The sequence below is a fragment of the Empedobacter stercoris genome (assembly GCF_025244765.1).
In the GTDB taxonomy this organism is placed as follows: domain Bacteria; phylum Bacteroidota; class Bacteroidia; order Flavobacteriales; family Weeksellaceae; genus Empedobacter; species Empedobacter stercoris.
This window is the reverse complement of record NZ_CP104209.1, coordinates 2434557-2492227: the sequence shown is the minus strand read 5'-3', so window position 1 is coordinate 2492227 and position 57671 is coordinate 2434557. Positions and strand designations below refer to the sequence as shown.

The following is a 57671-nucleotide window of genomic DNA, read 5'->3' as shown; positions in this document are numbered from 1 at the left end:
AACAAAAAAAGCGTTACTAAAAATACACTGCCCCCAAAAAGTTAGACACTTTTGGGGGCATTTTTTATGACAAGAAAAGTAAAATATGGTGTAGCATTTAAGTTACGCTGTGTGAAAGAAGTTTTAGAAAAACATCGAACAATACGTTCAATTAGTAAAAAAGAAAATATACATGCTTCTTTATTAAAGAAATGGGTTTCTGATTATCATAATCAAGGAATTTCAGGTATAGAACCTAAGAAAAACCAAACGTATAGCGTTGAATTTAAGTTGAAAGTTATTAAGTCTATAACCAAACAGTTTCTTAGTTTGCGTGAAGCACGCTTGAAATTTAATATTCCAAGTGAATCGGTTATTATAAAATGGCAAAAAGATTTTGCTACCTTTGGAATAGACGGATTAAAACCCAAACCAAAAGGCCGTCCCAAGACTATGAGCACATCTAAGGGTAGACCTAAAAAATCGAAACAACCGTTAACAAGAGAAGAAGAACTATTGTTAGAGATTGAACGTTTACGTTGTGAAGTTGCACTCTTAAAAAAGTTCAATGCCTTAATTCAAGCCGAGGAAGAAAAACAAAAGAAACTTGGACGCAAGCCATAAATGAATTAAGGCCAGAATTTCATCTAAATTTACTTTTAGATTGTACACATATGGCTAGAAGCAGCTTTTACTATCATATTTCACGTAGTAAAACAGATAAATACGAGGAATTAAAACTTAAGATAAAATCCATTTATCATCAGCATAAAGGGCGATATGGCTATCGACGAATTACCGATGAATTAAGAAAATCAGGAACTATCATCAATCATAAAACTGTTCTTAAACTGATGAATAGCTTAGGATTAAAGAGTTTGATTCGAAGAAAAAAATACAAATCTTACAAAGGAGAACAAGGAAAGATTGCACCAAACATCTTGCAAAGAGCATTTAAGGCTGATAAACCCAACCAAAAATGGGTAACAGATGTTACCGAGTTTAAAGTAAAAGATAAAAAACTATATTTATCACCAATAATGGATCTGTACAATCAAGAAATTATCAGCTATGAGTTAAGCGAACGACCTGTTTTTAATCAAGTAACTCAAATGCTTAAAAAGGCATTTAAAATAACGAAAGACACTAAAGATTTGATATTACATTCCGATCAAGGATGGCAATATCAGATGAAACAATATCAAGCTTTATTAAATGAAAAAGGAATCATACAAAGTATGAGTAGAAAAGGAAATTGCTTAGATAATGCTATTATCGAGAATTTCTTCGGAATACTGAAATCGGAACTATTTTATTTACAAAAATTTAATTCTATTGAAGAGCTAAAAAAAGAAATAAAACAATACATTTACTATTACAATAACGATAGAATAAAATCGAACTTAAATAAAATGAGCCCGATACAATATCGAACTCATTTTTATAATTATTAATTTTTAATCTGTCCAAACTTTTGGGTGCAGTCTAAAAGTAACGCTTTTATATTAAAAACTATATTGTTGATATGCTACTATCGTCACTTCGAGTGATTTTCATTTTAAAAAAAAGAAAATAGTATCGAGAAGTTAGACGAATTTATATTTCCTCTTAGTTCTCGATAAAATTCTTATCAGAATCACACGAACTGACGAAATATATCTAATGAGCCTCTAACCAATTGGCACCAACACCAACTTCGGCAATCAACGGAACATCCATTTGCATCGCAGCTTCCATTGTTGATTTAATTAATTCAGAAACTTTTTCGATTTCATCTTTAGGTACATCAAAAATTAACTCATCATGCACTTGTAAAATCATTTTGGTTTGGTAATTTTTCTTTAATTCTTTTTGAATTTGAATCATCGCCATTTTTACAATATCCGCAGCAGTTCCCTGTATCGGTGCATTAACAGCATTTCTTTCTGCATGCGAGCGTACCACAGCATTTCTTGAGTTGATATCTTTCAAATAACGACGACGTCCCATCAATGTTTCTACAAAACCTTGATCGCGCGCAACCTCCACTTGTTTTTCGATATACGCTTTCAATGTTGGATAAGTTTCGTAATAAGCATCAATCAAAACTTTCGCTTCTTTACGCGAAATATTCGCTTGTTCTGCCAAACCAAAAGCCGAAACACCATAAATAATTCCAAAGTTTACAGTTTTCGCTTGACTACGTTGTTCACGAGTCACCTCATCTAATGCGACATTAAATACTTTTGCTGCTGTAGATGCGTGAATATCTTCTCCTTGTTTGAAAGCTTCTACCATTGCAGGATCTTTTGACATTTGCGCAATCAAACGCAATTCGATCTGAGAATAATCGGCAGAAATAATCACATGATTTTCATCTCTCGCCACAAAAGCTTTACGAATTTGTTGTCCTTCTTCCGAACGAATCGGAATGTTTTGTAAATTCGGATTTACAGAAGACAAACGTCCTGTAGCTGCCACAGTTTGCGCATACGTTGTATGCACGCGACCCGTTTTTGGATTCACCAATTCTGGCAGCGCATCAATATAAGTTGATTTTAATTTTTGTAATTGACGATACTCTAAAATATCCTTAATAATTGGATGTTTATCTTTCAGTTTCGATAAGATCTCTTCTCCAGTTGCATATTGTCCAGTTTTGGTTTTCTTTGCTTTTGGATCTAATTTTAACTTATCGAACAATATTTCTCCTAATTGTTTTGGCGAATTAAGATTAAACTCTTCTCCAGCATCTTGGTGAATTTTTGTTTCTAATTCTCTTAATTTCGCTTCATGCTTTACAGAAAGTTCTTTCAAAAATGGAACATCTAAATTCACACCTTCCAATTCCATATCAGCCAAAACTTGCATCAACGGCATTTCAAGATCAGTGAACAATTTGTGTGTATTCGCTTTGATTAATTCTGGTTCGAAAAGATTTTTCAATTGATTCGTAATATCCGAATCTTCTACACCATATTCTGTTTGCTCCATCAACGGAACATCACGAAAATTCTTTTGATTTTTCCCTTTTTTTCCAATCAAGCTTTCGATTGAAACAGGTTGATAGCTCAAATAGGTTTCCGACAACACATCCATGTTATGACGCATATCTGGATTAATCAAATAATGTGCAATCATCGTATCAAAATTTTGACCATTTACAACAATGTCATATTTGTCTAAAACTTTGATATCATATTTTAAATTTTGACCAATTTTCGAAATAGTTTCGTCCTCAAAGAAAGGTTTAAATTCATTGATAATCGTTTTTGTTTCTTCAAAATCAGTAGAAAAAGGTATATAATATCCTTTTCCTTTTTCCCAAGAAAACGAAATTCCGACTAATTCTGCTTCCAATGCATCCAGTGAAGTCGTTTCTGTATCGAATGTCACTTCTTTTTGTTTCAGAATATTTCGCAACAAAATTTCACGACCTTTTTTTGTATCGATCAATTGATACAAATGATTGGTTGTTGAAATATCTGTGAATGCTGAATTTTGAGGAACAATTTCTTCATCCGAAGTAAAATCAAATAAGGATTGTTGTGCAGATTGATTAGAGTTTTCTTGACTTGCAATTGATATTTCTTCCTGTGCTTCCTTGATTATTCCAGATGCATCCAATCCATAAATTCTATAGACTGTTTCTAACATTCTACGGAATTCTAACTCTGTAAAAAGTTCAGTTATTTTTTCTATATCTGGTGGACAAACGGTTAAATCTTCTTCATCAAATTCAATTGGTGCATCCGTCAAAATTGTCGCTAATTTTTTGGAAAGAATTCCAAGTTCTTTATTTTCTTCAATTTTTTCTTTGGCTTTCCCTTTTAGTTTATCTGTATTCGCTAAAAGATTTTCCATCGATCCAAATTCTTTCAAATATTTACTTGCTGTTTTAGCTCCTACACCTGGTAATCCTGGAATGTTATCAACTGCATCACCCATCATTCCAAGATAATCAATCACTTGACTTGGGCTATCAATATCAAATTTTTCTTTGACTTCTTCTATTCCCCAAATCTCAACTCCTTTACCGTTTGCTGCAGGTCGGTACATTTTAATCTTATCTGTAACCAATTGTGCAAAATCCTTATCAGGCGTTACCATATAAGTTGTAAAACCTTCTTTCTCGGCTTTCTGTGCTAACGTCCCAATTACATCATCTGCTTCGTAACCTTGCGCATATAAAACTGGAATACAAAGTGCCTTTAATATTTCTTGAATATAAGGTACCGCATCTCTAATCGCTTCGGGTGTTTCATCACGATTTGCTTTATAATCTGCATAATCTACCGTACGTACAGTTGCTTCACCTACATCAAAAACAACGGCTAAATGTGTTGGTTGCTCACGACGAATAACATCGAACAATGAATTGGTAAATCCCATAATTGCTGATGTATTGAAACCTTTGGAATTGATTCGTGGATTTTTGATAAATGCGTAATAACCTCTAAAAATTAAGGCATAGGCATCTAACAAAAAAAGTCTTTTATCTAATTGATTCATTTAATAAGTTTTAAGTATTACGCCTAACGTTTTACGTTCAACGATATTTTAATAAAAAAAACGTAGAACTTATCACGCACTACGTAAAACTAAAATTTAATATTCTGGTGCTAATTCGATCACCAATCCATCCATTTCATCCGATAAATGTAACTGACAACCCAATCTTGAGTTTTCTTTTACATTAAAAGCTTCTGCTAACATTGCATCTTCATCTGGATTCATTTCTGGTAAAGAAATTTCTGGAGTTAAAACATAACATTGACATGAAGCACACATCGCCATTCCTCCACAAACGCCGATAGTTCCTTCTGGTGCTAATTCGTAAGCACGAACTAACTCCATTATATTCATATTCATATCTGTTGGTGCATCCACTTCGTGCGAAACACCTTCTCTGTCTATAATTGTTATTTTTATGTCTGCCATAATAGTTCTTTCAAGTAATACAAAAATACGGATTGTTTATCTTGAAAAAAAGAATATGCCTCATTGGTTAATATTTAATAATAATTTTAAATAAGTTTTGTTACGAAATCCGTATTTTGTCTACTAATTCTATAAAATTTTAAAAAATGAATGCACACGAAATAGATTATAAAATATATGGCGAAGAAATGCAATTCGTCGAAATTGAATTAGATCCACAAGAAACTGTTGTAGCTGAAGCAGGTAGTTTTATGATGATGGATGATGGCGTAAAAATGGAAACTATATTTGGTGATGGTTCGCAACAAAGTGGCGGAATTTTCGGAAAATTATTGAATGCTGGAAAACGTATGTTAACTGGAGAAGGTTTGTTTATGACGTCTTATACCAACTATGGACAAGGAAAAAAGAAAGCTTCCTTTGCGGCACCATACCCAGGAAAAATTGTTCCGATTGATCTACCAGAAGTAAATGGTAAATTTATATGTCAGAAAGATGCTTTTCTTTGCGCAGCAAAAGGTGTTTCGGTTGGAATAGAGTTCAACAAAAAATTAGGAACTGGTCTTTTTGGTGGCGAAGGATTTATCATGCAAAAGTTAGAAGGTGATGGAATGGCTTTTATTCATGCTGGAGGAACATTATATCGTCGTGTTTTACAAGCAGGAGAAGTTCTGAAAGTAGACACGGGTTGTATTGTAGGTTTTGAACAATCTGTACATTATGACATCGAATTTGTAGGCGGAATCAAGAATACTTTTTTTGGAGGAGAAGGTGTTTTCTTTGCAACATTAAGAGGTCCTGGAGTCGTCTATATTCAATCGTTACCTTTCAGTCGTTTGGCTGATCGTATTATCGCTCATGCACCTTCTGCAGGTGGTTCTTCTCAAGGAGAAGGTTCTATATTAGGAGGATTAGGAAGATTAATTGACGGTGATTAAATCAACTATTTATTAAACAGCTTACTAAATGAGTTTCAACGTGAAACTCATTTTTTTTATACAATATTTTTCTCATTATTATTTAATTTTTCACTAACTTTAATTAAATTAAAGTTCAGTTGAATAAATGCTTATTATTTATCATTCTTTTTTGTTCAAATTTAGTTTTTGCCCAAAATATAGTGTCATTTAGCAATGATCAATATAACGGAATTAATGGAGTTGTATTTTCTCCAACCAATTCCTACTTCAATCCAAATAAATGGGATGTAAATATTATTTCTGAGGATATTTTATTCAGAAATGATTACGCTTACATATCCGATCAAAATGTATTAGGTTTAATAAAAGGTGAAACAAAATCAGCCAATATCAAAGTTGGAATAAGAGGAGAAACACATTCTAACATTTTAGATTTCACAACTAAAAATACTATTTCTTATCATTTAGAAAATGACATTATGGGACCTTCCGTTTCTTTTAAAAAGAGAATTAATAATCAAACATTTCGATTTGGTATTTTTACTCGGCTTCGTACACAAGGTTCTATTAAAGATTTAGATAATTATTTTCGTTTTAGTAATCAGAATGAAATAGAACCAAAAAATTATGCGTTTGAACCTACAAATACAAACGCAATGAATTGGGCTGAATTAGACGTAAATGTTGCGACAAATTTATACACAACAAACACTTCTGAAGTAATTATTGGTGCAAATATTAAATATCTATTAGGTTTAGACGGCGCATATATCAAAAGTAAAAATGCAATAAAATTAGAAGCAGAACCAACTATAACAAGTACAACTGACAATCCTGATGCAGATATTTATGCTTCGAATTATGACATAGAAGCAGGATATTCAACTAACTATGATTTTGATCGCGATAAATACATTCTTCGCAATAGAGGAAATGGAATAGGAATAGATTTAGGAATTGCATTTGTGAATAGAAGAATAAATGACGAACTATATGATTTTAAATTTTCTGTCAATTTATTAGATGTTGGTTTGGTGAAATTCAGAGGCGACAACCATCATTTCTACAATCCTTCGCAAAGAGTTCAACTTCGTAACAATCCAAATTTAGATAGAGTTGATTTTGAAAGCATTGATCAATATTTAGGCATTTTGAGCAAAGAGGTTTATGGTGATGAAACACAATCTAAAACGGGAAATAATTTTTCAATCGGTTTACCAACGAGTTTACATCTTAATTTAAGTAAAAAAATCATCGAAAATCATTATTGGAATATCAATTGGATACAACGAGTTCCTGTATTTGAAAATAGTTTGAAAAGAACAAATGTTTTGCAAACGTCTTATACATACAAAAAGATGGTTTTGGAATAGGTCCTTCTCTTTCTATCTATGATTACGAGAATGTAACCTTTGGTGGTTATGTAAGAATTGGACCGCTAATTTTGGGAAGTGACAATGCAATTCCAATCGTTTTTAAGCAGAAAAAATTGAATGCTGCCAACTTTTATTTTGGATTAAAATTTTATCCTTTTTGGGATAATGAAGCTAAAAGACGAAGTAGAGAAGAATGTTTTTGTGATTAATAAAAAAACCTTCTACACGATGTGTAAAAGGTTTAAAAAATATTTCTATAAAATTTTTATTTCATTTAATCAATTGCTTTAACAACTGCTTTTTCGGCTTCTTTACGTGTTCCGTCAAAACCATCTACACCAGAAACTGTTGTGTATTTTAACACAAATTTTTTACCTGGATTCATTCGATTGTAAACAGATTGGCACATTAAAGTTGCTTCATGGAAACCACATAAAATTAATTTCAATTTTCCTGGATAGGTATTAACGTCACCAATCGCATAAATTCCTTCGATATTTGTTTGATAATCTAATGCATTATTTACTTTGATCGCATTTTTCTCAATCTCCAATCCCCAATTCGCAATCGGTCCTAATTTTGGAGAAAGTCCAAATAATGGAATAAAATAATCTGTTTCAATTTCAAAAGTTTCACCTTCTTTTTCGATTACCAAATTTTCTACTTTTCCATCACCTTTTATTCCAGTAATTTCAGCAGGAGTTATTAGATTAATTTTACCCGCTTTTTTCAATTCAATAACCTTATCAACAGAATCTAATGCTCCACGGAATTCATTACGTCTGTGAACTAAAGTTACTTCTGCAGCAACATCAGCCAAGAAAATCGACCAATCCAAAGCAGAATCTCCTCCACCTGCAATCACAATTTTTTTGTCGCGAAACAATTCAGGAGTTTTTACAAAATACTCAACACCTTTCTCTTCATAGTCTGCAATGTTTTCAATCATTGGTTTACGAGGCTCAAAAGAACCTAACCCCCCAGCAATTGCAACCGCTTTTCCGTGAACTTGTGTTCCTTTATTAGTCGTCACAATGAACGTTCCGTCTTCTTGCTTATCAATTGTCGTTGCTTGCTCATTCAAAGTAAAACCTGGCTCAAATTGTTTAATTTGCTCCATCAAATTATCAATCAATTCACCTGCACCAACAGAAGGATAACCAGGAATATCAAAAATTGGTTTCTTAGGATACAATTCCGTTAATTGTCCTCCTGGTTGAGGAAGTGCATCAATAATATGACATCTCATTTTTAATAAACCTGCTTCGAAAACGGCAAAAAGCCCTGTAGGACCAGCCCCGATGATAACTATATCTGTTTGAATCATTTTTTAAGATTTTATTTAGAACGCTACTAAATTGAATGCAAATTTAATGAATTTGAATAGATTAATCGATGATTATCATCAGAAGTCTAATAATATTTAATGAAAATAAAAAAGACAAATTCAATTGTGAATTTGTCTTTGAAGTTGTAGCGAAGAGCAGAATCGAACTGCCGACCTCAGGGTTATGAATCCTGCGCTCTAACCATCTGAGCTACCTCGCCTTGTTTTTGGTGGTGCAAATATAAGAGGTTATTTTCGATTAAAACAAATCTTTTTTGAAATATTTTTAATAAAAAGTAGCATAAACAGGCTAATTAATTGAAATATTGAATGTTGTTTTTCGTAATTATTTTAATAATATTTTGATTCATAAAAAATCCCCAAGAAAAACTTGAGGATTTTGGTGTTTATTTCAATTTTAATTTACGCTAAAGCATTTTTGATGCGTGTCATTGCTTCTCTCAATTCATCAACAGATGCTGCATACGACATACGTATACAATTTTTCGATCCGAAAGCAGAACCCGAAACAACTGCAACCTGTGCATGTTCTAATAAATATAATGCTAAATCATCTGCATTGTTTATTGTTACGCCTTTATAGGTATTTCCGAAAGTTGCTGTCACATCTGGATACAAATAAAAAGCTCCTTTTGGCTCGTTTACTTTAAATGTAGGAATTTCTTTTGCCCAACCTAACATCAATTCGCGACGCTCTGCAAAAGCTTCAACCATATATTGAACAGCGCTAGGATCTGCTTCTAAAGCTGTAATCGCCGCACGTTGTGCAATAGAATTTGCTCCTGAAGTTACTTGACCTTGTAAGGTTTCGCAGGCTTTAGCCAACCAAGCTGGCGCTCCTATGAAACCAATTCTCCAACCTGTCATTGCAAATGCTTTTGCTAAACCATTTACAGTTACGGTTTGATTATATACTTCTGGAAAAGATGCAATCGAAACATTTTTCTCTCCATAAACAATGTGTTCATAAATTTCATCCGAAATTATAATTACATCTGGATATTTCGCTAAAACCTCAGCCAAACCTTTTAATTCCTCTTTTGTATAAACAGATCCTGAAGGATTACATGGAGAAGAATAGATAATAGCTCGCGTTTTATCTGTAATTGCGGCTTCTAATTGCGTTGGTGTAATTTTGAAATCAGCTTCTAAAGCACCTTCTACAAAGACTGGTGTACCACCTGATAACTCGACAATATCAGAATAAGAAACCCAATAAGGTGTTGGAATAATCACTTCCATTCCCTCGTCTACAATCGCTTGCAATACATTATAAATAGATTGTTTCGCACCTGTAGAAACAACGATTTGATTAGGAGAATAGTCGATGTTATTATCACGCTTAAATTTCTTACAAATCGTTTCCTTCAAATCTGCATATCCAGCAATTGGAGGATAACCTGAATAATTTTCATCGATTGCCTTTTTTGCCGCATCCTTGATAAAATCTGGCGTATTGAAATCTGGTTCTCCAATACTTAAACTAATCACATCAATTCCTTGTGATTTTAATTCTCTTGCTTTTGCAGACATTGCAATTGTTGCAGATGGTTTCAAATTTTGTAAACGCTTTGAAAGTTGCATAATATTTGTGAGTTATTTGTAGTGTAACAATTTAATAATGCGAAGATACTTTATTCTCCGTATAATTTTGTTACTTTTAATCATTAAAAATCGATAATAAAACAAAAAATTATGGCTCAAATTACATTTAAAGGAAATCCAATTCAAACGGGAGGAAGTTTACCAACAGTTGGTGAAAAAGCTCCAACTTTTGCTTTAACAGCTGGTGATTTAAGTGAAAAAACATTGGCTGATTACGCTGGAAAAAATGTTGTTTTAAATATTTTTCCAAGTGTTGACACTGGAGTTTGTGCACAATCTGTACGAACATTTAATCAAGAAGTTTCTTCTGCTCCAAATACGGTTGTTTTGTGTATTTCGAAAGATTTACCATTCGCTTTATCTCGTTTTTGTACTGCCGAAGGCTTAGAGAATGTTGAAACATTATCTGATTTCAAAAATGAAAAATTCGCAAATGCTTATGGTGTAAAAATGGTAGACGGACCGTTAAATGGTTTATTATCTCGTGCTGTTGTAGTTGTTAATCCAAATGGAGAAATAGCCTATACTGAACAAGTACCAGAAATTGGTCAAGAACCAGATTATCAACAGGCATTGGCAGCAATTAAATAATCAAAATACTTATAAACAAAAAGCGTTACTTTCCAGTAGCGCTTTTTTGTTTTGAAAACTATTTTAGTTATAAATCAATCTTAATTGATGAATTTATTTTTTGTAAATCTTGAATAAATTCGGTTTGATTTTTTGGTGAAATAATCACTGAGTCATATTTATTGTAGAATATTTCGATTCTATTTAATGACCATGCCGGAGAACTAATCATACTTTTCGTTTTTTTGATTTCAACTATTTTTTTAATGTCAATTTTAATATTCATCAAAAAACCAACTTTCACCACTAATTCTTCATTATTTACTATCTTATATGTTGTTGATAAATACATATAAATGATAAATAAAATAGTCAAAATACATACAACGATACCTATTTCATTTTGCTGAATAGAATTAAAAGAAATTCCAATGCCAACGAAAGAAAAAATTAGAAATAAGAATACGACTAAACTTACACTTAATCTCGATTGATATGTTTTAACATTCTCCTGCAACTCTCAAATTATTTCGCAAACTGAGCTGCTAATTTTTCTGCTTTTTTAGACTCTGAATAATCATAGAATCCTTCGCCCGATTTCACTCCTTTTTTACCTGCTGTTACCATGTTTACTAACAATGGACAAGGCGCATATTTAGGATTTTTGAATCCGTCGTACAACACTTCTAAAATTGATAAACAAACGTCTAAACCAATGAAATCAGCTAATTGCAATGGTCCCATTGGATGAGCCATACCTAATTTCATTACTTCGTCAATTTCTTTTACACCAGCAACACCTTCATACAACGAATAAATCGCTTCGTTAATCATAGGCATTAAAATACGATTCGCAATAAAACCAGGATAATCACTAACCTCGACAGGTGTTTTTCCTAATTTCTCTGACATTTCCATAATCGCTTTCGTAACATCATCTTTCGTATCGTATCCACGAATAATTTCGACCAATTTCATCATCGGAACTGGATTCATGAAATGCATTCCAATCACTTGTTTTGGACGACTTGTTACAGACGCAATTTTTGTAATTGAAATCGAAGAAGTATTCGATGCTAAAATTGCATTTGCAGGCGCAGCTTCATCAATTTGTTTGAAAATTTTTAATTTCAAATCTAAATTTTCTGTTGCAGCTTCTACAACTAAATCTGCATTTTTAACGGCTTCAACTGTATCTGTAAACGTTGTAATATTATTTAAAGTGGCTGTTTTATCAGCTTCAGAAATTTTTTCTTTTGCGATCATACGATCCAAATTCCCTTCGATAGTTTTCAATCCACGATCTAAACTATCTTGAGAAACGTCAACTAAATTTACGGCAAATCCTGATTGTGCAAAAACGTGAGCAATTCCATTCCCCATCGTTCCTGCTCCAATAACTGTAATGTTTTTCATTTTTTTGTATGTTTTATTTTTTATGTGTTTTATTCGCTTTTCGAAATTCGTTTTGCGTTTTGCGTTTTGCGAAATTCGTACTTCTAAATACTAACCTCGACTTATTCTTTTTCGATGGTTTGATTTTTGATGACTTGTTGCTCTTTTTCAAAATAAGCAATAATCTCCAACGCAACTTTTAATGCATTTCGTCCATCTTGTAATGATACTTTGATTGGTGTATCATTTTCGATAGAATCAGCAAAACTTTCCAATTCATCTAAAATGGCGTTATTTGGTAAAATTTCGGGATGTTCGAAACAAATTTCTCGACGATCACCTTTATCATTTTCCAAAATCATGGCATATTCGCTTGGATTTTCTGGTGCTTTGTGCATTTTAATAATCTCTGTTTTCTTTGTCAAGAAATCAATCGAAATATAAGCATTTCGTTGAAAAACACGCATTTTTCGCATATTTTTCATTGACATTCTACTTGTCGAAACATTTACCACACAACCATTTTCGAACTCAATTCGAGCATTTGCAATATCAGGTGTATCACTAATTACAGAAACGCCAGACGAATGAATAGATTTGATTTCCGATTTTACAATTGATAAAATCACATCCAAATCGTGAATCATTAAATCTAACACTACAGGAACATCTGTTCCACGCGGATTAAACTCTGCTAAACGATGCGTTTCGATAAATAATGGTTCTTCGATAAAAGGTGCAGCGGCAGTAAATGCAGGATTGAACCTTTCTACGTGTCCAACTTGCGCTTTCAGCCCTTTTTCATTTGTTAATTTTAATAAATGATCTGCTTCCTCTAACGTATGTGTAATTGGTTTTTCAACGAAAAAGTGTTTATTTTTTTCAATTACTTTCAATGCAACTTCATAATGCGATAAAGTTGGTGTTACAATATCAATAACATCAACAGCGTCAATCAATTCGTCCATCGAACTAAAAAACTTGTATCCAAATTCTGCTTCTACTTTCTTTCCATTTTCTTCAAAAGAATCAAAGAAGCCAATTAATTCGTATCTTTCCGATTGATTTAATAACTTTAAATGGATTTTTCCAAGGTGTCCAGCACCGATCACTCCTACTTTTAACATTTGGTAGATTTTGCCGTTAAAATTAATGAGAATAAGTTGTATTTAATGCATTTTTGTAAAATTTTTGGAATATGTCGGTAGACGATTTTAAACACAGAGGACGACGCAAAATGTTGGTTGATTTGTTGCGCTCAAAAGGAATTGAGGATGAGAACGTGTTGGGAGCAATCAATTTAGTTCCAAGACATTTATTTTTGGATAGTGCTTTCACTGAATTTGCTTATCGCAACGAAGCTTTTCCTATCGCAGCAGGACAAACCATTTCACATCCTTTCACAGTTGCTTTTCAAACGCAATTATTAGATATCCAACCCAATGAAAAAGTATTAGAAATTGGAACAGGTTCTGGCTATCAGACTGCTGTTTTAGTAGCTTTAGGTGCAGAGGTTTTTACGATAGAACGTCAAAAAGATTTGTTTGATTTTTCGAAAATCATGTTGAAAAAAATCAATTTCGAGCCACGTTATCAAACGTATGGAGATGGCTACAAAGGTTTGCCTTCTTTTGCTCCTTTTGATAAAATTATTGTAACAGCTGGAGCGCCAGAGATTCCTGAAGAATTAAAAAAACAATTGAATATTGGTGGAATAATGGTGATTCCTGTAGGGGAACAATCTCAACGCATGATTGTCATTATGCGTTTATCAGAAAATCAATATGAATATTACGAATTTGGTGATTTCAAATTTGTACCGATGTTAGAAAGTCGGGATAAATAATAAAAAAATCCAACTCAAAATTTGAGTTGGATTTTTTTATTATTTTATGTTGTTATTATTAAGGTTGAACACGAATAAATTCACCTGAAGCATTAAAGATTAAATCAAGATCATTTGTTAACTCAACTTCAAAGCCTTCATACGTTTTCTCTATTTGATTAATTTTCAAAGTAGGATAATTGGTGTTGATATACAACACAATTGAAGGCAATATAAAACCTGTTGGAATACTACGATTTCCTTCTGCTTCCACTTTTAACCAAGTTCCATTCTGATCAAAATCAATTTCATCTCTATTCACAAAATCAACCTCGTACATTGTTCCATCTATTTTGGCTGGACTATATTTCTCTATTCGTGCAATTTCAATTCCAGAAAAATACGTCGTTACAAAACTTCTACCTTCTTCGGGAAGTGTTTTTAATTCTACCGTTTGCGTTGTTGTTGTATCGTCATCATTATTACAAGATGTTGTTACCAATGCAAACATTGTAAATAAGGCTGTTCCTAAAAATATTTTTTTCATTATTATGTTTTTCTAATTAATCTTCTATTTTCTTAAAATTTCCGTTTTTATCAAATTTCACTTCCAAACCATTCGATAATTTTACTTCAAACCCATTACGATCTCGTTCAATTTTTGTGATTTTTGTGTTGGGAAAACTTCTCTTTACATAAGTAGAAATTTTAGCTGGTACAAAACCTGTCGGAATCGGATTTCTTTTTCCGTCAACTTCTTTCCAACTTCCATCGCTGTCAAATTCTATTTTTGTTCCATTTAACAAATACACTTTGTATTCTTTCGAGAAAAAATCATCTTCTAACATCGAAGAGCCAACTTGTTTTGAACCAAAATATTGGTTTACAAATTTTTGACCATCTTTTGGTACTTGATTATAATTAATTGGTTTATCTTGAGCAAATGATACCAAAGTAAAACCTAACATGATAACACTAAAAAACTTTTTCATTTTTGTTTGATTATTAAATTATAGAACAAAGTTGAGAAGTGAATTAGGAAAGATTTGGGAATAAATTATTTTTTCAAAATAAATTGATGAAAAGTTTCTTTGTATTGATAGTTTAACTTTAAATAATGTTGATTTTTTATAATCGTATCGACAATCGAAAGGCCTAATCCATTGCTTCCTTCATTTCCTCCTTTTTTATAGAAACGCTTGAAGATTAATTTTTCATCCAAGGAATTTTCATTTCCAGTATTCGAAATTATCAATTGATTAAAATCACTTTCTATCTTCATCATCTTTTGTTCGTTGTTATGCTTAATAGCATTTCGAATTAAATTGGAAATCAAAATTTGCGCTAAATCCAAATTAAATTCTATGATAAAATCTTCTTTGAAATCAGTTTCTAATCTTATTTCTTCCACTTCTAAAATCGATTCATAATCTTCGAGCAAATCTTTTGTAAGCGCTGTAAAATTAACTTTTACATTGTTTTTATATTGATTATTATCTATTCGAGAAAGCATCAACAACGACTTGTTTAAGCTCACCATTCGCCAAAGGGTTTGTTTAGTTTCAACTAAATCTAATATCTCCTTCTCTGGAATATCTGGGCTTTCAATCAATAAATCAAGTTTATTCAAAGCTATTGTTAAAGGTGTTTGCAATTCGTGTGAAGCGTTTTCTATGAATAATTTTTGCGAATTAAAAACCTCTTCATTTCGATTCATCATGCGTTGAATTTCGTTCTGTAAAAAATAAAATTCCTTTACATTCGTATCGACAACCGTTGGTTTTTCATTATTCCCAACTTCATACTTTCTTAATTGCGTTATAATCTGATCAAATGGTTTGAATGCTTTTTTTAAACCGTAATGATTAATCAACAAAATACTGATTAAAATAAATACATAAAGAGCCAACAAAGAAATCGTTAAATCATAAATCAAATCATCTTCCTCTACTGTAGAAGTCCTAATTTCTAACGAATAGGGTTGATTATTTTTATCATAAAAACCTGTTCTCAAAACCCTGTATGGTTCCATATCTTCGTCATATTCCATGTAAACCATTTCATTTGAGAATCGATTTGTTTCATCGTATTGAGCTTGATCAATTTTTGTGATTCTGAATTGACTTAATCCAAATTCTGTTGTTTTCAACAAACTTTCATCAAAAAATACCTCCCGTAAAATTTCTATTTTTTGATTTTTTAAACCATCATCTACATTGTCATATACTTCATCCAAGATCAACGAACGAAATAAAAATGCCCAAATTGCAATAATGATTAACAACCAAAATGTTAGGTAACGAAAGGTGTAGTTTTTTAGTGATATTTTCATATTAAATCAACTTATAACCGATCCCATAAACTGCCTGCAAATCTGCTTCGGAATTCGCTTCTTTCAACTTTTTTCTTAGGTTTTTTATTTGAGAATAAATAAAATCCAAATTATCAGACATCTCGATATGATCGCCCCAAACGCTTTCTGCTAAAGTTGTTTTCTGAAAAACACGTTCGGGTCTCAACATAAAATAGTACAGTAAATCATATTCTTTTCTATTTAATTTTAACTCGACTTCGTTTACTTTCACCAACCGATCTTCAGGATAAATACGAATATTTTTATACGTTAAGATATCCTCTCCTTTCTGAAGGTTTTTGCGTAAAGCAACTTTTATTCGAGCCAATAATTCAGCAAAATGAAAAGGTTTTGCCAAATAATCATCCGCTCCAACCAACAAACCTTCCACTTTATCATCAACCGAATCCTTTGCTGATAAAATAATCACCGATGTTTCTTTTTGAAGTTTTTTTAATTCCTTTAGCAACGACATTCCATCTCCATCTGGAAGCATCATATCCAATAAAATACAATCATAATCAAACGAAATTATTTTATCTAAAGCTTGTTTATAATTGTCTGCACTTTCTACAATCATTTTTTCTTTTTCTAAAAATTCAACAATTGTTTCTTGCAGTTTTATTTCATCTTCAACGACTAAAATTTTCATAATTTGGGTTTAATTAATTCGTAAAAATAGAATGTAAAATAGGAAAGATTTAGGAAAACCATTACTTTTATTGTCATAAAGATAAGCTTTCAATTTTGAAAAAATATAGTTTTAAAAACGATTATAGCGAAGGTGCACATCCTTCAATTTTACAACGATTAGTCGAAACTAATACGATACAAAGTATTGGTTATGGTGAAGATGAGTTTTGTAATGAAGCACGAGAATTAATCCTTAAATACTTGAAAAAAGATGCGGCAATTCATTTTGTTTCTGGTGGAACGCAAGCTAATTTAATTGTGATTTCGTCTATTCTAAAACCTCACGAGTCTGTGATTGCAGCAGAAAGTGGACATATTGCGGTTCACGAAACTGGCGCAATAGAAGCAACAGGGCATAAGGTAAATACAATTGTGACAAATAATGGGAAAATTACGCCTGAACAAATTGCTGTTGTTTTGAATATGCATACAGACGAACATATGGTAAAACCAAAATTGGTTTACATCTCAAATTCTACCGAAGTCGGAAGTGTGTACACAAAAATAGAATTACAACATCTTTATAAATTTTGTCAAGAAAACAATTTGTATCTTTTTGTTGATGGTGCACGTTTGGCATCTGCTTTAACTTCTTCTAAATGCGATTTGACTTTGGAAGATATGGCGAATTATACTGATGTTTTTTATATCGGTGGCACGAAAAATGGTGCTCTTTTAGGGGAAGCAATAGTGATAAATAATTTAAAACTGAATGAAGATTTTCGTTATCATATCAAGCAGAAAGGTGGAATGTTAGCGAAAGGAAGATTGATTGGAATTCAGTTTTCGGAAATGTTTCGGGATAATTTATTTTTCGAAATGGGAAAACATGCCAACCAAATGGCCGAAAAATTAGCAAAAGGGATTTCAGCTAAAGGTTATGATTTTCTTACTGAACCATCTTCTAACCAAATCTTTCCTATTTTACCAAATATTGTTATCGAAAAATTACAGCAAGATTTTGATTTTTTTATTTGGGAAAAAATAGATGAAGAGAATTCTGCTATAAGATTAGTTACTTCATGGGTAACACTAGAAGAACAGGTCGATAATTTTATTCAAGCTGTATAGAAAAAAATATTTTCAATAAACATCAAATAAAAACTTCTTTTCAAAAAGTAGCTTTTATTTTTGCAGCATGAAACAAAAATTTAATCCTGAAGGTTGGAATCGAATTGAACATTTTAATATGTTCTCGAAAATGGATAATCCGTATGTCGGAATAGTTGCAGAGGTTGAATGCTCGAAAGCGTATCAATTTGCCAAAGCAAATCACGTTTCTTTTTTTGCCCTTTACTTATTTGCTTCTATGCAAGCTGAAAATAAAATCAATGAGTTTAAATTTCGATTAGAGAATAATGAAATTTTCGTGTACAATCAGTTAGATTGCGGAACAACAATTGGTCGAAAAGATGGAACTTTTGGTTTTGCATTCATGAATTTCACTGAAGATTTTGAAGATTTTAATGCGCAATTACAAGAACAAATAAAAAGTGTTGAACGTTGTGAAGGATTGCATATCAAAAACGAAGATATTACGGAAGGATTGGTGCGTCATTCTACTTTTCCTTGGTCGAGATTTACAGGTTTAACGCAACCAAGTAATTTTGAAACAGAAGAATCTATTCCTCGAATTATTTTCGGAAAAGCATACACACAAAATAATAAAATGTACATGCCTGTTTCGGTAGAAGCAAATCATGGTTTTGTAGATGGTTTTCATTTAGCGAATTATCTACAAGAGTTTGAAAACGAATTGAGTAAGTGTTAAAAAGAGGAATGTTAATATTCCTCTTTTTAATTTTCTTTTTCTAATTCGATTTCTTTTATTGCATCATTCATTAGATCAAATTCATAACCTTTGTATGCTAAATATGCTTTTACTTTATTTGTTTTTTTGAACGATTCGCGCTCAGAAGCTAATAATCTAAACTTTTTTCGAGTTAAATGCAGTAAATTATTCCAATATTTATCTAAATCGATTTCTTCTTTAAATGCTTTCTCAATTAATTTTTGATCAATCTGTCGAATTTTTAATTCTTGACGAAGACGATTTCTTCCCCACATTTTTTGATTGACTTTTCCACGGACAAAACTATGCACAAAACGTTCTTCATTTAGAAAACCATAATGAATAAGTTTAAAAATAATTTCATCTTTTGCTTCTGGAATCAAATCAAAATCGCGTAATTTTTTTTCTACTTCCCAATGACAACGATCTTGATAAAGACAATATTTTGCCATTTTATCTTTGATTTCATCAATTGTATAAATCTTTTTTGAATTGTCTTTGGAGAAGTTCATGGTACAAAGTTAGGGAATAAATTAGCCAATTCGAAAATGTATTAATTTGAAAACATTTAAGTTTGACAAGAAGTTTAAAGATTCTTCGACAGGATTAGAATGACAAACGTTAGATGTACGTTTAATAGTTAAGACATAAAGTTTTTTCTATTAAAACTAACTCAGAATGCTAACTAAATGAGAACAAAACTAAAAATTGCGTTAGGGATTGCAGTGGAAATCCTTTGCTGAATAGCAAAGATTGCAACGAAAAGCCCGCCCGAAGGGAATGCCCAAAAAACAAAAAAACTGAACCATCGCTGATTCAGTTTTTAACATATGTTGATAAGTATAGACTTATGCTTTTTTTAACGCTTCGATGTACGCCGTAGGATTTTCTGCATTGAAAACTGCTGACCCCGCAACCAACGCATCTGCACCAGCCTCAACTAATTTTGATGCATTTTGAATACCAACTCCTCCGTCAATCTCGATGATAACATTTGCATTTGCTTCCGTAATCATTTGTTTTAACTTAGAAACTTTATTGTACGTGTTCTCGATGAATTTTTGTCCTCCAAAACCTGGGTTAACACTCATGATTAAAACCAAGTCTAAATCGTTGATTAAATCTTCTAAAACCGAAACAGGTGTATGCGGATTGAGTGCCACACCAGCTTTCATTCCTTCTGCTTTTATCGCTTGTAGTGTACGATGTAAGTGGGTACACGCCTCGTAATGCACGGTTAAAATATCTGCGCCAACTTGTTTGAAAGTCGAAATGTAACGGTCTGGATCAACAATCATCAAATGCACATCAAGCACTTTGTTTGTTAATGAATTGATTTTATCGATAATTGGCATTCCATACGAGATGTTCGGAACAAAAACGCCGTCCATTACATCTAAATGAAACCATTCTGCTTGTGAATTATTAACCATTTCGATGTCTTTTGCTAAGTTTCCGAAATCGGCTGCTAAAATTGATGGTGCTACTATTGGCATACTTTTTTTGTTTGTTGTTTGTATTTTGTGGTGCAAAGGTAAGGAAATAAAAAAATCGTTGAAAACTCAACGATTTATATTTTTTTAGAAATTATATCCAACTCGAAAACCTAAATCTAAGGCAACTCCAGTTGTCATTTCTTTCTTGCTTTTTCTACTATCATTTATTGTATCGTAATAGTAATAATGTTCATTTTGATAAAGAGAAAGTCCTAAACCTGTGTAAAACTCATAAAAAAAGTTTTGTGCAAAAGAACGTTTCAATCCATAATTAAATGTAATTGATCCTTGCGGATTCACTGTAACATTGTCTTTATTTGTACTCGTTAGCCAATCTGGAATAAAATCTCCTTTTAACGCAATGTAATTTCCTGAATTATTTTTTGTGTTTTTTCCTTTAGAAATTCTTCGATCAAAATTATAATAATGGCGTCCTTCTAAAGCAAAACGAGTTGTAAAAATATAATCAAAATCACTACCTCCGTAATATGAATCGCTCGAATAAGAAAATCCACCCATATAATCTAAAGTTCCTACAGCTGTAAAATTATCGTTTAACGCTTTTTCGTATTGAATTCCGATTCCGATAAAACTGATATTTGCGTTAAATAAATCGGTTGCTTTTTCTTGTGCAAACAAAGAAGATGATAAGAGTAGAGTAAATAGTGTTTTTTTCATTTTTAGTGTTAATTTTCAATACGAATATAACAGAAAAAATGAAGAAATAAATTATTATTTTTAATCAAGAAAAACTCTATTATCGATGAAGTTATATGGTTCTTCTTCTTTCAATTCTTCGTTGATAATGAAATGAATAGAATCTTTGGATAAAAAAATGTAAGTATAATGGTCTGCTTTTACATCGGACTGACGATATTCATAATATTCGTCTTCTTTGACACACCACAAACCGATATCTTCTGCATACGTTATCGTATCATCGCTATGAATTGTTTTGAAACTAACCGTAAATGTACCATCCATTTTTCGGTTCACTATCCAACTGTTTGTTTCTCCTTTAAAGAATTTTCCATGATCTGTGCCCGACCAAACACCAGCAAAGCGTTCGTCTACACCCATAGATTTTATAAAATGTTCGATTTGCTGATTTTCTATTTTATGCATAAATTATTTCAACATTAAAATTAGCTTAAAAGTAGCTAACCTTTCACCTCCCTTCTCCCCAAAATAGCTTATTTTGCAGTTCGGGATATAAAAAACAACAAATTTATGGAAAATAATATGCTTAATCAACATCCGGCGGATATTGCAGAGCAATTAACTGCATTAGATATAAAAAGAAGAAATATAGCTTTTTATATGCTTTCTAATAATAAAGTGGATGTATTCTCCTATTTTGCCCCTGATGTTCAATATGAAATTGTTAAAAGTTTAACTGACGAAGATTTAGCAGATGTTTTGAATAACTTAGATCCTGATGATAGAACTGAACTTTTTGAGAATTTTCCAGATGAGTTAATTAAACATTCAATCAATCTTTTGAATACTGATGAACGCGCAATTGCATTGAGTCTAATTGGTTATCATGAAGATTCCATTGCTCGATTAATGACTCCAAATTATATTCAAGTAAAGGAACATTATACCGTAAAACAAGTTTTGGCACATATCAAAAAATATGGAAAAAAAGCCGAAACATTGACGTACATTTTTATTGTTGATGGTAAAAATAGATTAATTGATGATTTAAAAATCGGAGAAATCCTTTTAGCTGATGAAGAAACTAAAATGGAAGATTTGATAGATCATAATTTTGTTTCTATCACAACAACAACTCCTTTAGAAGAAGCTTTAGAGGTCTTTGATAAATACGATCGATCTGCGATGCCTATTGTTACAGAAAACAATGTGTTGGTTGGAATTGTCACATTTGATGATATTTTGGATCGAATGAAAATGAGGGATACAGAAGATATTCAGAAATTCGGAGGAATGGAAGAGCTGGATGTTTCGTATACAAAAACTCCTATTGTAGAATTAATAAAAAAAAGAGCTGGATGGTTAGTGATTCTTTTTATTGGAGAAATGTTTACTGCTTCTGCTATGAGCTATTACGATGATGAAATTGAAAAAGCTGTGGTGCTTGCTCTATTTGTTCCTTTGATTATTTCGAGTGGAGGTAATTCTGGTTCGCAAGCAGCTTCGCTGATTATTCGTGCGATGGCTTTGGGCGAATTGAAACTAAAAGACTGGTGGTATGTCATGAAAAAAGAATTTGCTTCGGGATTAATCTTAGGTGCAATCCTTGGTTTCGTTGGCTTCATTCGAATTTTTATTTGGCAAGAATTAGGTATTTACAGCTATGGAGAATATTGGCTGTATGTAGCTTTAACAGTAGCCTTATCTCTAATTGTCATTGTTTTATGGGGAACACTTTCTGGATCTTTAGTTCCATTTATTTTGAGAAAAATTGGATTTGATCCCGCAACAGCATCTTCGCCTTTTGTTGCTACATTAGTCGATGTTTCTGGATTAATTATTTACTTTACAATTGCCGCAATTTTATTAAGTGGAAAATTATTATAACGAAAAACTCCAACTAAATTTAGTTGGAGTTTTTAATTTATTTTTTTCTTGTATCAATAAATTCGTAATTATTATTATTCTGATTAAATGATAAATCAAAAACTTTAAATTTTATTTGATTTACATTCAAAACTTCAAATGTATAAACATCTGTCATTCCAGAATCTTCATGATACTCGTAAAACTTATTATCTTTTACCCACCATTTTCCTTTCTCAATATGATTTTCTGTTTTTCTTCCTTTCATTTTAGTTTTAAAATCTAAAACAAAAGTTCCATCAATATTTCGAGTCATTGTCCATTCTTTAGACACTCCTTCTATTTGATTATCCTTTTCCGAACCTTCCCAAATACCTACTAATCTAGCATCTTGAACACCATCTGAAGAGTCATGTGAAAAACCATTTATTTTATCGCTCATATTCATCAATTTCTGCATAGATTTTGCTTTGAATATAGAATATTGCTCTTCATAATAACTTGTTTGATCGGATGATTTTTCTTCATCAAATTTTTCTGATCGAAATCCTAAAACTTGTTTCTTCTTTTTAAGTTTAAAATTGACTTGATTTTGATTTATCTTATAAGAAAACTCGTCATTGTATTCTTCTCCAATTTCTGTATAAAGATCATTATTCGTGTTCCAATGTCCAACTTCTTTCGCATAGATCGAATCATTATTGTAAATCAACTCTAAAAATAATGTAAATGTTCCATCAGCTTTTCTATCAATAAAAGCATTTCCTTTTACAGGATCATTTTTTGTTGTATAGATTGTAGATTTCCAAAATCCAACTAAATTTTGATCAATTTTCTTTTGACCGAAAGAATAAGTTGAAAAAAGTATAAGAGTAAATAGTAAAATAAAGTTTCTCATAAAGTGTTTTAATATTTATAAAAAAAGCAGCTTATTTAGCTGCTTTCTTATGTTTTTATCGTCCGATATACGTTTTCAAAATCTTCGATCTTGATGTATGTTTTAAACGACGAATTGCTTTTTCTTTAATTTGACGAACACGTTCTCTCGTTAAATCAAACGTTTCACCAATTTCTTCTAACGTCATTGGGTGTTGACCGTTTAATCCGAAGTATAAACGAATTAAATCAGCTTCACGAGGCGTTAATGTTTGTAATGCACGTTCAATCTCTACACGTAAGGATTCGATCATCAACTGAACGTCTGGAGATGGAGATTCACCAATATTTAATACATCGTATAAGTTAGAATCTTCTCCTTCTACTAATGGCGCATCCATTGAGACGTGACGACCAGAGTTTTTCATCGACTCTTTTACATCACCTTCAGACATATCCAATACTTCAGAAATTTCTTCCGCAGATGGAGCACGCTCATGTTCTTGCTCTAATAAAGCATACGCTTTATTAATTTTATTAATTGATCCAATTTTATTTAATGGTAAACGTACAATACGAGATTGCTCTGCTAATGCTTGTAAGATAGATTGACGAATCCACCAAACGGCATACGAGATAAATTTGAAACCACGTGTTTCGTCAAAACGTTGCGCTGCTTTAATCAAACCTAAATTTCCTTCATTAATTAAATCTGGTAAACTTAAACCTTGATTTTGGTATTGTTTCGCAACAGAAACCACGAAACGTAAGTTTGCTTTTGTTAATTTTTCTAAGGCAACACGATCTCCTGCTTTGATACGTTGTGCTAACTCTACTTCCTCCTCCGCTGTAATCAAATCTACTTTACCAATCTCTTGTAAGTATTTATCCAACGACGCAGTTTCACGATTTGTTACCTGCTTTGTAATTTTAAGCTGTCTCATTTAACTAAAACCCTCTTATTTTAAAATGATTATTATCGATTTCTTGGGTGGTTTATTAACACCACTATATATGTATACGCAGATAACTGAAAAAGGTTACAAAATATTGTAAATTATTTCATAATTAATGTCTTAAAACTTCGTAAATCATTTGTGCAGAGAGTTTCGCTGTTGAGTTATCAACATCAAAAAGCGAATTATACTCGACCAAATCAAAGATTTTAACTTTATTCGAATTCATTAAAACTTTCAAAATATATTTTACTTGAAAAGGCGTTAAACCATTAATTGTCGTTGCACTTACACCTGGTGCATACGCTGCATCAAAAACATCCATATCCAATGATACATAAAGTGCATCATATTGTTGAATGATAATTTTAAGGTCTTCTAAAATTTTATTCAGATGTAAGTGTACTTCATCGGCCATGATAAACTTAACACCTAAGTTTTCTGCTCGATGAAATAATGCTTTTGTATTTCCCAATTCTTGAATACCAATTGGAATATAATTAAAATTCATTTCGTTTTGTTCGCAATACTTTGCCATTTCATAAAATGGTGTGCCAGAAGTAGATTGCGGATTTGGCGTTCTCAAATCAAAATGCGCATCAAGATTGATAATTCCAATATTTTGATGTGATTGTGCTAAAGCTAAAAAATCGCCCAAAGCTGTTTCGTGTCCACCGCCAATCACTATCGGAAAATGATTTTGTTTGATGATTTTATGAACTTGATTAACCTGTTCTTCTCTCGCAGTTTCTAAATCTTTGTCGTCGCAAACAATATTTCCAGTATCAAAAATAAAATCTGTTTCAGAAAAATGCAAAGGCAAATTGGCTAATGCTTTTCGAATGAAATCTGGTGAATTCTTTGCGCCAATTCGTCCTTTATTTCGTTCAACTCCTTCTTCTGAACAAAAACCAAGAATTACTTTTGGTTGAATGGATGCTGATTCAAATTGATCATAATCGTTGATTACTTGATGAACTCTTAAGCCTAACTCTCCGTCTTCAGAATCAATTCTTCCTGTCCAAATTTCTTGATTAAATGGTGTTTTTTGCATGATTAATAAAATTTAGGTAACGATAAATTAAACTTAACTGTCACAATACGAATTGCAGCAATAATAGCTCCTGAAACAATGAAATTAATATTTCGATCCAGCCCAAAATCATCAAAAATTAGATAAGCTACCCCACCTACAATACACGCTGTTGCATAAATTTCTTGTACAAAAATAAACGGCGTTCTATTCATCAAAACATCACGCAACATTCCGCCCATCACAGCCGTCATCATTCCCATCATCACAGCTATAAAATCATTTGCACCTAAAGAATGTGCTTTCTCTAAACCTACTATTGTAAATAAAGCGATTCCTAATGTATCAAAAAGCATTAAAGTAATTCGTAAACGTGAAAAATACTTAAAAAATATTCCTGCTAATAAAATTCCTGCAAAAACGGCATAAATCACATTCATATCGCTAATCCAAACCAACGGATAACTATTCAAAAATAAATCGCGCAAGGTTCCTCCTCCAACAGCAGTTATAAAAGCAAAACAAGCGATTCCAAACCAATCGTGTTTTCGTCTTTCATCACCAGCTAAAGCACCTGAAATTGCGAATACAACAGTTCCGAATAATTCAAAAATGTATTGAATTTCCATGTATAAAAATTAATTTGCTAAGATAGTTAAAGGATTTTAATCTTCTTGTTAATGACTTTTGAACTTAGGCAAGGACAAATTGTATTTTACTGCAGCCAAACGAATAGCAACAATTGCTCCGCCAGAAATAAAGAAATTAACATTACGACTAATATCCAATTGCCATAAAATTAAATATATAATTGCACCACAAAGACATGCAAACGCATAAATTTCTTTTTTGAAAATTATTGGAACTTCGTTCAACATCATGTCGCGTATAACAGAACCAAATACCGCTGTAAACATTCCCATGACTGGTGCAATGACAGGATGTATCCCAAGATTTAAAGCTTTTTCTAAACCAACTATCGTAAACAACGCAATTCCCAACGTATCGAAAAGCATAAAGGTTTTGCGTAGATTGAGTAACGGTTTATAAAAAATTGCAGCCAGAATAACACCAATTGCAACAGCATATATAAGGTTAACATCTTTGATCCACATAATCTCTACAGAAAGCAAAATATCACGTACTGTTCCTCCTCCAATTGAAGTTAAGAATGCAATAAAGGTTACACCAAACCAATCGTTACCTGATTTTTCGTCTGCAGCTAAAGCGCCAGAAATCCCAAAAAAAAGTGTTCCAAATAATTCGAAAAAATATTGAATTTCCATTTCTATTGTATTACATCATATTGAGTTAAAATATTCAAAAGAATCATTTTTCATTGTTAAAAATGATGTTTAAATATACAATCGAAAAATAAAAAAAGACTAACATAATTGTTAGTCTTTTTGATTGTATTAATAATAATTTGTTTTTTCTAACTCTTTCTCATCAATTGGATCTTCATCTAAATATCGTTCTAAACTATCATCCAATTCCTTCATCCAAGGTGTATGATGTTTTTCTGCTTTTGTTTGGTCCATAACAGATGTGAATGTTTTATCGCGATAAGTCAAAATATTTTCTTCTTTATCTTTTAACCAAACTTTGAACATTTCGGCAACTTTATCCAAATCAAACATTGGATAATCTGTTAATTCAATCAAATCTTTAATATAATTTGTTTGAAAATCAACATGATCATCTGCTGAAATACATTTACTTTCATCTTCCATCCATTTTTGAATATCAGTCTGAATAGCTTCTTTAGAAGGTAAATTAATTCGACCTAAAATATAATCTCGTGCAAACCATGCTTGTGCATCAAACATATTGAATGTATAATATTGATCTTGCATTCCCAAAAATAACAATTGAGCGTTAACATCTGATATTACACCTTTATACATCCCTTCTGGATACAGACAATTTTTGGTTTTTAGACGTAAATTATCTGGTAAAAATGGAAACTTATGTTGATAACCTGTACACATGATAACAGAATCAAACTCTTTTACAGTTCCATTTTTAAAAAAAGCCTTTTTATCCTCAAAATGTGTTACCAAAGGTAATTCTTCTATCCCTTGTGGCCATTTACAATCAATCGGATTCGTACGATATGAAATCGTAACTGACTTAGTACCGTGTTTATAACATTGTACGGCAATATCTTCTGCAGAATAACTACTACCAATCAACAAGATATCTTGATCAATAAAAGGATCTGCACCACGAAAATCATGCGCATGCATTACATTTCCTGTGTAATTTTCTATTCCTTTAAAATAAGGCATATTTGGTGTAGAAAAATGCCCTGTTCCGACAACTAAATAATCAAAAAACTCTTCAAAAGTTTCATTTTTCTTTAAATCATCAAAAACAACACGAAATTGCTTCTTCTCTTCTACATAATCTACCCACCTTGCAACGGTATTAAACTGTATGTACTTTCGTGCATTACTTTGTTTAATCCTTCCTTGTATATAATCAAACAAAACTTCTCGCGGTGGATAAGAAGATATTGTTTGATCAAAATGCTCAGAAAACGTATAATCCGCAAATTCTAAACATTCTTTTGGTCCATTCGACCACAAATATTTATACATACTGCCGTGTAACGGCTCTCCGTATTTACCTACACCTGTACGCCAAGTGTAATTCCACATTCCTCCCCAGTTGTCTTGCTTCTCAAAACATTTAATTTCTGGAATTTTGTTACCTTTCTTTTCTTCCGACTCGAATGCTCTTAACATAGCTAAACCACTTGGTCCAGCACCGATAATGCCTACTTTTAAACCCATGAATTGTTTTTAATTAAACTTATATGAACTACTCAACTATCTCGCGATAGTAACTGATTATTTTGTCTGAAACGACCTGATATAGAATTTCGAAAATTCTATTTTATAATGAAAAAATAGAACGTGCAATAACCTCACCAAATTAAGAGATAGAACATCTCTTGATGAATAAATCTTATTCAAATAATATTTTTGAAGATACGAAAAATTTAGCTAACAAACAAATAATCATATTCTCTGGGCGTTCCCTCGCCAACAAAATTATAATTAAATAGTAAAAAAATCCTACGCTCGGTCGGGCTATCCGCTGCAATCTTTTGTTTGGAGTAACATAGCACCTAAAAACAAAATCCTTCGTCAAACAAAAGGATTTCCACTACTATCCCTAACGCGTTTAGCGTTTAGCGTTTAGCGTTTAGCGTTTAGCGTTTAGCGTTTAGCGTTTAGCAAAATTACAAAACATATAAACACAAAAAAGCCTCAAGAAATAATCTTGAGGCTTTTGATAAAAACTGGCGACGACCTACTCTCCCGCAATAGCAGTACCATCGGCGCAGGCAGGCTTAACTTCTCTGTTCGGAATGGGAAGAGGTGAGCCCTGCAGCTATAGTCACCCTAATATTTTTAATTAGGTATTAGTTCCTAGTATATCTTGACATTATTAAATGTTGTATTAAGTCTTATGTTTTATTGTATTAAGTGATTACTTAATACTTTTTACATAATACATTTTACAAACTCTTACAATCTGGTATTACATGTTTAATCCAAATAAGATTAACTAACCTTCTCTATGACGATTAAATCAATCTTAGTATTTAATCTTTTTATTTTGGTTGGTATCGCTACCAACTATCTTTGATTCGTTGTACTTTTAAGAAAAAGTCTATGGGTAATTAGTACTACTCGACTATGACATCGCAGCCTTTACATCTATAGCCTATCAACGTTGTAGTCTACAACGACCCTTTAAAGAAGTCTAATCTTGCGGCGAGTTTCGCACTTATATGCTTTCAGTGCTTATCTCTTCCAAACGTAGCTACTCAGCGGTGCACCTGGCGGCACAACTGATACACCAGAGGTTTGTTCAACACGGTCCTCTCGTACTAGAGTCAAGTCCGCTCAAACTTCTAACGATCACAACAGATAGAGACCGAACTGTCTCACGACGTTCTGAACCCAGCTCGCGTGCCACTTTAATGGGCGAACAGCCCAACCCTTGGGACCTTCTCCAGCCCCAGGATGTGACGAGCCGACATCGAGGTGCCGAACCTCCCCGTCGATGTGAGCTCTTGGGGGAGACTAGCCTGTTATCCCCGGAGTACCTTTTATCCTTTGAGCGATGGCCCTTCCATACGGAACCACCGGATCACTATGTCCTGCTTTCGCACCTGATCGACTTGTTGGTCTCACAGTCAAGCACCCTTATGCCATTACACTCTACGCACGGTTACCAAGCGTGCTGAGGGTACCTTTGAAAGCCTCCGTTACTCTTTTGGAGGCGACCACCCCAGTCAAACTACCCACCATGCACTGTCCTTCCTAAAAGGAAGTTAGGCTCCAAGTAAATAAAGGGTGGTATTTCAACAATGACTCCACAATACCTAGCGATACTGCTTCATAGTCTCCCACCTATCCTACACATTATTTACCCGAAGTCAATACAAAGCTATAGTAAAGGTTCACAGGGTCTTTTCGTCCCGTTGCGATTAACCGGCATCTTCACCGATACTACAATTTCACCGAGATCATGGTTGAGACAGTGCCCAGATCGTTACACCATTCGTGCAGGTCGGAACTTACCCGACAAGGAATTTCGCTACCTTAGGACCGTTATAGTTACGGCCGCCGTTTACTGGGGCTTCAGTCAAAACCTTCGAGTTACCTCTAAGCTCCTTCCTTAACCTTCCAGCACCGGGCAGGTGTCAGACCCTATACGTCATATTTCTATTTTGCAGAGTCCTGTGTTTTTGATAAACAGTCGCCTGGGCCTTTTTACTGAGGCTGTCATTGCTGACAGCGACCTTTCTCCCGAAGTTACAGGTCTATTTTGCCTAATTCCTTAACCATGAATCGCTCGAGCGCCTTAGGATACTCTCCTCGACCACCTGTGTCGGTTTACGGTACGGGCTGCACATCTCGCTATTTCTTGGAACAATTTTCAGAGGATTATCACTCCAGCCGAAACCTTCGTGTACTATCCCTACTTTACGTAGGTTCAACGTACTATTCCGTCAGTACGCACCTCCTACAATCATTCGTCACTTTTATTGAGTGCAGGTACGGGAATATTAACCCGTTTGCCATCCACTTCCCCCAAAGGGTGCGTGTTAGGTCCCGACTAACCCTCAGCTGATTAGCATAGCTGAGGAATCCTTAGTCTTACGGCGAATAAGTTTCTCACTTATTTTATCGTTACTCATGCCTACATTTTCTTTTCTAAAAGCTCCACCACCCATTACCAGGTGACTTCTGCGCCGTTAGAATGCTCCCCTACCAGTACATCTAAAAGATGTAATCCATAGCTTCGGTAATATGCTTATGCCCGATTATTATCCATGCCGGATCGCTCGACTAGTGAGCTGTTACGCACTCGTTAAATGAATAGCTGCTTCCAAGCTAACATCCTAGCTGTCAATGCAATCCAACCGCGTTTTCTCAACTTAGCATATATTTGGGGACCTTAGCTGATGGTCTGGGTTCTTTCCCTCTCGGACATGGACCTTAGCACCCATGCCCTCACTGCATAGAAACATATATTAGCATTCGGAGTTTGTCAGGAATTGGTAGGCGGTGAAGCCCCCGCATCCAATCAGTAGCTCTACCTCTAATATACTTTACTAAACGCTGCACCTAAATGCATTTCGGGGAGTACGAGCTATTTCCCAGTTTGATTGGCCTTTCACCCCTACCCACAGGTCATCCGAAGACTTTTCAACGTCAACCGGTTCGGTCCTCCACTTTGTGTTACCAAAGCTTCAACCTGCCCATGGGTAGATCACAAGGTTTCGCGTCTAATACTACTGACTATAGCGCCCTATTCAGACTCGCTTTCGCTACGGCTCCGGACCTGAAGTCCTTAACCTTGCCAGCAACATTAACTCGTAGGCTCATTATGCAAAAGGCACGCCGTCACACTTTAGTGCTCCGACCGCTTGTAGGCGTACGGTTTCAGGTTCTATTTCAACTTTCTATTCGAAATGCTTTTCACCTTTCCTTCACAGTACTAGTTCACTATCGGTCTTTGAGGAGTATTTAGCCTTGGAAGATGGTCCTCCCATATTCGGACAGAATTTCTCGTGTTCCGCCTTACTCGTTATCAACATTATAAAAATTTCACTTACGGGACTATCACCCTCTTCGGTTAACCTTTCCAGGTTATTCTGTTATCCTTATAAAGTCTTTAGGGCTAATCCGCGTTCGCTCGCCACTACTTACGGAATCTCAATTGATTTCTTTTCCTATTGGTACTTAGATGTTTCAGTTCCCAACGTTCGCTCTGCTTGCGCAGTGACATGTCTTCAACATGCCGGGTTGTCCCATTCGGAAATCTTCGGATATAATGTGTATGTGCCACTCCCCGAAGCTTATCGCAGCTTATCACGTCCTTCATCGCCTCTCAAAGCCTAGGCATCCGCCGTACGCCCTTTGTAACTTTTTTCTCGATTTAACCGTCATATTATTGAGCGGTTATGTTAATCTTACTCGTTTTATTGATTAATTGTATACCTTTTTAAAACTTTTGTATTTATTTCTAAATCTGTTTGTTTTTGATTGTATGCGATTATAATTATTAAATTATAATCTGTTTCTAATAATGTCAATGAACTCTTCTGTTAATTCGGAAATGTGATAATTTGCTAATTAGCTAATTAAATAATTCTCAAATTAAAATCGTGGAGAATATCGGAGTCGAACCGATGACCTCTTGCGTGCAAGGCAAGCGCTCTAGCCAGCTGAGCTAATCCCCCTCTTTATGTTATTTAGTAGTCTCAGGCAGACTCGAACTGCCGACCTCTACATTATCAGTGTAGCGCTCTAACCAGCTGAGCTATGAGACTCTTTAATACTCTTAAAGAGTGGTCTATATTTATAGTTTATACAGAATAAAAAGCCGAATCAAAATCAATCTTCTAATTAATAGAAGAAAATTCGTCGTTCTCTAAATATGAGATGTTCCAGCCGCACCTTCCGGTACGGCTACCTTGTTACGACTTAGCCCTAGTTACCAGTTTTACCCTAGGCAGCTCCTGTTACGGTCACCGACTTCAGGTACCCCCAGCTTCCATGGCTTGACGGGCGGTGTGTACAAGGCCCGGGAACGTATTCACCGCATCATGGCTGATATGCGATTACTAGCGATTCCAGCTTCATAGAGTCGAGTTGCAGACTCCAATCCGAACTGAGATAAGTTTTCGAGATTCGCATCCTATCGCTAGGTAGCTGCCCTCTGTACTTACCATTGTAGCACGTGTGTAGCCCAAGACGTAAGGGCCGTGATGACTTGACGTCGTCCCCACCTTCCTCGCGGTTTGCACCGGCAGTCTCATTAGAGTCCCCGTCTTTAAACGCTGGCAACTAATGATAGGGGTTGCGCTCGTTGCAGGACTTAACCTAACACCTCACGGCACGAGCTGACGACAGCCATGCAGCACCTTGCATTCTGTCCGAAGAAAAAACTATTTCTAGTCCTGTCATTATGCATTTAAGCCTTGGTAAGGTTCCTCGCGTATCATCGAATTAAACCACATGCTCCACCGCTTGTGCGGGCCCCCGTCAATTCCTTTGAGTTTCATTCTTGCGAACGTACTCCCCAGGTGGGATACTTATAACTTTCGCTTAGCCACTGAATCCGAAAATCCAACAGCAAGTATCCATCGTTTACGGCGTGGACTACCAGGGTATCTAATCCTGTTCGCTCCCCACGCTTTCGTCCATCAGCGTCAGTTAATGTTTAGTCACCTGCCTTCGCAATTGGTGTTCTGCGTAATATCTAAGCATTTCACCGCTACACTACACATTCCAGCAACTTCAACATTACTCAAGACTAACAGTATCAATGGCAGTTTCATAGTTAAGCTATGAGATTTCACCACTGACTGATTAATCCGCCTACGGACCCTTTAAACCCAATAAATCCGGATAACGCTTGCACCCTCCGTATTACCGCGGCTGCTGGCACGGAGTTAGCCGGTGCTTATTCTTCTGGTACCTTCAGCTATCTACTCGTAGATAGGTTTATCCCCAGATAAAAGTAGTTTACAACCCATAAGGCCGTCATCCTACACGCGGGATGGCTGGATCAGGCTTCCACCCATTGTCCAATATTCCTCACTGCTGCCTCCCGTAGGAGTCTGGTCCGTGTCTCAGTACCAGTGTGGGGGTTCACCCTCTCAGGCCCCCTAAAGATCGTCGACTTGGTGAGCCGTTACCTCACCAACTATCTAATCTTACGCATGCCTATCCTACTGCGATAAATCTTTCAAAATTCCATAATGCTATGAAATCTATTATAAAGTATTAATCCTCCTTTCGAAGGGCTATCCTTTTCAGTAGGGCAAGTTGCATACGCGTTACTCACCCGTGCGCCGGTCTCTAATTCCCGAAAGAATTACACCCCTCGGCTTGCATGTGTTAGGCCTCCCGCTAGCGTTCATCCTGAGCCAGGATCAAACTCTCCATTGTAAATTATTTTGTTTAGTCTATAAGACTTATGTTTTTACAACTTCGAATTTCCTTAAGCTCCATTATTCAAGGATTGACTTCGTTATTATTCGGCTTATTTTTTCTTCTGTATATATTATAATTTCAAATGAACTTCTCAGTTTATAACTTACAAAACATCGCTGTTTCTGTAAGCGGTTGCAAAGGTAAAACTTATTTCTTAACTACCAAATTTTATTTTAAAAATTTTAAAGTTTTTATTTCAACAAATCAATTTACTTCGCAGCAAAATCACTCTCGTGATTTGCGGTTGCAAAGGTAAAACTTATTTCTAATTCAACAAAATTTATTTTTAAAAATTTTGTCGCTTGTTTTACTTTATGTCAACTACAATACTACTCGTCTTTCGTATTGGGATTGCAAATATACAACCCATTTTTCCGAACTTCCAAACACATTTTACATTTATTTTACTTTATATCCCTAACTAACTGTTATGACGGGAAATATTTTTTGAGATTTTTAGATTTGAGAAACTAGATAGTAGATTTCTGACCCGAAAACATCGTTTTTACAACAGAAAATGAGTAGATGTTGTGCTTTATAATTAGTAGCTCTGGGAAATTCTGTCACTAAATAATAAAGTCGAGCTAAACTTTAGCTATATAATATATGGTAGTTCTAATTACAGGTTCCTCAACAAGTATTTACTTTCTGCCCTTCGGGCAAGAAGGAAGATTAGAAGATTAGTTGTTATAAGCAGTTTTTTATTCATCGCTTCCAATGTAGCTCAATTCTTTGTTTTTTTGTCTAACTGAAATAAAAATTGGAGTTGTGCAACAGTTACCCTTGTTATGTGACGTTTTTTTATATCTTTTTTAAGTCTTTTGATAAAAAATATCCAGCAAATATTCCGTAAATAATTCCAAATATTGCATAAAACCAAAGTTGATAAATTGAATATCCTATTATTGAATCTAAAATTTTTGCTTCACCAAATTCAAAAGAACTAATAATACCAACTATTAATGCTTTAAAGTATAATATTAAAATCCAAGAGAAAAAGAGAGCGATAAATGATATTCCATAATATTTTTTACTACCATTTTCAATTTTTTTATTCAAATAATTTGAAACCAATATTCCAATTATAGGAATTCCAATTATTGTCGCAGTCCATTCTTTCCAATCTCTTTCAATCGTATAAATTCTTGGAATTTCACCGATAATAAAATAAAAAATAGTAAGAAAAATGAGTCCGAAAAAATAATATTTAGCAATTAAAAATTTTATATTTTTCAATTTAGCGGTTTGTTTTAAAATGTCACACAACGGAAAAAGTATTGGTGAAGTGCGGGCTTTCGAAGAACAAAATGTTCAAGAAAGAACAAACGTAGCCGATGCTTTTTCAATGGAACTAAGTTAATCAAAAATGTGGAATTGGAAAATATTGCGGCTAAAAAAGTAGAGTAGTTCAATTTACATTTAAACCCCACTATTGCAAAACCCTTGTGCTTGTTGCACAACTCAAAAAAAAAAAAAAATTCGGATCTTGTGGTATGCAAGGACGAAAAGAATTTACCCCACAATTATTTTACGAACTAAGTTTAGATCGGTTAGTTCCACCCGATAACTTTTATCGCCGAGTAAATCAAGCATTAGATTTACATTTTTTGTATAAATCCACTCAAAAATATTACGGCACTCAAGGTCAAGAGAGCATTCACAAACCATTGTACGATAAAATGCACGAAAAACTCACCCAAAACAAAGCGTATCACCGCAGGTTAGTAAAGCGTCGAAGTGCTACAGTAGAACCCGTTTTAGGAACGTTGATTAACTTTTTTAATATGAAAAAGATCAACAGCAGAGGGATGGCACAAGCCAATAAACACGTTTTGATGTCAAGTTTATCTTACAACTTGAAGAAATACCTGCGCTTTATTTTCAAAATCCCACGTATTTTAGCCCAAGTTGTTTCCCTAAAACAAGGGAAATACAGCTTTTTACAAAAGTACTCCTTCACAACTTAAAAAAGTGCGTTTTTAACCCCCTATAATCTTACAATTTAATATATTTCTCTAAAAATAAACCTCGCTTAAAATGGCTTAAACGAGGTCAAATATTTTAAATTTTTATAAAAATTGGAGTTGTGCAACAGTTACTGCTGTTAGCAGAAGTTCTTTTGTGATTTTTGTTTAACTCCAACTCATATTTATTTTTACAATATTGTTTTTTATCTCAACTTTTCCACCGAAAGCATTTTCTTTACCAGGATATATTTCGTAGATTTTGGTTTGATTTTCGATTTTTGGAATATTATTTTTTAATCTTTTACTTTTTTCTATCCAAGAGTTAATTTCTTTATCCGAACTTTTAAATTCAATTATAAATTGTCTTGTAAACATTGAACCTTTTTTTTCAATGTTTATAATTTCAGCATTTTTTGGAAATTCATTTAATCCACCCCAATTTAATGAAGTTTTAATAATTTCATTCCTTTCCCAAGGCATTACAAAATTGCTAAAAAAAATTATATAAAACAGAAAAAATTGAGATGACTGAAAAAATCAGAAAATATGAAAGAACTTTATTTATTCTTTTAATGCTTTTTTTGTTTAACATGATTTTGGTATAGAATTTATGCTAACTCTTAAATATACGCAACTTTCTACAAAAACCAAATAAAAAGTAAAATAGACGCTATTTACTGAAAGTGAGTAAATTAAATATGATGATTAATTGCATATTTAGAATTGTTTGTGGATTTTTTTTGTGTGATTTTAAATTCAAATAAAGTTTTACGTTAACAAATAAGAGTATTCTTGAAATTATAATTGGCCATAAAAACATATAAAAATCGAGTGAATTTTCTTTTATATTTTTTAGACTATCAAACATATTTTTCCAACCTTGAGTTCCAGTCAATATTGAAATGAAAGTAAAATACCCTACGATACTTAAAAATAGAACTAATATTTTTAGTCATAATTTTGATTTAAGCTTCGTGAAAAATCAGCTATATCCTCAATTCGTACTTGCAGCTTACTCCCTACTTAAAGGCAGGATGAAGGCAAGATGAAGGCAACATAGTGGCAGTAGAGTGGCAGTAGAGTGTATACAATACTTTTTTTGGACGGTTGAAGGTTGATGGAAATTCGTCTAAGTTCTCGATACAAAAATCACAGATTTTCACTCGAAATGACGAAAATTAAAAGTGGTTTTCAAGAGTTTTAATTTTGTTAACGGTTTATAGTTTTAAAAAAAGGAAACTCATTGCGCGCGAGGTTTGTATTTTCACTGCATGGAATGATTAGGCGGTGACGATTTGCTGAATCAAGCAAATGGGCAGCGGCTACTTTTGGGTAATGAACTCGGGAAAGGTTTCGCGAAGCGAAATAAATTAGTCAAAAAAAGAAAGGCTACCCAAAATGGATAGCCTTATTACTTGTTATATTCTTATTCTGAAAAATTATTTATATAACCGAGTACGTATCATAGGATTGGAAATTGTACTACAATTTTTTAATTTTTATTTTAAAATATTGTGTATCTCCATAAGTACATCCTTGACATTTAGTAACTACTTTTAAATATAAACTATCTACAGCACTATATTCTGATTATAATTTTTTTTATTGAATTGACAAATATAAACTATATAAATCAATCATTTATGCTCTCTCTCTTTAAAAGATGCATTTTTTAGATATTCAACTTACTGACAAACAACAGCTTACCCATTTTTTTCAAAAAAAACTGAATCATTAAATCGATTTGAATAAACAAGTTATAACAGGATCAGTTTATCCTAATTATTACATCTGTATTTTACCTTTCTAAATAAAAAAATATCAAATCAATTAAAATAATAAAATCAAATCACTTCAGCGACAACGAATGTACTCCCTCCAATATAAATCATATCATTCACAGAAGCATTATTTTTGGCTGCAAGCAATGCTTTTTCTACAGAATCGAAAAAATGTTTGTCCTGTATATCTTCTGGAATTATTTGATACAGCTCATCAATATCATATTTCCGTGGAACATTTGGTTGACAAAAATAATAAGTTGCCTTTTTTGGAAAAAACTGAAGAATTGACAAAACATCTTTATCGTTGACAAATCCCAAAACTAAATGCAATTGATTATATGGTTGTTCATTAATTTGTTTCGAAACTTCTGCTAAACCATGGGGATTATGCGCCGTGTCAGCAACAATAAGCGGATAATGACCAAGAATATCCCAACGACCACGAAGGTTTGTGTTTTTTACAACATTCAATAATCCATTAGTGATATTATCTGTAGAAATCGTCCACCCTTGTTTTTGTAATTGTTCTATCGCTGCAAGTACAGCCCGTTTATTTTTGATTTGATACGAGCCTTTCAAATCTGAAGTTAAATTTTGAAAATACTTTTCTTCGGCTAAAATAATTTCTGCATTTCGTTCTTGGGCAACTTTCATAAAAACTGGTTTTGTTTCGGCAGTTGTTTCTCCAATGACAACCGCTGTATTTGGTTTAATAATTCCAGCTTTTTCAAATGCAATTTTATCCAAGGTATCCCCTAAAAACTGTGTATGATCTAACCCAATATTTGTAATAATTGAAAGTTCTGGTAAAATAATATTTGTTGAATCTAAACGTCCTCCTAAACCTGTTTCAATAATTGCAATATCCACTTTTTGTTGAACAAAATACTCGAAAGCCATTGCAATAGCAATCTCAAAGAAAGATGCTTTTTGATCGATTATTTTTTGTTCGTGTTTATTGACAAAATCCACTACAAATTCTTCTTCTGCCATCACACCATTCACACGAATACGTTCTCTAAAGTCTTTCAGATGTGGAGAAGTGGTTAATCCAGTTTTGAAACCTGCTTCCTGAAAAATAGAAGCCAACATATGAGACGTACTTCCTTTACCATTTGTTCCTGCAATATGTACTGTTTTAAACTTCGTTTGAGGATTTCCTAAATATTTACACAAAGCTGTAATATTAGTCAAATCAGCTTTCATAGCAGAAGCTCCTACACGTTGAAACATGGGTAAATTTGTAAACAACCAATCGATTGTTTCTTGATACGTTCTCATTTATTTAAAATTTTATACGAAGATACAATCTAAGTCAATAAAAAAATCGAATTTCTCTGAAGAAAAATTCGATTCTATTTGTTCTTATTTTGATTGATTTAATTAATCTGAATAATCTTGTTTCGTTGTTAATAAGATTTTTAAAAGTACAAAACCAACTATTGCAGCTGTCAAAGAAGCTACCAAAATCATCAGTTTTGCTTCTTTTACATAGCTTGGATCTTTGAATGCTAACATCGAAACAAAAATCGACATTGTAAATCCAATTCCTCCTAAAATTCCTACACCAAAAACTCGTTTAAAATTGACTGCCGTTGGTAATACACATAATCCTAATTTTACTGCAATCCATGTAAATAAAGTAATTCCAACTGGTTTTCCGACCACTAAACCTAAGAAAATACCTGTAGCTAATGGAACACTAAAATGTGAAAAACCTCCAGCATCTATCGTTATTGCGGTATTTGCTAAAGCAAATAATGGTAATATAACAAATGCTACAGGAATATGTAAAGCATGCTCCATTTTAGCTGAAAGTGATTTAGAATCATCTTTATCAAAAGGAATTGTAAATGCAACCAAAACTCCCGCAATAGTAGCATGAATACCCGAATGTAACATAAACCACCACACAGCAATTCCTCCTATAATATACGGAATCATTGATTTTACTTTCATTTTATTCAGCGCAAAAAGACCGAACAAAATAGCCATTGCAATTCCGAATTGTGTAAAATCTAAAGGCATTTCTGGATTTGGATAAAACAACGCAATCACGATAATTGCTCCTAAATCGTCAATTACTGCCAAAGCAGTTAAAAATACTTTTAGGGACATAGGAACACGTTTTCCCAGCATCGTAATAATTGCAACAGCAAATGCAATATCAGTTGCCATCGGGATTCCAAAACCATGAATGGTATCTGTACCTGTATTGGTTAAATAGAAAATAAAAGCTGGCATAGCCATTCCTCCAATTGCTGCAAACACTGGTAAAATCGCCTTTTTAGTATCGGATAATTCTCCTACAAATATTTCTCTTTTCAGTTCTAAACCTATCAAGAAAAAGAATACTGCCATTAATCCATCATTTATCCAATGTGCGAATGAATGTCCAAACATGTCCATCTGCCAAATAGCATCATACGATTCTGCAAACGGTGAATTGGCTAAGAATAAAGAAAATGCTGTACAAAATATCAAAAATATTCCTCCAGACGTTTGGCTATGAAAAAATTTATTAAAAAGTTTAGTAACAATCATTGTATTTTTTTTAGTTCGGTAAAATTAATGAACTCGTTTTTAACTGCCTAATTATAACTTAAGAATTGAGCTTTATTTAAAACTAAACTTCCTTTTGATATTATTGCTTTAAATCGCTTCGAAAATAACTCCTGAGCAATGATCTTTACTCGCACCAGTTACAGAAGACAAGCAATTAACTTCGTTCTTAATTCGTTTATATCCAAGAAAAGCAAAGATTAAAGCTTCTTTAAAATCGATTAAATTATCGTTTGGAATGATGATTTCAACATCAGATAAATCTCGTAATCTATTGATAAAAAATACATTTCGTACGCCTCCTCCAGTTATCAACACATTGTTAATATCATAAAATGAAAAGACTTCTTGAATTTGAAACAAGAAGTGCTCTGCACAACTTCTCAACTTATCTTGTGTCGAAATAGCATACTTATCAACAATTGTTAAGAACTCTGATTCGATCCATTCGTATCCCAAAGATTTTGGATAAGACAATTGATAAAATGCAAGCTGATTTAACTCTTCAACCAACGCGTGATTTACATTTCCTTGTTGTGCGATTTCTCCATTTTTATCATAATCAACTCCTAATTGATTTGCATAATGATTCAGAACAATATTAATCGGACAAATATCAAACGCAATACGTTGTTGGTTTCTATTCAAGGAAATATTAGAAAAACCTCCTAAATTGAGACAAGCATCATATTGATGAAACAACAATTCGTCGCCAATCGGAACCAAAGGCGCACCTTGTCCTCCTAAAACAACATCTTGTGTACGAAAATCACACACTACTTTTTGTTGACAACGAGAAGCTATTGCAGCACCATTTCCGATTTGTAAAGTAAATGATTTCTTCGGTTGATGAAAAATAGTTTGTCCATGCGATGCCACAAAATCCACGTCTTTTATTTCATATTTTTGCATGAACTTTTTTACTTGTTCTCCCAAAAAACAACCAAAATTAACGTCTAATTCACACAAATTCATTGCAGAACATTGGTAAGCCTCGGAGAGATTTTTTCGCCAATCTGCTGTATAAGTGATGGTTTCGGCATGTAAAATTTCGAAAGTACCTGCATCATCAAACCGAACGTAGCAGATATCCAAACCATCTAATGATGTTCCAGACATCAAACCAATACAAAAAGTATCATTTTTCATGAGGTAAATTTAATGAGAGAATTTGATAGTTAAAGAGTCTTTAAGAATATTATAGATTAAAAATCTTTTGTTTGGATTTGTTAAACTCCTCCAAAGATTCGGAATAAGAAAAGAATTATCTTATATTTTTTTAGCGCCTTTCTATTGAAAAGTCAATTTGAATTCGTTTGAAAAATAAATTATTTTTTAGATTAAAATAAGTAGACTTTATATAAAATAACAACTACTCTTTTCTCAATCTGCGTTAGGGATAGTAGTGGAAATCCTTTTTTGGTGTGGAGCTTGTCTACACACCAAAAAAGATTGCAACGGATAGCCCGCCCGAAGGGAACGCCCAAAATAAATAAAACATAGTGTTGATAATTCTCTAAGTTCAACAAATAAGTGCAACTCAAATTAAATCATTGGGGGCTAGCCCCCAATGATTAGCCAAGTGCTAAATTTGATTTGTGAAAAAAATATATAAACAACTCGACCAGGAACAAAGATACCAAATTGGAATACTTTTGACAGCAGGAAAAAGCAAAAAAGATATTGCTGATTTAATAGGCGTACATAAATCTACCATCACGCGTGAATTACAAAGAAATATTGGTAAGCGTGGTCTACACGCAGGTAGCTATATTCCTGATTTGGCGCAAGAAAAAACAAGTTTAAGGCACAAACAAAAAAACAAGGCAGTAAAATTCACAGAGTCGCTTAAAAATCAGGCAGCTAATTGGTTAAAGAATGAACAACTAAGTCCAGAATTGATTGCTGTAGAATGGAAGTGCATGGGCGTTCAGGGTGTTTCTCTAGAATGCATCTATCAATGGATATGGGACTGTAAAAAGAGTAATCGCAGAGCTGACGCGCCCTATAAAAATCTGTATAAATTTTTAAGACATGGCAGGCGCAGATTCAAAAGAGGCAACTATAAACAAACCCGAGGTATAATCAAAGACAGAGTATCCATTGAGAAACGTCCAAAAGTAGTTGAACAGCGAGAAAGATTGGGAGACATCGAAGTCGATTTAATGATGGGGAAAAACCACAAATCAGCTCTATTAGTGATGACAGACCGAGCAACTTTGGTAACCACCTTAGACAAATTGCAAGGAAAAGACGCTCAAAACATTCAAGAATTAATCAATAAAAGAATATCCAGAATAGGTAGCAGCTGGATCAAAACCATGACTTTTGACAACGGAAAAGAGTTTGCCGGACACAAACAAATAGCCGAAAAACACCATATCAAAACCTATTTCACCCGACCCTACACCTCGCAAGATAAAGGAACTGTTGAGAACAGAATAGGCTTGATAAGAAGATTTTTACCAAAGAAAACAGACCTGAATTTAGTAAGTAACCTAAGAATCAAACAAATAGAAAAATTAATTAACAATAGAAGAGTAAGAAAGTTTGGCTATATTAGCCCTATCGAAAAACTAAAATCTACTTGGCCAGTTGCACTTATAACTTGAACATGGCTTCTTATTTTATAGCGAAAACATCGTATAGAAATTAGACGATAAAATCTTATATTTGAAACACAATAAATACAAACAATAAACATGGCACAAGATGTAATCTTTGATTTGATCGAAGAAGAAAAAGAAAGACAATTAAATGGAATTGAACTAATCGCGTCAGAAAACTTTGTATCTGACAATGTAATGCGCGCGATGGGTTCTGTTTTAACGAACAAATATGCAGAAGGGTACCCAGGAAAGCGTTATTATGGCGGGTGCGAAGTTGTAGATGAAGTAGAAACTATTGCAATAGAACGTTTGAAAGCATTGTTTAATGCAGAATATGCGAACGTACAACCGCACTCTGGTTCTCAGGCAAATGCGGCAGTTTACTTAGCTTGTTTGAAACCTGGAGACAAAATTTTAGGCTTCGATTTATCGCATGGTGGGCACTTAACACATGGTTCTCCCGTTAATTTTTCGGGAATGACTTACCAAACTTCTTTCTACGGTGTAGACAAAGAAACAGGATTGATAGATTACGAAGCAATGGCAGAAACGGCTCGCAAAGAGAAACCTCAAATGATTATTTGTGGTGCATCGGCTTATTCTCGTGATATTGATTACGCAAAATTCCGCGAAGTTGCAGACGAAGTTGGCGCTTTGTTATTAGCAGATATTTCTCACCCAGCAGGTTTGATTGCTCGTGGCATCTTAAACGACCCAATGCCTCACTGTCATATCGTAACAACTACGACACATAAAACACTAAGAGGCCCAAGAGGTGGCGTAATTATGATGGGAAAAGACTTCGAAAATCATTGGGGATTAACTACTCCGAAGGGAGAAATTAAAATGATGTCTCAAATTTTGAACGGAGCAGTCTTCCCAGGAACACAAGGAGGTCCTTTGGAGCATGTTATCGCATCAAAAGCAGTTGCTTTCGAAGAAGCGTTATCTGATGGATATATGGACTACATTGTACAAGTTGTGAAAAATGCAAAAGCATTAGCTGCAGCGTTGGTTGCAAAAGGATATAACATTGTTTCGGGCGGAACAGACAATCATTGTATGTTGATTGACCTAAGAAACAAAGGAATTTCTGGTAAACAAGCAGAAAATGCCTTGGTATTGGCAGAGATAACTTGCAACAAAAACATGGTTCCTTTTGATGACAAATCACCTTTCGTAACATCAGGAATTCGTTTAGGTACAGCGGCAGTTACAACGCGTGGTCTTATAGAAGCAGACATGCAAACAGTAGCAGATTTGGTTGACGAAGTGTTAATGAACATCGATAATGAAGAGGTTATTGATAATGTAGCAGATCGTGTAAACGAGTTTATGTCGTCACGTCCATTATTTCAAATGAAGTAATTCACAATTAAATCTAAGCAATTAGAATATAGTAAGCCTTGACATTTGTTCAAGGCTTTTTTTGTTCATATAAAAATGTCCTGACGTTTTAAGTAAAACCTCCTTAGGTTTTATGTAAAACCTAACTACGTTTTAATCAAAACCTAACTACGTTTTTAAAGACCTCTCTAAACCGCATTATTAGGGGTACTAATGATTGAATTAATTACTAAAGAGATTTCGCATAATTTCAGTACAACATGTCAATCAATAATAGTTATAAAAAAAGCAACTTCTTGTAAGAAGTTGCTTTTGTATTTAAAATAAGATAAGTCGTTTGTCTTATGCATTCAACGCTTCTGCCCCACCAACGATCTCTAAGATCTCGTTTGTAATAGCAGCTTGACGCGCTTTGTTGTATTGAATCTTTAATGATTTCTGTAACTCGCTTGCGTTGTCTGTTGCTTTATGCATTGCCGTCATACGTGCTCCGTGCTCAGAAGCATTAGCGTCTAACACAGCTTTGAATAATTGCGTTTTTAACGTTTGAGGAATTAAGTCTTTTAAGATTTCTTCCTTCGAAGGATTGAAGATGTAATCTAACTCTGCTGTATTGTTAGTTTCGTCTTCTTTTTTCTCTAAAACAACTGGTAAGAATTGTTCGTCTTGAACGATTTGTACGGCTGCATTTTGAAATTGGTTATATATGATTCTTATTTGATCATATTGACCTTCTTCAAATTTTGCAACTAAATCATCCGCAATCTCAGCTACATCTGCAAAGTTTAAATTATCCCAAATGCTTGATGCATTTTTATAGATAGTTTGTGTTTTACTAAAAGTATCGTTTGCTTTTTTACCAATTGTTAAAAGCTCTATTTCTTTACCAGCTAATTCACCAGCCAATAAAGCATTTACTTTTTTGATGATGCTCGAGTTGTATCCTCCACATAAACCTCTGTTTGAGTTAATAACGACTAATAGTACTTTATTAACTTCGCGTTCTTCTGTTAATGCACCTCCTACTTCAGCTTCTAAAGTAGAACTTACATTTTGTAAAAGTTCACGTAATTTATCTGCATAGGGACGTAACTGTACAATAGAATCTGTAGCACGTTTTAGTTTTGCAGCAGATACTAATTTCATAGCACTTGTAATCTGCATTGTAGAACCTACAGAAGTAATACGTGTACGTATATCTTTTAAATTTGCCATAATTCTATTTGAGATGAAGGATTAAAAGAAACTTAGAGATCAGAAACCTCTAAGTTTCATTTATATTTTATTAGTACTTAGAAGTAGTTTCAGCTACTACTTTCTTCAATACGTCTGTAATTTCGTCAGTCCATTTACCTAAACGGATAGATGTTAAAGTGTCTGCATATTTGTTTCGCATTAGCTCAACAAAATCAGCTTGCCACTCTTTCACTTTGTTTACTGGAACGTCTTTCAACATACCGTTAGTACCCGCAAAAATAACTGCTACTTGTTCTTCTACTGGAATTGGAGAGTTAACATCTTGTTTTAATAACTCCACGTTACGTTCACCTTTTCCAATTACGTTCATTGTTGCTGCATCTAAATCAGAACCAAATTTTGCGAAAGCTTCTAACTCGCGGTATTGAGCTTGGTCTAATTTCAATGTACCAGATACTTTTTTCATTGGTTTTGTTTGTGCAGAACCACCAACACGAGATACAGAGATACCTACGTTAATCGCTGGACGAACACCAGAGTTGAATAAATCAGACTCTAAGAAAATTTGTCCATCTGTAATCGAAATTACGTTTGTTGGAATATATGCAGAAACGTCACCAGCTTGAGTTTCGATAATTGGTAAAGCAGTTAAAGAACCACCACCTTTTACGATACCTTTCATAGATTCTGGTAAATCATTCATTTGAGATGCGATTGTATCATCTTTAATTACTTTCGCAGCACGCTCTAATAAACGAGAGTGTAAGTAGAAAACGTCTCCAGGGTATGCTTCACGTCCTGGTGGGCGACGTAATAATAAAGACACCTCACGGTAAGCAACTGCTTGTTTAGATAAATCATCATAAACAATTAACGCTGGACGACCAGAGTCACGGAAGAATTCACCGATTGCAGCACCTGCCATTGGCGCATATACTTGCATTGGAGCTGGATCAGATGCATTAGCAGCAACTACTACTGTATATTTGTCTGCACCGTGATCTTGTAATGTTTTCATAATACCAGCAACTGTAGACCCTTTTTGTCCTACTGCAACATAGATACAGAAAACTGTTTCACCTCTATCGTAAAATTCTTTTTGATTTAAGATTGCATCTAAAGCAACAGAAGTTTTACCTGTTTGACGGTCACCAATGATTAACTCACGTTGTCCACGTCCAATTGGAATCATCGAGTCAATAGAAACGATACCTGTTTGTAAAGGCTCGTTTACTGGTTGACGGTAGATAACTCCTGGAGCTTTACGCTCGATAGGCATTTCGTATAATTGTCCTTCGATTGGTCCTTTACCATCGATCGGATTTCCTAACATATCAACAACACGTCCTAACATTCCTTCACCTACGTTAATAGATGCAATCTTGTTTGTACGTTTTACTGTATCACCTTCTCTAATTCCTTTTGAAGGTCCGAAAAGTACAATACCTACGTTATCTTCTTCAAGGTTTTGTACCATTCCTTCTAACCCGTTTGAGAATTCTACTAATTCTCCGTATTGAGCATTGTCTAACCCGTAAACACGAGCAATACCATCCCCAACAGTTAGAACGGTTCCAACTTCAGCTAATTCAACTGCTGAATCAAAGCTTGAAAGTTGTTGTTTTAATATAGCTGAAACTTCAGCTGGATTTATTTCTGGCATTTCTGAAATATTTAAAATTTAGGAATGTATTCGTTTTTCGAAAAATCTTTTTTAAGCGTAGCTAACTTTGTTTTGATTGAAGAATCTACTTGATTGTTTCCTATTTTTAATACGAAACCACCAATTAAAGATGCATCAATTTTGTTTTCTACTTTTACTTGACTACCTGCTGCTAAAGTTTGTTTTGCTTTTGCAACAATGTTATCAATTGTATGTTGATCTAATTGTACTGCCGAAGTAATTTCCGCTGTTACAATATTATTTGCTTGATCATATAATGTGATAAACTGATCAGCAATTTTAGACAAGATATTTTCTCTACCATGTCTTACGACTAATGAAATGAATGTTTGAGAAGTCTTCGATAAAGATTTAAAAATCTCACTCAATACGACTTCTTTTTTCTTCGCATCAATCACTGGAGAATTTAAGAAAACTTTTAAATCTTCATTCTCTTTAATGATTTTGCGAACATCATTCATTTCAGCATACACTTCATTTGTTTGATTTGCTTCAAGTGCAAATTCCATCAAACCTTTAGCGTATCTATGTGCTGCTCTGAATCCTGCCATGATTAATTGAATTTTACTTGATCAATAACGTCATTAACTAAAGCTTCTTGTGCAGATTTATCTGACAATTCTTTTGTTAAGATTTTTTCAGCAATTTCAATTGACAACTGTCCAACTTGATTTTTGATATCAGCCATTGCTGATGCTTTTTCGTTTTGGATAGCTGTTTTAGCGTTTTCAATTAATTTGTTAGCTTCTACAGTTGCAGAATTTTTCGCCTCGTTGATGATATTTTCTTTCATTTCACGCGCTTCTTTCAAGATTGCATCACGTTCTGCACGAGCTTCTTTCATGATTTTCTCGTTTTGAGCGTTTAATAAAGCCATCTCTTCTTTCGCTTTTTTAGCTGCGTTTAATGCATCTTCGATAGATTGTTCTCTTTCTTTAACTGCAGATAAAATTGGTTTCCAAGCTAATGATCTTAACAATACTAATAAGATGATAAATACGACCGCAGTCCAAAAAATAAGACCAACTGAAGGTGTAATTAAATCCATTGTGTGTATGTATTAAATTTTATTTTTTACTAATTAATTTTTTAATGAATTAGCTTCAACAACCAACCGTTATTGAAGCTAATTTTAATTCAAATATTATCCGTTACCTAATAACGCAACTACGATACCGAATAAACCTGCACCCTCGATTAAGGCTGCTGCGATAATCATAGCTGTTTGAATTTTTGAAGCCGCTTCTGGTTGTCTAGCGATTCCTTCCATAGCTGATCCACCGATTTTACCGATACCTAAACCAACTCCTAAAACTGCTAAACCTGCTCCGATTGCTGCAATACTTCCTGTCATGATAATTGTTTTTAATTATTAAAAAATTATTTTATTGTTTTTTCTATTTATTCTTAATGATGATCGTGTTCTGCTACTGCTGTTCCGATGAATAAAGAAACTAACATTGTGAATACGAAAGCTTGTAATGCCGCTACTAATAACTCTAAACAGTAGATAAATAAAGCTAAAGGAATAGAACCTCCTGCCATTGCTTCTGTTTGGAAGATAAAGATTAACGAAATTAACGACATAATGATGATGTGACCTGCTGTAATGTTCGCAAATAAACGAATCATTAAGGCGAAAGGTTTTGTAATAATTCCGATCAACTCAATTGGAGCTAAGATAATTTTTACAGGAACTGGCACACCTGGCATCCATAACATGTGTCCCCAGTAATCTTTATTTCCTGAGAAGTTAATTACGATTAATGCGATTAATGCTAAAACAAATGTCACTGCGATATTACCTGTAACGTTAGCCGCACCTGGTAACAAACCTAATAAATTGTTGATCCAGATAAAGAAAAATAACGTTAGTAAGTAAGGCATAAATTTCGTGTATTTTTTCTCACCAATGTTTGGAATCGCTACTTCATCACGCACAAAAATAATGATTGGCTCGATGAATCCTGCGATACCTTTTGGTACCATATTTCCTTTTTTGTAGTTCGATGCAACTGCAGAGAAAACTAAGATTAAAATCACGAAAGAGATTAACATTGACGCTACATTTTTCGTAATAGAAAAATCTAATGGTTTTTCATTATCCAAGTGATACACTCCTTTCTCATCGATATGAGCTTGGATTGTTCCTTGTGCATCTGTTTTATAGATTTTTTCGTGGAAGTTGATGTAGTAATTTCCATTACTTTCAGCAACTGCCTCATTGTGATGAAATTTAGAAGACATGAAAACATGTAAACCATTATCCCATAAAATAACAGGTAATGCAACACCTACACTTTTTTCACCTTCTCCCCATAAATGCCAATCGTGTGCATCTGCAATATGATGCATAATACCAGGCACGGGATTAAACGTAGACTCACCAGATTTCACTTTAGCAGCTTCCTCTTGACTCTTTGCTTGCTCGATTTTAACTAACTCCTCAAACGTTTTTGGAAGATTCTCTTGCGAAGATGCTGCGTGCTGAGCAAATCCGAAATTGAAAAGTAATAAAAACGCTAATAACGCTGAAAATTTCATGTATAATTCCTTTGTTTCTAAATTGCGTGCAAAATTATAGTAAATTAACCACTTACCAAAGTCAAATGCTAAAAATCATTAAACTTTTTTTAACTTTAAATTAATTAAGCGAATAAACACTAAAACTTCGGCAAGCAAAATTACAAAATAACTTATAATTAATTGCACTACATTTGATTTAATTTGCTCATTCACAACAACCAAAGCTAAGACAACTGCCATCTTCGCTATCATCCCTCCCATAAAGGCAAAGCCTACGTATTCGGGAAATTTTATTTTCACAAAACACCCTACTTGAAAAATCATTAAGGTGATTAAGCCAATTATCAAATACATTTTGGGAACAATTAGCGGATTTTCGCTAAAACTATAGTGAGTAACAATTGTGTAATGAATCCCACAAAAAATTGTAACCATTACAATAAAAGCAAGTGCTAAAAGAATAAATTTCTTGATCATTTTATTATTTTTTTGGTAATTGCTTCAACATCAAATATAATCCTGCAAAAACACCCAGCAAAGATAAGCCAGCCGTCCATAAAGGCTGCGTTGTTTCGAACTTTTTATCTAAAAAAGTGCCCAACCAAGCAAACAAGGCAATCACAGCTGCCATCTGAATTCCCATAGCAGAAAACTTTAAATATTGATTTACACCTTCGGTCTTTCGATCTTGTTTCATAAGTTTTATGTAATTTTGCAAAAAATTATTTCGTGGTAAAGATAGGAAACATAGAATTACCAGACTTCCCTTTATTGCTTGCTCCAATGGAAGATGTAAGTGATCCGCCATTTCGTCGACTATGTAAAATGCATGGTGCAGACTTGATGTATACAGAGTTTATTTCTTCTGAAGGATTGATTCGTGATGCAATAAAAAGTCGTCAAAAATTAGATATTTTTGATTACGAACGTCCAATTGGTATTCAGATATTTGGTGGAGATGAAGAAGCAATGGCCATGTCTGCTAAAATTGTCGAAACCGTACAACCTGATATCGTAGATATTAACTTTGGATGTCCTGTAAAAAAGGTAGTGTGTAAAGGAGCTGGAGCTGGCGTATTAAAAGATATAGATTTGATGGTACGTTTAACAAAATCTGTTGTCGAAAGTACGCATTTACCAGTTACCGTGAAAACTCGTTTGGGTTGGGATTCCGAATCAATTAACATTTACGAAGTTGCAGAACGTTTGCAAGAAACAGGTATCAAAGCATTGTCTATTCATGGTCGTACACGCATGCAAATGTACAAAGGAGAAGCAAATTGGGAACCGATTGCAAAAGTAAAAGCAAACCCAAATATTGAGATTCCGATTTTTGGAAACGGAGATATTGATTCGCCACAAAAAGCAATTGCATACAAAGAAAAATATGGTGTAGATGGTGTGATGATTGGTCGAGCAGCAATTGGCTACCCTTGGATTTTTGAGCAAATCAAACACTATCGTGAAACAGGAGAATTGTTAGCAGAACCTACTATTATAGAACGAATGGAAGCTGCAAAAAACCACTTAAATTGGGCAGTTGAATGGAAGGGTGAGCGCACAGGGATTTTAGAAACTCGTATGCATTATACCAATTATTTCAAAGGAATTCCAAATTTCAAACCTTATCGTACAAAATTAGTTACGCATGATAACTTAGTTGATTTGGAAGCAACTTTCAAAGAAATTGAAGAAGAATTTATTCCGAAATTAGAAGAAATATAATTATTTCATTAATTTATCCAATAATTCTTTTAGATAAGTATTTTCTTCTTCTATTTTTTTTATTCGAAGTTCATATTGCTCTATAAGTTTTTCAGGTAATTGGTTAACTACATAACCATTATTTGTTCCTTTATTTTTTTGATAAAAGGATAAATTGTTATCTCCAGTTAAAAATTCTAAAACACTTACTCCTAATATTTTTGAAATTTCTTCAATTTGAGAAAAATTAGGAGTTGTTTTATTATTTTCAAAATTTGAGTATGTTTTTTGTGAAACTTCTAACATTTCAGCCATATAATCCTGTGAGAAATTCTTCTGTAATCTTGCTTTTTTTAATTTTTCTCCAAGTATCATAGTAATTATTTATTTTTAATAAATTCAAAGATAGGTATATTTATTCTTTTAGTAATATTTTTCTTGAATTAGTAAAATTCTATTATCAAATATAAGTTATTGCTTAATATTATTGAATAATAATTAATTAACTATAATTTGAAAACTAAAAATTTATCTCTTCAAGAAATTATTTCTTATGATTCACCAGCTCTAACAGCCATTATATACCATTGGAGAGAATACGACCAAGAAAGTGTTATACTTTCATATTTAGAATTAACAAAAAGGGATTATCAACTTTCTGACAGAGGTCATTTAAAAAAACTACATCAATTTGAGGAATTTCATAAAAAAACAATTGATGCACTCTCAAAAGAATATCTTGAAAATGAAGATATTGACAACTATACTGAATATAGTACAAAGTACAAAAAATTACTAATAGAAGAAGATAGAAATAAACCAAAAAATACTCTAAAAAACAATAAAACAATTTTTTCGCCGCTTAATATTTGTTTATTTATTGGGTTGTGTATAGGATGTTATTTACCTGTTAGTTTATTAATCAAAAACAATAGCACACCTAAATGCTCTGATAAAGAAGTTGTTTTAACTGTTCAAGAGTTATTAAAGGAGAAAGTTTCCTTCATTGACGATGGTAGAACCTTAACAAATATTGTAACCATTGAAAATAATACTGAAATGAATAATTGTACATGCAAAGCGACATTACCTGGTGTTGCAGTGAGAGCAACTTCAAGAGAATACAACGAATGGAATGATGGAACAATTGTTTATACTATTGAAAAAACAGATGATGGAGAAACTTTAGTAAGTTTAATTGATTTTTTAAAATAATGACAAATAAAGAATATATAAGCAAACTTGCTGATTTTTTAATTTCAACTAATTCTACAATGAATGTTAAAGCTTTGGCTGATTTATTAAATTGGAATAATTACAATACTACTTATGGAACAGAATACAAAGGCGAAAGAGGAACTTATACTCTGATTCATCATACGTATTATTGGCTAAAAGATCAAGGGTTACAAAAAGAAGCTGACAACGTAGCATTTGCCTTTAAAAAACCTGACGGTGGCTATGCATACGAAAAATAATAATCAAAAAAATCCACCAATTACTTGGTGGATTTTTCATTTAAACTTGAGACTATAATTAATTACAATTATCTACAAGCAACACTTCTTCTGAATTCAACGTATCATATTTCATCAATACAACTTCGTCCACGTCTGCTCTAGATCGTAAAGTAACTTCATAAACTTCATCATTTACAGGATATTGTATAGTTGCTTTCGGACGTTTAAATGTTCCGCTAGTTTCCACAACAACACCTTCTACACATTTCCCTGTTTTAGCCAATTGATCTTCTAATTGTCCTTTCGAATATTGACTATAACCAAAAGCTATAATGCCTAAAACTGCAAATATGATGTAAAAATATTTTTTCATAAAATTCAATTAATGTTTATTATTTGTATTTGTTTGAAACAAATTTAGAAACAATTCTACTTCAATAAAATCCCTATCATTAGCTAATTTTAGATGTGAATTCCTATACCTCCAGCTTCGCAAATAGGATTTGTATGCCAATCGGCATCATCATCAAAAAGTAGATCAAATTGGTGTTCTTGATAAAATTCCAATTTATCTTCACTATCGGTATAAATAATTTTATCCACGACACCCAATGTAGTCGCATCTGCAATTAAATCTGCATTACGACCTTCCAATTTCAGTTGAATATTCATCTTTAAACAATGCTTTACGTATTGCTCGTTACTTGTCCTAACCGTCATGATCCAGACATCATGTCCTTTTCGAATCATTCGTTGGGCTAACTGAAACAAAACGTCATCTGTCAACGTATCATCGTAATCAAACGCTACTTTCAATTTATAATTTCCGTCCTGATCCTTAAACATTATTTTATTTTTAGTTCTTGTTTTGTTTTCAATGCATAAAGTGCAAAAGTACCCAACCAATGACTTCCCATGTAATCGTCATTTGAAATATTATTTAATGAATAATTGAGGTGATTTTCTGCAATTTTATTCAACTGTTTTAATTCGGGTAATTTATGTTCAATTTGATACAAAGCTGTTGCACGACTAAAATTTAGTCCATCTAAGTGCACCAAATGACCATCTGTACGATCTGAAACTATTCCAGGATTCAATTCAAAATTCTTTTTAAATAATTGAGGTAAAAAATCTTTTAACCATTCTTTATAATCCTCTTTTTGTTGAATTTTTGACATAATCAATGCTTCTTCTAAACAAGCAGATAAAAAATCGGAACCACTTGGCTCGAAAGCAATGTTACATTTTGTATCTTTTCCATACAAACGATTTGCATGAGTTACAATCACTTTTTCGAACGATTTATCATTGACAGAACGTGCATAATCTATCGCTAAACTCAAACCAAAAGCCGTATTATCATGCGTTCCTGTACGAATTGGATAAACTAATTTCGGTAAATACTCTTTGTATCTAACAATAATCAAATCACTCAAAGGTTTCAGATTTTTTGTCCAAACTTGCGCATCTTTATCTTGCCAATTATTCAATTCCATTTGCAATTGTAACAACCAAGCCCAACCATAAGTACGCTCAAAATTCTTGTTATTTTTATCATTAAAAAAGGCCATTTCGACCGCAACATTTTCGGCTGTAATCAATTGATTTAACTCATTTCTAACTTCATTATTTTGATCCAATTCAGGAAAATTTTTCATCAATTTCACAATCGACCAAAATCCATGCACAGACGAATGCCAATCAAAACAACCATAAAAAATTGGGCGCAATTGCTTTGGCGTTTTCAAATCCTGATCACTTCCCAAAACATTTCCTAGTTTATTCGGATACTCAGTCTTGATACAATGCGTTGGTAAATCGAAAATTTTCTTTGCTTGATCTAAATTCAAATCTTGTGCAAAAGCAGTCGTCGTCAATAAAGTTGTTAAATAGAGTATTTTTTTCATCAAAATGTTTTTACCAAATTACTAATTTTTATTCGAGTCCAAGAATTTTTCTAACTCTTCTTTTGCTTGTAAACTTTCAGGAAAATTTTTCACATTTTGTTCAAAAAACTGTTTTGCTAAATCATTTTTCTTTTGTTTTACCAGATAATTTGCAACATTATTGATATACGTTTCTGTTGGTTGAAAAGAATAATTCAATTTTCTAGAAATCGTTTCAAAAGAATCCTTCACCAAATTTGGTTGATTCGGAATCTCTTTAATATTCACACGATAACCATCAAACTGCCAACGCAAATAATCAATCGAGCCAATCATCGGAACCGAACCATGTTCTTCGTCAATATATTGTTTGTAATGATAATTCAATGATTTATTCTTTGATGATTTCAAACGTTCGTCCACCTTTTTTATACTTTGATAATGGTCTCGTAAATGATCTGCATTTTGACTTTCACCAACTTGTGTTATCATGAAGAATCGATTCTCGAAAGAATGATTTTCTAAATTTTGATAAAGATTCAATAATTCTTTGTCATTAAACCAAACACTTGGATCGTGCGCAACATATCCATTGAAAGTTTTGGGATGGTTGTACAATGTTTTCAACGCAAAATATCCACCTAAAGAATGTCCAATTAACAAACGAAAATCATTCACACGATAATTTTTCTGCATAAAAGGAAACAATTCATTTTGAATAAAATTCAGAAAATTAACATCATTTACATGTGTAAAATCTTTTGTTCGATCACCATTTTTATTAGTAATTCCGACAATGATCGATTCAGACATTTCTGGATAAAATCCCGATTGAAACTTAGAAACTACGCCTGTTAAAAACGTAAAATTAGATTCGGCATCTAACACATAAATCACAGGATAATTTACTTTTTGAAGTTTATTATTATAATACGATTCGGGAAGATTCACCCAAATTTCTCGTTCAGTATTTAAGATTTTGGAATTTATTTTTTGGATTTCAGCAATTGATAATTTCTCTTGAGAAAAACCGATTTGAGAGAAAATCAAACAAAATAAAAGTAGGAATTTTTTCATGTATAAAATTTTTCTAAAAATAACTATTTAGAATTATTCTACACAAATGATTTTAGACAAAAAAAAACGACCTCATCTTGAAGTCGTTTTTCTATATAATTTGTAATTATTTTAACTGAAAATATTCCATTTCAACCCAAGTTGAAATTTAAAATCTCGGTACGGAACATTTGGTGCGGCAAAATATTCTGGTTCTTTAGTGAAAGAAGCATTGATATGTTCACCACGAATGTAGAAACGCATATTACGAACCTTGAAATTGATAAAAACATCCAAAATAGGATAACCTCCAATCTCTTGAATATTAGTTGGGTCTTGTATGGCAAATTCATTAAGTATCGGGATGTAACGTAATCCATTGTATTTCGTAAAATACGTTGCATTAATACCCGCTTGTAATTGTGCATTTTTATTAAATAATTCTCCTTGCCAATATAACGTTTCACGAATCAAGAAGTCTGGCAAAGGCATAATATTTTCATTCTTGGTTACTTTTTGATATTGAGCTGTCGAAACCAAATTTATTTTTCCGAAACGTAAATGATTTTCACCTTTTATTTTGAAATAATTGATATTATCATTTAGCTGTTTGTAAACTAAATCTGAATCCAGGTACACTTTATTGTCGAGATTGTAAAGAGATGCTTCTACTGTCGTATTTACTTTATCTAATTTTAATTTTGCAAATAAATTTTGAACATTTTCTGTTTCAAACTTGTTTGCGTAATTAAAATCGGCAAAAAAACTTTGATTATAAATGGCATTCAACGATGGAATCTTTGACTGTATAACCGCTCCTGCACTTAATGTATAACCTTCTATTGGCGTAATATCTAAAACGGCATCCACATTGTAGACACTTTTATAATTATCCGATTGCAGATACTCTACATTTCCGTAAAGTTTTAACTTTTCATTCCAATCAAAATCCACTTTTCCTACAACTCCAAAAAGATTTTCTTTTATTTCTTTAGGATTATTTACATTATAAATTATGTTGTCATCTTCATCCACTTTAGAAAAAATAAAAGGCTCTTCTGAAAACACACACAAACTCTGTAATTTAACTCCGGCCTCAATTTTCACACGATCGGTCCAAAGAAAACCAGCAGTTGTTGTATTCGACAAATCAGTAAAACTCTTTTTATTTCTGTTGTCAAGTCCTGTTATCAGAGGTGTATCATACAAATCACCATTTGGAGAGGAATCTTCGTATCGATATTTTTGTTTTTCGTAGGAAAACTTGTTCTTTAATTCGATCGGATTATAAAAAGTAGAATCTTTTTCGTTCAACTTTTTTAAAATTCCATACGACGCATTCAACTCAATTCGACGTGCATCAAATTCAGATTTTGCTGTTTGGGAATTTACATCGATATTACGAATATTTGTCTTTCTACGTTCATCTTGTAAAATAAAATCGTAAATATCTTTTATTCCACCGTTTTCATTATTTTTCAAATTCTGCGCTGCATAATTCCACCACAACTTGAAACGTTCTGATTTTGTTTTATAATTTGATGAAAATACGAATGTATTATTCTGTGCCTTTTCGTGTTTATAACGACCTTCAGAAATTAAACCTCGGTAATGAAAAGTGTAGTTGAATTGCTTGTTGATATTATGCGAAAATGTGGAAGACAAAAAGTTTCCTTCTTTTACGCCATTTTCGTA

At 33.3% G+C, this 57671-nt stretch carries 53 protein-coding genes, 3 tRNA genes, 3 rRNA genes and 1 pseudogene (1 of these 60 only partly in view); 14 read left to right on the top strand and 46 right to left on the bottom strand.

The window, feature by feature from the left end; genetic code table 11:
• Nucleotides 1-66 precede the first annotated feature (66 nt).
• A protein-coding gene (locus NZD85_RS14800; protein ID WP_396127063.1) for an IS3 family transposase occupies nucleotides 67-1433 on the top strand; the annotation gives its coding sequence in 2 pieces (ribosomal slippage) (nucleotides 67-526 and nucleotides 526-1433; 1368 coding nt in all).
• A gap of 205 nt (nucleotides 1434-1638) precedes the next feature.
• On the opposite strand, the gene polA is transcribed toward NZD85_RS14800, so the two are convergent.
• Together polA and NZD85_RS11790 are read right to left on the bottom strand one after the other, a co-directional pair.
• A complete protein-coding gene (gene polA, locus NZD85_RS11795; RefSeq protein ID WP_260541946.1) occupies nucleotides 1639-4470 on the bottom strand; it encodes a DNA polymerase I in 2832 nt (943 codons plus the stop codon).
• Between the two features lie 96 nt (nucleotides 4471-4566).
• Nucleotides 4567-4899 carry a 2Fe-2S iron-sulfur cluster-binding family protein gene (locus NZD85_RS11790; protein WP_171621814.1) on the bottom strand — a complete coding sequence of 111 codons (333 nt, stop codon included), beginning with the start codon at nucleotides 4897-4899 and terminating at the stop codon, nucleotides 4567-4569.
• Nucleotides 4900-5045: 146 nt separating this feature from the next.
• Between NZD85_RS11790 and NZD85_RS11785 the strand changes: the two genes are divergently transcribed.
• Together NZD85_RS11785 and NZD85_RS11780 are read left to right on the top strand one after the other, a co-directional pair.
• Nucleotides 5046-5837, top strand: a complete 792-nt coding sequence (locus tag NZD85_RS11785; protein ID WP_171621813.1) for a TIGR00266 family protein — start codon at nucleotides 5046-5048, stop codon at nucleotides 5835-5837.
• A 182-nt stretch (nucleotides 5838-6019) separates the two neighbouring features.
• Nucleotides 6020-7192, top strand: a complete 1173-nt coding sequence (locus tag NZD85_RS11780) for a DUF5723 family protein (RefSeq protein WP_260541945.1) — start codon at nucleotides 6020-6022, stop codon at nucleotides 7190-7192.
• Between the two features lie 277 nt (nucleotides 7193-7469).
• Here the strand turns inward: NZD85_RS11780 and NZD85_RS11775 are convergent, their stop codons facing one another.
• From NZD85_RS11775 to NZD85_RS11765, 3 genes are all read right to left on the bottom strand, one after another.
• Nucleotides 7470-8522 (bottom strand): NAD(P)/FAD-dependent oxidoreductase, encoded by a 1053-nt coding sequence (locus NZD85_RS11775; protein WP_171621811.1) that lies wholly within the window; start codon nucleotides 8520-8522, stop codon nucleotides 7470-7472.
• Between the two features lie 147 nt (nucleotides 8523-8669).
• Nucleotides 8670-8743: transfer RNA gene (locus NZD85_RS11770), tRNA-Met, on the bottom strand.
• A 202-nt stretch (nucleotides 8744-8945) separates the two neighbouring features.
• Entirely contained in the window at nucleotides 8946-10127 is a 1182-nt protein-coding gene (locus NZD85_RS11765; protein WP_260541944.1) for a pyridoxal phosphate-dependent aminotransferase, read from the bottom strand.
• 111 nt (nucleotides 10128-10238) lie between these two features.
• Between NZD85_RS11765 and tpx the strand changes: the two genes are divergently transcribed.
• Nucleotides 10239-10739 (top strand): thiol peroxidase, encoded by a 501-nt coding sequence (tpx, locus tag NZD85_RS11760; RefSeq protein WP_260541943.1) that lies wholly within the window; start codon nucleotides 10239-10241, stop codon nucleotides 10737-10739.
• Between the two features lie 67 nt (nucleotides 10740-10806).
• Here tpx and NZD85_RS11755 read toward each other — a convergent pair whose 3' ends face one another.
• The 3 genes from NZD85_RS11755 to NZD85_RS11745 form a co-directional block, all read right to left on the bottom strand.
• Nucleotides 10807-11235 (bottom strand): PH domain-containing protein, encoded by a 429-nt coding sequence (locus NZD85_RS11755; protein ID WP_260541942.1) that lies wholly within the window; start codon nucleotides 11233-11235, stop codon nucleotides 10807-10809.
• Nucleotides 11236-11243: 8 nt separating this feature from the next.
• The gene (locus NZD85_RS11750) at nucleotides 11244-12134 is read right to left on the bottom strand and encodes a 3-hydroxybutyryl-CoA dehydrogenase (RefSeq protein WP_260541941.1); all 891 of its coding nucleotides are present in this window, start codon (nucleotides 12132-12134) and stop codon (nucleotides 11244-11246) included.
• 101 nt (nucleotides 12135-12235) lie between these two features.
• Entirely contained in the window at nucleotides 12236-13240 is a 1005-nt protein-coding gene (locus tag NZD85_RS11745) for a Gfo/Idh/MocA family protein (RefSeq protein ID WP_225542797.1), read from the bottom strand.
• A gap of 71 nt (nucleotides 13241-13311) precedes the next feature.
• Here NZD85_RS11745 and NZD85_RS11740 point away from each other — a divergent pair, with 71 nt between their 5' ends.
• Nucleotides 13312-13959 carry a protein-L-isoaspartate(D-aspartate) O-methyltransferase gene (locus NZD85_RS11740; RefSeq protein WP_260541939.1) on the top strand — a complete coding sequence of 216 codons (648 nt, stop codon included), beginning with the start codon at nucleotides 13312-13314 and terminating at the stop codon, nucleotides 13957-13959.
• Nucleotides 13960-14017: 58 nt separating this feature from the next.
• Here the strand turns inward: NZD85_RS11740 and NZD85_RS11735 are convergent, their stop codons facing one another.
• The 4 genes from NZD85_RS11735 to NZD85_RS11720 form a co-directional block, all read right to left on the bottom strand.
• Nucleotides 14018-14485 carry a PepSY-like domain-containing protein gene (locus NZD85_RS11735; RefSeq protein ID WP_260541937.1) on the bottom strand — a complete coding sequence of 156 codons (468 nt, stop codon included), beginning with the start codon at nucleotides 14483-14485 and terminating at the stop codon, nucleotides 14018-14020.
• Nucleotides 14486-14501: 16 nt separating this feature from the next.
• Complete coding sequence (locus NZD85_RS11730; RefSeq protein WP_260541936.1) at nucleotides 14502-14930, bottom strand: PepSY-like domain-containing protein; 429 nt, start codon at nucleotides 14928-14930, stop codon at nucleotides 14502-14504.
• Between the two features lie 65 nt (nucleotides 14931-14995).
• Complete coding sequence (locus NZD85_RS11725; RefSeq protein WP_260541935.1) at nucleotides 14996-16270, bottom strand: sensor histidine kinase; 1275 nt, start codon at nucleotides 16268-16270, stop codon at nucleotides 14996-14998.
• 1 nt (nucleotide 16271) lies between these two features.
• The gene (locus NZD85_RS11720; RefSeq protein WP_171621801.1) at nucleotides 16272-16943 is read right to left on the bottom strand and encodes a response regulator transcription factor; all 672 of its coding nucleotides are present in this window, start codon (nucleotides 16941-16943) and stop codon (nucleotides 16272-16274) included.
• 95 nt (nucleotides 16944-17038) lie between these two features.
• Between NZD85_RS11720 and NZD85_RS11715 the strand changes: the two genes are divergently transcribed.
• Nucleotides 17039-18055 (top strand): threonine aldolase family protein, encoded by a 1017-nt coding sequence (locus tag NZD85_RS11715; protein ID WP_260541934.1) that lies wholly within the window; start codon nucleotides 17039-17041, stop codon nucleotides 18053-18055.
• A gap of 67 nt (nucleotides 18056-18122) precedes the next feature.
• Nucleotides 18123-18755: a CatA-like O-acetyltransferase gene (locus NZD85_RS11710; protein ID WP_260541933.1), complete on the top strand. Its 633-nt coding sequence runs from the start codon at nucleotides 18123-18125 to the stop codon at nucleotides 18753-18755.
• A gap of 26 nt (nucleotides 18756-18781) precedes the next feature.
• Here the strand turns inward: NZD85_RS11710 and NZD85_RS11705 are convergent, their stop codons facing one another.
• From NZD85_RS11705 to NZD85_RS11690, 4 genes are all read right to left on the bottom strand, one after another.
• Entirely contained in the window at nucleotides 18782-19288 is a 507-nt protein-coding gene (locus NZD85_RS11705; RefSeq protein WP_171621798.1) for a regulatory protein RecX, read from the bottom strand.
• A gap of 336 nt (nucleotides 19289-19624) precedes the next feature.
• Nucleotides 19625-20272: a ribulose-phosphate 3-epimerase gene (gene rpe / locus NZD85_RS11700; protein WP_260541932.1), complete on the bottom strand. Its 648-nt coding sequence runs from the start codon at nucleotides 20270-20272 to the stop codon at nucleotides 19625-19627.
• An 84-nt stretch (nucleotides 20273-20356) separates the two neighbouring features.
• Complete coding sequence (locus tag NZD85_RS11695; protein WP_260541931.1) at nucleotides 20357-20950, bottom strand: hypothetical protein; 594 nt, start codon at nucleotides 20948-20950, stop codon at nucleotides 20357-20359.
• 60 nt (nucleotides 20951-21010) lie between these two features.
• Nucleotides 21011-21397: a hypothetical protein gene (locus NZD85_RS11690; RefSeq protein WP_260541930.1), complete on the bottom strand. Its 387-nt coding sequence runs from the start codon at nucleotides 21395-21397 to the stop codon at nucleotides 21011-21013.
• Nucleotides 21398-21502: 105 nt separating this feature from the next.
• Between NZD85_RS11690 and mgtE the strand changes: the two genes are divergently transcribed.
• Nucleotides 21503-22819 carry a magnesium transporter gene (mgtE, locus tag NZD85_RS11685; RefSeq protein WP_260541929.1) on the top strand — a complete coding sequence of 439 codons (1317 nt, stop codon included), beginning with the start codon at nucleotides 21503-21505 and terminating at the stop codon, nucleotides 22817-22819.
• 37 nt (nucleotides 22820-22856) lie between these two features.
• On the opposite strand, the gene NZD85_RS11680 is transcribed toward mgtE, so the two are convergent.
• The 12 genes from NZD85_RS11680 to NZD85_RS11625 form a co-directional block, all read right to left on the bottom strand.
• Nucleotides 22857-23696, bottom strand: a complete 840-nt coding sequence (locus NZD85_RS11680) for a hypothetical protein (RefSeq protein WP_260541928.1) — start codon at nucleotides 23694-23696, stop codon at nucleotides 22857-22859.
• Between the two features lie 55 nt (nucleotides 23697-23751).
• The gene (locus NZD85_RS11675; protein WP_019975176.1) at nucleotides 23752-24618 is read right to left on the bottom strand and encodes a sigma-70 family RNA polymerase sigma factor; all 867 of its coding nucleotides are present in this window, start codon (nucleotides 24616-24618) and stop codon (nucleotides 23752-23754) included.
• A gap of 124 nt (nucleotides 24619-24742) precedes the next feature.
• Entirely contained in the window at nucleotides 24743-25684 is a 942-nt protein-coding gene (gene hutG / locus NZD85_RS11670; protein ID WP_260541927.1) for a formimidoylglutamase, read from the bottom strand.
• 2 nt (nucleotides 25685-25686) lie between these two features.
• Entirely contained in the window at nucleotides 25687-26292 is a 606-nt protein-coding gene (locus tag NZD85_RS11665; RefSeq protein WP_188319244.1) for a trimeric intracellular cation channel family protein, read from the bottom strand.
• A gap of 48 nt (nucleotides 26293-26340) precedes the next feature.
• On the bottom strand, nucleotides 26341-26949 hold the full coding sequence (locus NZD85_RS11660) for a trimeric intracellular cation channel family protein (RefSeq protein WP_171621790.1): 609 nt from the start codon (nucleotides 26947-26949) through the stop codon (nucleotides 26341-26343).
• Nucleotides 26950-27078: 129 nt separating this feature from the next.
• Nucleotides 27079-28461, bottom strand: coding sequence for an NAD(P)-binding domain-containing protein (locus NZD85_RS11655; protein ID WP_225542800.1), 1383 nt, complete (start codon nucleotides 28459-28461; stop codon nucleotides 27079-27081).
• 510 nt (nucleotides 28462-28971) lie between these two features.
• Nucleotides 28972-29079: ribosomal RNA gene (gene rrf / locus NZD85_RS11650) — 5S ribosomal RNA — on the bottom strand.
• Nucleotides 29080-29337: 258 nt separating this feature from the next.
• Nucleotides 29338-32122: ribosomal RNA gene (locus tag NZD85_RS11645) — 23S ribosomal RNA — on the bottom strand.
• Between the two features lie 236 nt (nucleotides 32123-32358).
• Nucleotides 32359-32432 (bottom strand) — tRNA-Ala (locus NZD85_RS11640).
• A 16-nt stretch (nucleotides 32433-32448) separates the two neighbouring features.
• Nucleotides 32449-32522, bottom strand: a tRNA-Ile gene (locus NZD85_RS11635).
• A gap of 105 nt (nucleotides 32523-32627) precedes the next feature.
• Nucleotides 32628-34146 (bottom strand): 16S ribosomal RNA (locus tag NZD85_RS11630).
• Together the 16S, 23S and 5S rRNA genes with 2 tRNA genes alongside form the textbook arrangement of a ribosomal RNA operon.
• Nucleotides 34147-34992: 846 nt before the next feature.
• Complete coding sequence (locus tag NZD85_RS11625; protein ID WP_260541926.1) at nucleotides 34993-35427, bottom strand: hypothetical protein; 435 nt, start codon at nucleotides 35425-35427, stop codon at nucleotides 34993-34995.
• A 410-nt stretch (nucleotides 35428-35837) separates the two neighbouring features.
• Between NZD85_RS11625 and NZD85_RS11620 the strand changes: the two are divergent.
• A pseudogene (locus tag NZD85_RS11620) lies at nucleotides 35838-36158 on the top strand (transposase); the annotation flags it as partial.
• 165 nt (nucleotides 36159-36323) lie between these two features.
• Here the strand turns inward: NZD85_RS11620 and NZD85_RS11615 are convergent.
• The 4 genes from NZD85_RS11615 to NZD85_RS11600 all read right to left on the bottom strand — a co-directional run bounded on the left by NZD85_RS11615 (nucleotide 36324) and on the right by NZD85_RS11600 (nucleotide 41653).
• On the bottom strand, nucleotides 36324-36638 hold the full coding sequence (locus NZD85_RS11615; RefSeq protein ID WP_260541924.1) for a hypothetical protein: 315 nt from the start codon (nucleotides 36636-36638) through the stop codon (nucleotides 36324-36326).
• Between the two features lie 1364 nt (nucleotides 36639-38002).
• Nucleotides 38003-39223 carry a bifunctional folylpolyglutamate synthase/dihydrofolate synthase gene (locus tag NZD85_RS11610; RefSeq protein ID WP_260541923.1) on the bottom strand — a complete coding sequence of 407 codons (1221 nt, stop codon included), beginning with the start codon at nucleotides 39221-39223 and terminating at the stop codon, nucleotides 38003-38005.
• Between the two features lie 102 nt (nucleotides 39224-39325).
• On the bottom strand, nucleotides 39326-40486 hold the full coding sequence (gene nhaA, locus NZD85_RS11605) for a Na+/H+ antiporter NhaA (protein ID WP_260541922.1): 1161 nt from the start codon (nucleotides 40484-40486) through the stop codon (nucleotides 39326-39328).
• 108 nt (nucleotides 40487-40594) lie between these two features.
• Entirely contained in the window at nucleotides 40595-41653 is a 1059-nt protein-coding gene (locus NZD85_RS11600) for an anhydro-N-acetylmuramic acid kinase (protein ID WP_260541921.1), read from the bottom strand.
• 449 nt (nucleotides 41654-42102) lie between these two features.
• Between NZD85_RS11600 and NZD85_RS11595 the strand changes: the two genes are divergently transcribed.
• Together NZD85_RS11595 and glyA are read left to right on the top strand one after the other, a co-directional pair.
• Entirely contained in the window at nucleotides 42103-43116 is a 1014-nt protein-coding gene (locus tag NZD85_RS11595) for an IS30 family transposase (RefSeq protein WP_260541920.1), read from the top strand.
• Nucleotides 43117-43206: 90 nt separating this feature from the next.
• The gene (gene glyA / locus NZD85_RS11590; RefSeq protein WP_260541919.1) at nucleotides 43207-44481 is read left to right on the top strand and encodes a serine hydroxymethyltransferase; all 1275 of its coding nucleotides are present in this window, start codon (nucleotides 43207-43209) and stop codon (nucleotides 44479-44481) included.
• Nucleotides 44482-44802: 321 nt separating this feature from the next.
• Here the strand turns inward: glyA and atpG are convergent, their stop codons facing one another.
• The 8 genes from atpG to NZD85_RS11550 form a co-directional block, all read right to left on the bottom strand.
• Entirely contained in the window at nucleotides 44803-45675 is an 873-nt protein-coding gene (atpG, locus tag NZD85_RS11585; protein WP_188319249.1) for an ATP synthase F1 subunit gamma, read from the bottom strand.
• Between the two features lie 70 nt (nucleotides 45676-45745).
• Entirely contained in the window at nucleotides 45746-47320 is a 1575-nt protein-coding gene (gene atpA / locus NZD85_RS11580; protein ID WP_260541918.1) for a F0F1 ATP synthase subunit alpha, read from the bottom strand.
• Nucleotides 47321-47331: 11 nt separating this feature from the next.
• Nucleotides 47332-47892: an ATP synthase F1 subunit delta gene (gene atpH / locus NZD85_RS11575; protein ID WP_188319250.1), complete on the bottom strand. Its 561-nt coding sequence runs from the start codon at nucleotides 47890-47892 to the stop codon at nucleotides 47332-47334.
• Between the two features lie 2 nt (nucleotides 47893-47894).
• A complete protein-coding gene (locus tag NZD85_RS11570; protein ID WP_171623381.1) occupies nucleotides 47895-48389 on the bottom strand; it encodes a F0F1 ATP synthase subunit B in 495 nt (164 codons plus the stop codon).
• A gap of 96 nt (nucleotides 48390-48485) precedes the next feature.
• Nucleotides 48486-48695 carry an ATP synthase F0 subunit C gene (gene atpE, locus NZD85_RS11565; protein WP_013598300.1) on the bottom strand — a complete coding sequence of 70 codons (210 nt, stop codon included), beginning with the start codon at nucleotides 48693-48695 and terminating at the stop codon, nucleotides 48486-48488.
• A gap of 53 nt (nucleotides 48696-48748) precedes the next feature.
• Entirely contained in the window at nucleotides 48749-49885 is a 1137-nt protein-coding gene (atpB, locus tag NZD85_RS11560) for a F0F1 ATP synthase subunit A (RefSeq protein WP_260541917.1), read from the bottom strand.
• A gap of 78 nt (nucleotides 49886-49963) precedes the next feature.
• On the bottom strand, nucleotides 49964-50344 hold the full coding sequence (locus NZD85_RS11555) for a hypothetical protein (RefSeq protein WP_188319251.1): 381 nt from the start codon (nucleotides 50342-50344) through the stop codon (nucleotides 49964-49966).
• A 4-nt stretch (nucleotides 50345-50348) separates the two neighbouring features.
• Nucleotides 50349-50564 (bottom strand): AtpZ/AtpI family protein, encoded by a 216-nt coding sequence (locus NZD85_RS11550; protein WP_188319252.1) that lies wholly within the window; start codon nucleotides 50562-50564, stop codon nucleotides 50349-50351.
• Nucleotides 50565-50596: 32 nt separating this feature from the next.
• On the opposite strand from NZD85_RS11550, the gene dusB reads away from it, so the two are divergent.
• Nucleotides 50597-51592 carry a tRNA dihydrouridine synthase DusB gene (dusB, locus tag NZD85_RS11545; protein ID WP_260541916.1) on the top strand — a complete coding sequence of 332 codons (996 nt, stop codon included), beginning with the start codon at nucleotides 50597-50599 and terminating at the stop codon, nucleotides 51590-51592.
• Here dusB and NZD85_RS11540 read toward each other — a convergent pair whose 3' ends face one another.
• The gene (locus NZD85_RS11540) at nucleotides 51593-51946 is read right to left on the bottom strand and encodes a helix-turn-helix domain-containing protein (protein ID WP_260541915.1); all 354 of its coding nucleotides are present in this window, start codon (nucleotides 51944-51946) and stop codon (nucleotides 51593-51595) included. It lies immediately after the preceding gene.
• 138 nt (nucleotides 51947-52084) lie between these two features.
• Between NZD85_RS11540 and NZD85_RS11535 the strand changes: the two genes are divergently transcribed.
• Together NZD85_RS11535 and NZD85_RS11530 are read left to right on the top strand one after the other, a co-directional pair.
• Nucleotides 52085-52786 carry a hypothetical protein gene (locus tag NZD85_RS11535; RefSeq protein WP_260541914.1) on the top strand — a complete coding sequence of 234 codons (702 nt, stop codon included), beginning with the start codon at nucleotides 52085-52087 and terminating at the stop codon, nucleotides 52784-52786.
• Nucleotides 52786-53049: a hypothetical protein gene (locus NZD85_RS11530; protein ID WP_260541913.1), complete on the top strand. Its 264-nt coding sequence runs from the start codon at nucleotides 52786-52788 to the stop codon at nucleotides 53047-53049. Before NZD85_RS11535 ends, NZD85_RS11530 begins: the two co-directional genes overlap by 1 nt.
• A 58-nt stretch (nucleotides 53050-53107) precedes the next feature.
• Here NZD85_RS11530 and NZD85_RS11525 read toward each other — a convergent pair whose 3' ends face one another.
• The 5 genes from NZD85_RS11525 to NZD85_RS11505 form a co-directional block, all read right to left on the bottom strand.
• Nucleotides 53108-53404: a hypothetical protein gene (locus tag NZD85_RS11525; RefSeq protein ID WP_260541912.1), complete on the bottom strand. Its 297-nt coding sequence runs from the start codon at nucleotides 53402-53404 to the stop codon at nucleotides 53108-53110.
• Nucleotides 53405-53493: 89 nt separating this feature from the next.
• The gene (locus tag NZD85_RS11520) at nucleotides 53494-53877 is read right to left on the bottom strand and encodes a hypothetical protein (RefSeq protein WP_260541911.1); all 384 of its coding nucleotides are present in this window, start codon (nucleotides 53875-53877) and stop codon (nucleotides 53494-53496) included.
• On the bottom strand, nucleotides 53877-54941 hold the full coding sequence (locus NZD85_RS11515) for a DUF2891 domain-containing protein (RefSeq protein ID WP_260541909.1): 1065 nt from the start codon (nucleotides 54939-54941) through the stop codon (nucleotides 53877-53879). The genes NZD85_RS11520 and NZD85_RS11515 overlap by 1 nt, the downstream gene beginning before the upstream one ends.
• A gap of 21 nt (nucleotides 54942-54962) precedes the next feature.
• Complete coding sequence (locus tag NZD85_RS11510) at nucleotides 54963-55997, bottom strand: alpha/beta hydrolase (RefSeq protein WP_171623372.1); 1035 nt, start codon at nucleotides 55995-55997, stop codon at nucleotides 54963-54965.
• Between the two features lie 111 nt (nucleotides 55998-56108).
• A protein-coding gene (locus tag NZD85_RS11505; RefSeq protein ID WP_260541907.1) for a putative porin crosses the window boundary here: on the bottom strand, nucleotides 56109-57671 show its 3' portion. 402 nt of this gene lie beyond the right edge of the window; the window shows 1563 of its 1965 coding nt (coding positions 403-1965); the start codon falls outside the window, past its right edge; the stop codon is at nucleotides 56109-56111.

Bases quoted from the DNA above. Each gene is read 5' to 3' on its own strand.
- polA (WP_260541946.1), bottom strand. From the start codon at position 4,470: ATGAATCAATTAGATAAAAGACTTTTTTTGTTAGATGCCTATGCCTTA.
- NZD85_RS11790 (WP_171621814.1), bottom strand. From the start codon at position 4,899: ATGGCAGACATAAAAATAACAATTATAGACAGAGAAGGTGTTTCGCAC.
- NZD85_RS11785 (WP_171621813.1), top strand. From the start codon at position 5,046: ATGAATGCACACGAAATAGATTATAAAATATATGGCGAAGAAATGCAA.
- NZD85_RS11775 (WP_171621811.1), bottom strand. From the start codon at position 8,522: ATGATTCAAACAGATATAGTTATCATCGGGGCTGGTCCTACAGGGCTT.
- NZD85_RS11765 (WP_260541944.1), bottom strand. From the start codon at position 10,127: ATGCAACTTTCAAAGCGTTTACAAAATTTGAAACCATCTGCAACAATT.
- tpx (WP_260541943.1), top strand. From the start codon at position 10,239: ATGGCTCAAATTACATTTAAAGGAAATCCAATTCAAACGGGAGGAAGT.
- NZD85_RS11750 (WP_260541941.1), bottom strand. From the start codon at position 12,134: ATGAAAAACATTACAGTTATTGGAGCAGGAACGATGGGGAATGGAATT.
- NZD85_RS11745 (WP_225542797.1), bottom strand. From the start codon at position 13,240: ATGTTAAAAGTAGGAGTGATCGGTGCTGGACACCTTGGAAAAATCCAT.
- NZD85_RS11740 (WP_260541939.1), top strand. From the start codon at position 13,312: ATGTCGGTAGACGATTTTAAACACAGAGGACGACGCAAAATGTTGGTT.
- NZD85_RS11735 (WP_260541937.1), bottom strand. From the start codon at position 14,485: ATGAAAAAAATATTTTTAGGAACAGCCTTATTTACAATGTTTGCATTG.
- NZD85_RS11730 (WP_260541936.1), bottom strand. From the start codon at position 14,930: ATGAAAAAGTTTTTTAGTGTTATCATGTTAGGTTTTACTTTGGTATCA.
- NZD85_RS11725 (WP_260541935.1), bottom strand. From the start codon at position 16,270: ATGAAAATATCACTAAAAAACTACACCTTTCGTTACCTAACATTTTGG.
- NZD85_RS11720 (WP_171621801.1), bottom strand. From the start codon at position 16,943: ATGAAAATTTTAGTCGTTGAAGATGAAATAAAACTGCAAGAAACAATT.
- NZD85_RS11710 (WP_260541933.1), top strand. From the start codon at position 18,123: ATGAAACAAAAATTTAATCCTGAAGGTTGGAATCGAATTGAACATTTT.
- NZD85_RS11705 (WP_171621798.1), bottom strand. From the start codon at position 19,288: ATGAACTTCTCCAAAGACAATTCAAAAAAGATTTATACAATTGATGAA.
- rpe (WP_260541932.1), bottom strand. From the start codon at position 20,272: ATGCCAATAGTAGCACCATCAATTTTAGCAGCCGATTTCGGAAACTTA.
- NZD85_RS11695 (WP_260541931.1), bottom strand. From the start codon at position 20,950: ATGAAAAAAACACTATTTACTCTACTCTTATCATCTTCTTTGTTTGCA.
- NZD85_RS11690 (WP_260541930.1), bottom strand. From the start codon at position 21,397: ATGCATAAAATAGAAAATCAGCAAATCGAACATTTTATAAAATCTATG.
- mgtE (WP_260541929.1), top strand. From the start codon at position 21,503: ATGGAAAATAATATGCTTAATCAACATCCGGCGGATATTGCAGAGCAA.
- NZD85_RS11680 (WP_260541928.1), bottom strand. From the start codon at position 23,696: ATGAGAAACTTTATTTTACTATTTACTCTTATACTTTTTTCAACTTAT.
- NZD85_RS11675 (WP_019975176.1), bottom strand. From the start codon at position 24,618: ATGAGACAGCTTAAAATTACAAAGCAGGTAACAAATCGTGAAACTGCG.
- hutG (WP_260541927.1), bottom strand. From the start codon at position 25,684: ATGCAAAAAACACCATTTAATCAAGAAATTTGGACAGGAAGAATTGAT.
- NZD85_RS11665 (WP_188319244.1), bottom strand. From the start codon at position 26,292: ATGGAAATTCAATACATTTTTGAATTATTCGGAACTGTTGTATTCGCA.
- NZD85_RS11660 (WP_171621790.1), bottom strand. From the start codon at position 26,949: ATGGAAATTCAATATTTTTTCGAATTATTTGGAACACTTTTTTTTGGG.
- NZD85_RS11655 (WP_225542800.1), bottom strand. From the start codon at position 28,461: ATGGGTTTAAAAGTAGGCATTATCGGTGCTGGACCAAGTGGTTTAGCT.
- NZD85_RS11615 (WP_260541924.1), bottom strand. From the start codon at position 36,638: ATGCCTTGGGAAAGGAATGAAATTATTAAAACTTCATTAAATTGGGGT.
- NZD85_RS11610 (WP_260541923.1), bottom strand. From the start codon at position 39,223: ATGAGAACGTATCAAGAAACAATCGATTGGTTGTTTACAAATTTACCC.
- nhaA (WP_260541922.1), bottom strand. From the start codon at position 40,486: ATGATTGTTACTAAACTTTTTAATAAATTTTTTCATAGCCAAACGTCT.
- NZD85_RS11600 (WP_260541921.1), bottom strand. From the start codon at position 41,653: ATGAAAAATGATACTTTTTGTATTGGTTTGATGTCTGGAACATCATTA.
- glyA (WP_260541919.1), top strand. From the start codon at position 43,207: ATGGCACAAGATGTAATCTTTGATTTGATCGAAGAAGAAAAAGAAAGA.
- atpG (WP_188319249.1), bottom strand. From the start codon at position 45,675: ATGGCAAATTTAAAAGATATACGTACACGTATTACTTCTGTAGGTTCT.
- atpA (WP_260541918.1), bottom strand. From the start codon at position 47,320: ATGCCAGAAATAAATCCAGCTGAAGTTTCAGCTATATTAAAACAACAA.
- atpH (WP_188319250.1), bottom strand. From the start codon at position 47,892: ATGGCAGGATTCAGAGCAGCACATAGATACGCTAAAGGTTTGATGGAA.
- NZD85_RS11570 (WP_171623381.1), bottom strand. From the start codon at position 48,389: ATGGATTTAATTACACCTTCAGTTGGTCTTATTTTTTGGACTGCGGTC.
- atpE (WP_013598300.1), bottom strand. From the start codon at position 48,695: ATGACAGGAAGTATTGCAGCAATCGGAGCAGGTTTAGCAGTTTTAGGA.
- atpB (WP_260541917.1), bottom strand. From the start codon at position 49,885: ATGAAATTTTCAGCGTTATTAGCGTTTTTATTACTTTTCAATTTCGGA.
- NZD85_RS11555 (WP_188319251.1), bottom strand. From the start codon at position 50,344: ATGATCAAGAAATTTATTCTTTTAGCACTTGCTTTTATTGTAATGGTT.
- NZD85_RS11550 (WP_188319252.1), bottom strand. From the start codon at position 50,564: ATGAAACAAGATCGAAAGACCGAAGGTGTAAATCAATATTTAAAGTTT.
- NZD85_RS11540 (WP_260541915.1), bottom strand. From the start codon at position 51,946: ATGATACTTGGAGAAAAATTAAAAAAAGCAAGATTACAGAAGAATTTC.
- NZD85_RS11530 (WP_260541913.1), top strand. From the start codon at position 52,786: ATGACAAATAAAGAATATATAAGCAAACTTGCTGATTTTTTAATTTCA.
- NZD85_RS11525 (WP_260541912.1), bottom strand. From the start codon at position 53,404: ATGAAAAAATATTTTTACATCATATTTGCAGTTTTAGGCATTATAGCT.
- NZD85_RS11520 (WP_260541911.1), bottom strand. From the start codon at position 53,877: ATGTTTAAGGATCAGGACGGAAATTATAAATTGAAAGTAGCGTTTGAT.
- NZD85_RS11515 (WP_260541909.1), bottom strand. From the start codon at position 54,941: ATGAAAAAAATACTCTATTTAACAACTTTATTGACGACGACTGCTTTT.
- NZD85_RS11510 (WP_171623372.1), bottom strand. From the start codon at position 55,997: ATGAAAAAATTCCTACTTTTATTTTGTTTGATTTTCTCTCAAATCGGT.